Origin of the sequence: Mesorhizobium carmichaelinearum, from assembly GCF_900199455.1 — a bacterium.
GTDB lineage: Bacteria > Pseudomonadota > Alphaproteobacteria > Rhizobiales > Rhizobiaceae > Mesorhizobium > Mesorhizobium carmichaelinearum.
In genome coordinates this window covers 56,004-112,924 of the sequence record NZ_FZQR01000004.1, presented here as the reverse complement: position 1 = coordinate 112,924, position 56,921 = coordinate 56,004, and the positions used below count along the sequence as shown (strand labels likewise).

The window sequence follows — 56,921 nt, the reverse complement described above, 5'->3', positions numbered from 1 at the left end:
TGACCGACCTCGGCTTCGACGCCCGCAACGTCACCGATCGCGATGCCGCCAAGCTGAAGCGCGACCTCGAACGCTTCGTCGAGGATGCCGAGGGCGCCGATGTCGCCTTCATCTATTACTCCGGCCACGGCATCGAAGCCGGCGGCGAGAACTATCTGGTTCCGGTCGACGCCGACGTCTCGTCGCTCAAGGACGCAGGCCAGGCCCTGGTGCCGATTTCCTCGGTCATGGACGAATTGAAGAAGACCGTGCCGGTGACGATCGTGCTGCTCGATGCCTGCCGCACCAATCCGTTTCCGGCGGACGCCGTGGTGCGCCGGGCCCCCACCGCTTCCGCAGAGCCGATCGGCGCCGGCGGACTGGAACCGGTGCGTGGCGCGAAGGCGCTTGCCAATGCGTCGGCGGAGGATGCGAGCCTCGGCACGGTGGTCGGCTTCGCCGCCGAGCCGGGCCGTCCGGCGCTGGACGGTGCGGCCGGCGAAAACAGCCCCTATGCCGCAGCCCTGCTGCGCCACCTCGCGGCGATGAAAGGCACGGAGTTCGGCTCCGTCATGCGCATGGTGACCGAGGAAGTCTATCTCGACACCAAGGCCAAGCAGCGCCCCTGGGTCAACGAAAGCCTGCGCCGGCTGCTTTATTTCGGCGTCGCGCCGCCTGAGCCGACCGGCGATGACGGGCTGATCACCGGCGAAAGGCGGCAGTTGCTTTTGACCATTTCCGAGCTGCCCGACCCGAAGAGGGCGCAGGTGGAACTGGCCTCGCTGCAGGACGGCGTGCCGCTCGACGCGCTCTATGGCGTCCTGAGAGCGCTCGGCACGGACAAGATCCCCGAGGATCCGACCGACCTGCAGAAGGTGCTTGGTGCCCAGGCCGAGCGCCTGAAGAAGATGATGTCGGAACGCGCGGCACTGCGCACCGACGATCCCGAGATCAAGCGGCTGGTCGCCTCCGCCGACAAGGCTATCAGCCAAGGCGCCATGGTGACGGCGCGCAAATTCCTCGATGACGCGGTCGGCAGGGTCGAGCAAAACAGCGGCGCTGTCGACGAGGCCGAGGAACTGGTCAGGCAGAAACGCATCGCCGATGCCGCGATCTATGCCAAACGCGCCGATGCCGCCGCACTGGTCTTCGACTATAAATCCGCCGCCAACGACTATGCCAAGGCCTTCTCGCTGGTCGAGAAATGGGACGACAAGCTGCGCTGGAATTACAAGAACCAGCAAGCCGAGGCACTCAACTCTTACGGTTACGCCACCGGCGATCTCGATGCACTCCAGCACGCGATCGAAGCCTATCACGTCATCCTGAATTTCATCCCCAATGGCGAGCAGAACAGGGATTGGGCGATCACCCGCAACAACATGGCGGTGGTGCTCCAGACCATCGGTGAGCGCGAGACCGAGACCGCGCATCTCGAGGAGGCCGCGCAGATCTTCCGCGATTCGCTCATCGTCTTCGAGCGCGAGAGGGACGACCCCAACTGGGCGGCCGCGCAGAACAATCTCGCCAATGTGCTTTTGAAGATCGGCGAACGCGAGAGCGATCCGAAGCGGCTCAATGAGGCGGTCGCGGCGATGCGCGCGGCGCTGGAAAAGCGCCCCCGCGACAAGCTGCCGCTCGACTGGGCCGCTTCGCAGAACAATCTCGGCCTGGTGCTCTATGCGCTTTCCGAGCGGGAACCCGCCGGCGAGCATCTGAAGGACGCGGAAGCCGCCTACCGGCTGGCGCTCGAGGAATACACGCGCGAGAAGGCCCCGGTGGAATGGGCGATGGTCGAGAACAATCTCGGCAACACGCTGGTGACGCTTGGCATCCAGCTCAACGACAAGGCCAAGATCAACGAGGCGGCCGATGCCTTCCGCGCCGCGCTGAAGGTGCGAACCCGCGAGACCTTCCCGGTCTCCTGGGCGACCAGCCGGCTCAACCTCGGCAACGCGCTGAGCGGTGTCGCCCGCTTCGACATGGGCACGGACACGCTCGAAGAGGCCGCCGCGGCCTATGACGATGCGCTGACGGTGTTTACCCGCCAGCGCTTCCCGATGGACTGGGCGTCGGCCCAGAACAATCTCGGCTCGATCTACCAGACGCTTGGGCAGCGGACCCGCGACGCGGCCAGGCTCGAACAGTCGGTGGCGGCCTTCCAGGCGGCCCGACAGGTCTATGTCAGGCGGAAATTCCCGCTGGATTGGGCCATGAGCTACTACAATCTCGGCAACACGCTGCAGCTTCTCGGCGGCGTGACGGACAAGCCTGAGCACTACAGCGAGGCGGTCGACGCCTACAGCAATGCCTTGAGCGAGTACAAGCGCGAGACCAACCCGCGGCAATGGGCGTTGGCCCAGGCCGGTCTCGGCTCGACGCTGCACTGGCTGAGCATGAGCAATGCCGATCCGAAAACCCTGCGGGATTCGATCGCGGCCCGGCGGGCGGCCCTCGAAGTGCTGACCATCGAGACGGCGCCGGTCGACTGGGCCAACGCCCAGAACGGTATCGGCATGAGCCTGCTCAACCTCGGCAACATCGAACGGACCGGCAAATATCTCGACGAGGCCGAGGCGGCTTTCACGGCAACCCTGAAAGTGTTCACCAGGGAAAGCCAGCCCCTGCAATGGGCCTTTGAGCAGAACAATCTCGGCGACATCCATTGGAACCGCGCCAGCTATGGCGGCGGCAAGCCGGAATATCTCAAGGCTATCGAATTCTTCGAGAACGCCAAGCAGGGTTTTACCGAAGCCGGCTACACCATTCCCATCCCGCTTACCGACCAGAAGATCGATCTGGTGAAAAAGCAGATCGCCAAAAAGTGAGGCTTGGACGTCTGCAACGCCCGCTTGTCTTTGTGCCGGCCTTCCGATCCCTATATGCGAAGTGACCGGACCCGATGTCGGGCTCCTGGAAGGACTGCGATGATCCGATTTGCCCTGGCCCTGCTCCTGCTCGTCATTCCCGTCGCCGCCCATGCCACGGATGCCGGCTGGGCGCTGCTGCGCGATGGCGGCCATGTGGTGCTGCTGCGTCATGCCATGGTCACCGGCACAACCGACCCCGCCAATTTCGACATCGGCAGCTGCGCCACCCAGATGAACCTGTCGGCGCGCGGTAAGCAGCAGGCGAGCAAGATCGGCGCCTTGTTTGCCGCCCGCGCCGCCCCGATCGAACGCGTGCTGTCCAGCCGTTACTGCCGCTGTCTCGACACCGCGCGCATCGCCTTCGAGGCCGAGCCGGAGCTGTTTGCGCCGCTCGATCTGCTGAAAGGCGACGATGCGCAGAAGGCGGCGCAGATCGCCGCCATCATGAAGGAAATCCGCGCCTATTCCGGCTCCGACAATCTGGTCATGGTCACCCATCTGGAAGACATCGTGGCGCTCACCGGCATCTCGCCGCGCGAGGGCGAGGCCGTGGTCGTCGAGCCGCAAGGCGACGGTCTGCGCGTGCTCGGCCGCGTCACCTTCTAATGACCAGAACCAGCTGACATCTCAGTGAGCAGCCACGCATCGATGCGGACTTTCCATGTCTCGATCATGTGCGCGAAGGCATCCTCCGTCAGTTCAGACAGATAGGATTCTCCCGCCGCGTTCAGAGCCGTGAACGTATAGGCAATCGATGCTTCGGTGCCGCCATCGGCCGCCGAACGGCAGGCCACTTCGACAAACCCGAAACGCGAGTCCGGCGTGACCCTGACATAGCGGACGCGATGCGCAGCTGGATCCCAGTCGGCGCAGGCCCAAAGCGTTGCCTCGTCGCCGTGAATGGTTCGGAAAACCATGCCTTGCCGCGTTTCTCCACCTTGCGGGTGCAGGAATTCCGGATCCCAGCCCTCCACCCACAAGGTCTCGCCGATCGGCGTGAACAGCGGGAAGACGCGGTCGACCGGACCGGAAAGGACGATCCTGTGGCTGCGCTCAAGATGGGTCGTCATCCGCCTTCCCTTTCCGCTCAGTCAGAGGATGGCGCTTCAGTCAGACAGTGGCTGTCCGCCGCGCCAAGTTCCAGCCCGTAGATGCGCTTCAATTGGCTGATCGTTTCGAGCGTCTCCGGCGAAAACGGCGCCTGCCCTTCGAAAGCATGCAGCACGATACCTTCGATGAGATCGCCCAGGCTCATGTCGCGATGCTCCGCCAAGGCCTTGAGCACCTTCACCAACCGCTTTTCCAGGCGCACGCCAGTCTGTACACGCTCGATGTTCATGTCGCGCTCCTACCATGGTACATTGGTACAATCAACTGGATTGACCCTTATGTTGCCGAAATGCCACTGCCGAAAGAAGCCACGAATTCGCCGCGACAATGCCGCTTGCGACAACCCGTCGCAGGCTCTATAGCCGCGCTCCCGGTCACGAGAACCGGAGCGAGCACAACGGCTGGAGCTTTCGTCTCCGCCCGTGCAGGCGGCATTGCCGCCCTGTATACGGCGCCGCTTTGGGGGTTGGGATCGCGGATGTAGCTCAACTGGGAGAGCGCCGGATTTTGTCCGGAGGTTGTGGGTTCGAGTCCCGTCGTCTGCACCACGGATAGCTCAGTTTGGTTAGAGCATCAGATTGTTAATCTGACTGTCGAAGGTTCGATTCCTTCTCCATTGGCCTGATAAGCCAGCACCCTGCCACGGTGTTATCTGAAAAACGGTCCGGGGACTGGAATGCTGAAGACCTGACGGATGGCCGAAGCCTTCGGGCCAAGGCCGTTTCGAAAGGTCCGACGCCATCGGCTCGCGGCCAGGCCCGCGGTGATGACCAAGGCGCAGCGTCGCCGGCAAGGGAGGCCAAGGCCTCCGGCGCCCGCTTCGCCGCCCCGCGATCCGCTCCCGAAGACCCGCTGCGATTTGATGCCACCAGTCCCCGGATCATTCGTGCCCGGACCATGACGACGTGAAACGAGAAACGAAAGGGAAGATCGACGCATGAGTTGACGCCTCGCATGCGGCCATGCCCGACAGGAGTAAGACAATGACTGTTCTCGATAAGGTTCTTGGACGCGAGCGCGTCCTCGTTAGGGAAAACGAACGTGCCCTCACCCTCTACAAGGGGGAGATCAAGGCCGTCCTGCTGCCGGGTGAGCACTGGCTCGCCAACCGGCGCGGAAGCCTGGAAGTATCCCGGCACGATCTGAAGAACCCGGAATTCGTTTCGGCATACGAGAAGGCGTTGTTCGACAAGCTCCCGGATGTGGCCGCGCGTCATTTCACCGTCGTTCGCACCGGGCGCACGGATGTCGCCGTCATCGAGCGTGACGGCAACCTGCACGCCGTTCTGGCGCCGGACCGCAAGCTGGTGCTGTGGACGGATGCCGGTCCGTGGAAGGTCACGATGGTCGACACCTCGGCCGACCTCGCCATCGATCCGGCGGTCATGCGCCGGCTCGGCCAGGCCCGGAAGGCGGAGTTGATGTCGGTCCATCAGGTCGTCGACGGCCAGGCCGGACTGCTGTTCGTCGACGGAGTCCTGGTCCGGACATTGACGGCGGGCGTGCATGGCTTCTGGAACGTCGGACGCATGGTGCAGATGAAGGTCGTCGACCTCAAGCGCCAGTCGCTCGATGTTGCCGGGCAGGAAGTGCTGACGAAGGATCGCGTGACGATCCGCGTCAACATCGCCGCCGAATACCGGGTCGTCGACCCGGTCAAGGCGGTGAGCGCTGTGAAGGACTTCTCCGAAGCCCTCTACCGCGCCCTCCAGTACGCCTTCCGCAAGACGCTTGGCGGGCTGACGCTCGACCAGATCCTTGAAAAGAAGGTGACGGTCGATGAGGAAGCGGCGGCCAAGGTCCGTGCCGACATGGCCGAGATCGGCGTCGAGGTCAGCGATATCGCCCTCAAGGATGTTATCCTGCCGGGCGAGATGCGTGAGATCCTCAACCAGGTGGTTTCGGCCGAGAAGCAGGCCGAGGCCAACGTCATCCGCCGCCGCGAGGAGACGAACGCCACGCGTTCCCTCCTCAACACGGCCAGGGTGATGGCGGAAAACCCGGTGATGCTGCGGCTGAAGGAGCTCGAGGCTCTGGAAACCATCGCCGGCAAGGTCGAGCGGCTGACCGTCCACAACGGAACGGGCGGACTGCTGAACGACCTGGTCAAGCTCCGCGAGAGCTGATGCATGTCGCCCAAAAATGGTTCCCGGTTTTGGGAAAACGACATACATCGAAACAAAGACTGACCTGACGTAATGGGAAGGGCCGCCGGCTTGACCGGCGGCCCTTCTTGCGTTTCTTGGCGACGCTTCCCATCTGCGCCCGGACTATCAGGCCTTTTCCTGCCGGGAAAAACCGATTAGACAGCGCCCAAACTAGATGCGGACAGATTCCGCCCGCAAAGAAGGAAAAGCCCTTGTCCACCACGTTCGACAAAGTCGCCAAGATCATTGCCGACACCAGCGAGATCGATATCGACACCATCACGCCCGAGAGCCACACGATCGACGATCTCGGCATCGACAGCCTCGATTTCCTCGATATCGTCTTTGCCATCGACAAGGAATTCGGCATCAAGGTGCCGCTGGAAAAGTGGACCCAGGAAGTCAATGACGGCAAGGCCTCGACCGACGACTACTTCGTCATGAAGAACCTGTGCGCCAAGATCGACGCGCTGGTTGCCGCCAAGACCGCCTGACATCAGCTGAGCGCGCGACCTTGACGCGCTTTGCCGCCTGACCCACAAAGCCGCTCATGAGTAGCCCCCGCGACGTCGTCATCACTGGTATCGGCCTTGTCTCCTCGCTGGGAGAAGGCCCTGACGCCCACTGGCAGAAGCTCGCGCAACCGGGCCTGCAGCCGGTGCTCGAAGCCGCGCGCTTCGCGCCCTACACCGTCCATCCGCTGCCCGAGATCGACTGGAACCTGCAGATCGCCAAGCGCGGCGACCAGCGGCAGATGGAGACCTGGCAGCGGCTCGGCACCTATGCCGCCGGCCTTGCCCTGGACGATGCCGGCATCAAGGGCAATGACGAGCTCTGCACGACCATGGATATGGTGGTGGCCGCCGGCGGCGGCGAGCGCGACGAGGCGGTCGATGCCGCCATTCTCGCCGCTTCGGAAAGCCGCAACGACCGCGACGTGCTGCTCAATGAGAAGCTGACCACCGAATTGCGGCCGACCTTGTTCCTGGCGCAGCTTTCCAACCTGCTCGCCGGCAACATCTCGATCGTCCACAAGGTGACGGGCTCGTCGCGCACCTTCATGGGCGAGGAAGGGGCCGGTGTTTCCGCCGTCGAGACGGCCGCGGCGCGCATCCGCTCGGGCCAGTCGACGCACGTGCTGGTCGGCGGCGCCTTCCAGACCGAACATTCCGACATGCTGCTCGGCTATGAGCTCGCCGGCTATCTGCATCGCGGCCCCTGGAAGCCTGTCTGGCAAAGGCAGGGTGCCGAGGGCGGCGGGGTGGTCTCAGGCTCCGGCGGCGCCTTCCTGGTGCTGGAACAGCGCGAACACGCGATGAGCCGCGGGCGCAAGATCTACGCCGAGCTCGGACCAGTCGTCTCCGGCCGCGCCAGGCGCACGCGCGGAGAACTCGACGCCGAGATTGCGACGTTGCTCAGCCAGGCGGCACTGCCGAACGGCAAGCTGCTCGCCATGTCGGGCGCGTCGGGCGCGCATGCCGCAACATCAGTCGAGAAAACAGCGCTCGATGCCAATCCGGCCATATCAGCGCGCGGCTTCTCGACGCTGACCGGGCACATGAAGGAAGCGCAGTTTCCTTTCGCCGTGGCGCTGGCCGCACTCGCCGTCGACCGAAAGGCCGCCTACCCCGTCTTTGATACCGCAGCCGAGAAGCCGTTCGAAGGCATTCCCGCAAGCGTCCTTGCAACGGCGATCGGCTATCACCAATTCGAGGGCATGGCGCTGGTCAAGTCGGCGTAAGGCGGCGCCCGCCATGTTGCAGAGATAAACCGCCCGAGGGTTTCCCGATGACCAATTTCAGAGATCACATGGGCAGGCCGATCGTCGCCGTCACCGGCATCGGCGTGGTGACCTCACTCGGCGTCGGCAAAGCAGACAATTGGGCGGCGCTGACCTCGGGCAAGTCGGGCATCCACCCGATCACCCGCTTTCCTGTCGATCACCTCAACACCCGCATTTCCGGCATGGTCGACTTCCTGGACTCAAGCTCGAAAGGCGCCAGCCCCCTCACCTATGAGCTGGCCGAAACCGCCGCACATGAGGCCGTGGCCGAATCCAGCCTCGATTCCGGCGATTTCGGCGGTCCGCTCTTCCTCGCCTCGCCGCCAGTCGAGCTCGACTGGCACGAACGCTTCTCACTCTACAATTCCGACAAGCAGGATGCTGGCGCCGAAAGGCTGCTGCGGGTGGCGCGAGGCTTGAAGGAACTCGACATTTTCGAGACCACCCAGTTCGGCTCGATCGCCGACCGGCTCGCCGACCGTTTCGGCACGCGCGGCCTGCCGATCACGCTGTCGACCGCCTGCGCGTCAGGCGCCACCGCCATCCAGCTCGGCGTCGAGGCGATCCGCCGCGGCGAATGCGACCGGGCGCTGTCGATCGGCGCCGACGGTTCGGCCACAGCCGAAGCGCTGATCCGGTTCTCGCTGCTGTCGGCGCTGTCGACCCACAACGACATTCCGGAAAAGGCTTCCAAGCCGTTTTCCAAGGACCGCGACGGTTTCGTGCTGGCCGAGGGGTCCGGCGCGCTTGTGCTGGAATCGCTGGAGGCAGCCCTGGCCCGTGGCGCGACCGTTCTTGGCATCCTGCGCGGCTGCGGCGAAAAGGCCGATGATTTCCACCGCACCCGCTCCAAGCCTGACGGTTCGCCGGCAATCGCCGCAGTTCGTGCCGCCCTCGCCGACGCCGGCCTGAGCAAGGACGAGATCGACTACGTCAACGCCCATGGCACGTCGACGCCGGAAAACGACAAGATGGAGCATTTGTCGCTGTCGACGGTGTTCGGCGAGCGTATCGGCTCGATGCCGGTCTCGTCCAACAAGTCGATGATCGGCCACACGCTGTCGGCGGCGGGCGCCGTCGAGGCGGCGTTCTCGCTGATGACGATGCGCGAAAGCGTCATTCCGCCAACCATCAACTACGACAATCCCGACCCGGCGATCGTGCTCGACGTGGTGCCCAACAAGAAGCGCAACGCCGAGGTTCGCAGCGTTCTGTCGAACTCCTTCGGCTTCGGCGGCCAGAACACTTGCCTTGTCATGGCGCGGGAACCGGTCTAAGCGAGCGCTTTCCGCTCGAACCAAACCGACAGGCCTTATGCGCGCACTGCAACTTATCGAGGACCGCCGTCTCGAAACGGTGGACCTGCCGCCCCCGCCGCCGCCCGCACTCGGCGAAGTCACGCTACGCATCAAGGCGGTGGCGCTTAACCACATCGACGTCTGGGGCTGGCGCGGCATGGCCTTCGCCAAACGCAAGCTGCCGCTGGTCGTCGGCGCCGAAGCTTCCGGCGAGGTCGAGGCGGTCGGTCCTGGCGTTTCCAGCCTGCTGCCCGGACAATTGGTGTCGATCTACGGCGCGCGCACCTGCGGCCTTTGCCGGGCTTGCCGCGAAGGCCGCGACAATCTCTGCGAACATGTTTCGGGCGTTCACGGCTTCCATCTCGACGGCTTCGCGCAGGAGAAGATCAACCTGCCGGCGCGCCTGCTGGTCCCCGCCCCGCCCGGCGTGACCGATGTCGGCGCGGCTGTGGCCCCCGTCACCTTCGGCACGGTCGAGCACATGCTGTTCGACAATGCTAAGCTGCAGCCTGGCGAAACCATCCTCGTCCATGCCGGCGGCTCCGGCATCGGCTCGGCGGCTATCCAGCTGGCCAAGCGGATGGGCTGCACGATCATCACCACGGTCGGCTCGAACGACAAGATCGACAAGGCCAAGGCGCTCGGCGCCGACCATGTCATCAATTACCGCGAAGACCGTTTTGAGGGCGTGGTGCGCAAGCTGACCAAGAAGAAGGGCGTCGACGTTGTCTTCGAACATGTCGGCGCCGACACCTTTGCCGGCTCGATGCTGTGCCTGAAGCGCGGTGGCCGCCTGGTGACCTGCGGTTCGACATCAGGCGTGTCGACGCAGATCAACCTGATGCAGCTCTTCCAGCAGCAATTGAAACTGCTCGGCTCCTTCGGCTGCCGTATGGAGAACATGGCAAACGCCATGCAGAAAATGGCGGCGGGACAGGTCGCGCCGGTCATCGACACCGAGGTCGGCTTCGACGATATCGATGCCGCACTGAAGCGCATGGAAGGCCGTGACGTCTTCGGCAAGATCATCCTGCGCGTCGCCTAAGGCCTTGACTTCGGTGCTCAAGAAGTTTCGCCGCGATCTCAAATTTCGCTACGGCAGGCAGCTGCGCCAGCTGAACTACTGGCTGGTTGCCCGCGCGGCGATGATCATCATCTCGGTTCTGCGCCTGCTGCCGGTCGACAGCGCGCTGAATTTCGCCGACCGCGTTGCGCGCCTCATTGGTCCCCGGGTCGGACGGCACCAGGTCGCCATCGACAATCTGCACAAGGCCTATCCGGACAAGAGCGAGGCCGAGATCCAGGCCATCGCCTCCGATATGTGGGGCAACATGGCCCGCCTTGCCGCCGAATACATCTTCCTGGATGCCCTGTTCGACTATGACCCGGCCGCCAGCAAGCCCGGCCGCGTCGAGGTCAAGGGCACGGAGCATTTCGTCGAGATCGCCGCCGAGAAGCAGCCGCACATCGTCTTCACCGGCCATCTCGGCAATTTCGAGCTGCTGCCGGTGGCGGCGGCCACCTTCGGCATGAACATCACGGCGCTGTTTCGCCCACCCAACAATCCGTATCTTGCCGATTACATCCTTTCGACGCGGCGCTCGACCATGGGATCGCTGCTGCCGTCGATGGCCGGAGCCTCATTCGCATTGGCAGGCGTCCTGGAGAATGGCGGCAACATCGGCGTCCTCGTCGACCAGAAATTCTCCAACGGTCTCGACACGACCTTCTTCGGCCGCCCCTGCCAGAGCAACCGCGTGCTCGGCACCCTTGCCCGCCACTATGACTGCGACGTCTATCCGGCGCGTTGCATCAGATTGCCGGGAAACCGCTTCCGCCTCGAAATCGAAGACAAGCTGGTCTTACCGCGCACCGCCGACGGCAGCGTCGACGTCCACGCCACCACCCAGATGCTGAACGACGTGGTCGAGCGCTGGGTGCGCGAGGACCCCGGCCAGTGGATGTGGTTCCACAAAAGGTGGGAGATCAGCAACTGGCGGCGCAAGAAGCGGGCGCAGGCAAAGGCGCCGGCCGCGAACAGCTGACCACGTCCGCTGGAGTGTTTGCCGCAGCCATTTCCGGCACTGATGGGCCTACGATCCAGACATTCGTAACATTGCTGGTCAGGGAATCTTAAACGAGCGCGGTGCAGATACCCAGGAGATGTTCCTCGACTGGAATGGAGCTCGTGGCATGACGAATATCGAGATGCCGCGCCTGGATCGGGATGGCGTCGAAGATCGTTCGTTCGGCCGTCTTGGCCGGGCATGGTCGCATCTGCGTCAGCATGGCTTGCTTGAGCCGATAAGGCTCGTCCATCGACATGGGCTCGGCGCAAGCCTTGGCTTTGTCCGGCGCAACATCAGGCATATCGTCGCGGACCGTCTCGCCCGGAAATGGGACCGCCAGCACAACGTCGATACGGCCGGCTCGATCCAGCTCGGTGCCCTCAATGTCGTCGGCCCGCACCGCGCCAAGGGCAACGAAGCCGTCTGCACCTCGCCGAAAACCTTCGACTTCATCATGAAGTCGCTGCCTCGCGATCTCGATGACCATACATTCATCGACATCGGTTCCGGAAAATCACGAACGCTGCTGCTGGCCTCGCGGTATCCGTTCGCCGGGATCATCGGCGTGGAGTTCGCACGCGAACTGGTGGACATCGCCCGAAGCAACATCGAGCGTTTCAGCGACCCGTCGCAGAAATGCCGGGCGCTCAGCGTCGTCGAGGCGGATGCGGCGACTTACGATTTTCCCGACGCGCCGCTGGTGGTCTATTTCTACAATCCCTTTTCGAAGGACGTTTTCGACATCGTCCTGAGAAATCTCGTGGCGTCGCTTGAGCGACGCCCGCGGGATTGTTTCATCATCTATGGAAGCTCCAGCCACCGCGCCATCGATTGGGCGAGGCCCGCCATCCGCGAAACCGGCATTTTCCGGGAACTGCCCGCGCCAGCGATGCCCGGCTTCCTCGATGCGGTCCGCACCATCGACTATGCGGTCTTTCAGGTTCAGGCCGCGGCGTAATTTCTGCTTTTGTCGCTTTGAATGAAACGCGCGACGGTGCGCGCGGCAAACGGCGTGCCGGCGGTGAACCGCATCAGCGGGCCAAAACTGCCGACCGCACTCGCGCCGACGAAATGCAGGCCGGGAATGCTGGATTCGAATCCGGCGGAAAGCACCGGTAATCCGTCCCGGCGCGCAATCGTGGCGAGCATGTCTGGCGCGAACAGGCCAAGCTTGGCGACATCGATCCGGTAGCCCGTGCCGAGCAGGACGTGATCGAAGGTGGCGGTATCTTTCTCGAACCGCAGTTCGATGGCATTGCCTTTGGCGAACGCGCTGACAATCCGGCTGCCAGCCCTGACCTTTATCCCATCGAAATCCGGCTTCAGCCAACCCGTCGCGCCGGCGCCAAGGCTGCGTCTGTTGAGCCCGGCCCTGGCTGGCTCCGGGAACCGGTGCACAAAGCCTGGAATCTCGACCAGCCAGGAAATCGGGAACGGGCCAACCCTGGAAGGCGATGCAAGCCGCTCCGACAGGAAGTCGCGCAAGCTCCAGCTCTGCTTTCCCGACAGCGCCCGATAGCCCAGCCAATGGATGTCGCCATGGCAGATGAGGTCGACTTCGGCGCCGCTGCGTTTGAGCAGCACGGCGGATTCGCAGGCGCTTTGCCCGCGCCCGATGACGGCGACGCGCTTGCCACGGAAGGCTTCATAACCTGTATGTTCGCTGGCATGGCTGACCAGTTCGCGCGGAATTCCGTCGAAGGCGACGGGGATCAGTTGCTGGTTCATCAGGCCGGTGGCCACGACGACGCGGCGCGCCTTGACGGCATCGCCATCGGCCAGTGCCAGGCGAAATCCGCCGTTCGCCTTCTCGACGCGGCCGACCCTGCGCTTATCCAGATCCGGAACCGCCTGGGCTTGGATCCACAATCCATAGTCGACGAAGTTTTCGAGCCGCAGCGGTTCACTCGATGAGATTCCAAGGACCTTCGCGTAGGAATCGAGCGAGAGCGGACCTTTGGTGTGGCCGATATAGGTCGCGTGCCAGGGAGAGCGCAGCCTCATGCCTCTCGGCATATTATCGCGCCAAAAGGACATTGCGCCGCCGAATGTGAGCGTATCGACGCCTGCCGCCTTGAGGGCGGAAGCGGCAGCCAGCCCGAAAGGACCGGCACCGATCACAGCCACCTCACAGTCGGCCCTGGGCATGAAAGCGGTCATCTCAGCGGTCTCGCCTGTCGGTTTCTGCAGCCGTGGAACTCACTCAGTCACGCCGCCGTCCTAAACATTCCCCGGTTAAGATTGCGGAAAGAGAGGCTTCCTCCAGCCATTGCTCAACCTACAAAAGCCGAAGTAGCCGCCGCGTCAGCACTCTCCAGCCCGTCAAGGGCACGTCGATCAGGCCCGGCATCGGGTCTCTTGCCTGGAATGTCGCCCAAGCCCGTACTTTGGCGAATGAGCTGAAATAGGCACGCTTCGTCAGCCGGCCGCTCGAGATCAGCTTGCCGGCGGCCACCATGTCCCGGACCAGATACATCCAGGACGTGGCAGGCCGGGCTGAGGCTGTCTGTACCATTTGGCCCGATTTGATCGCCCAAAGCATGGCGCCGAGGTCGACGCCGGCGGCGGCGCCCAGTCCGAACCATGTCCAGGGCCGAGGGTTGACGTCGAGCACCTTCATCGAGCCATCGCGTGCGTCGCGCTTGAATTCGACCTCGACCAGCCCGTGATGGGCGATCGACCCAAGCAGCCGGCGCGCGGCATCGATCAGTTGCGGTTCGTCGACGACCTCCACGAAGGTGCTGGTATAGCCGAAATCGACGGGATATTGCCGCGTACGGCGGGCGGTGAATTCCGCCACCGGCGCGCCCTCGTTCCAGAGCGCCGCATAGGAGAACTGGCTCTCTCCTCCACCCGGTATCATTTCCTGAACGACGACATTTCCGCTGCCGATCTCTTCGGCACCCCAGCTGTAGGCCGTCAAAAACGATGCCTTGTCATGGGCGAGAACGGCCTTGGCACGCGCGAAACGGCTGCGCCCGCCCATGTTCGGCTTCAGGATGACGGGAAAGCGCAGTTCGGCCGCCTCTGCCTGCCCGAGCGAGGTGATCTCATAGGTCAGTGGAACGGCGAGCCCCAGTTCGCGCGCCCTGCGATAGAGCAGCGGCTTTTCACAAACCCATTTCAGCTGCTCCCAGGGTGGCAGCACCACGTCGAACACGGCGGACAGTTCGTCGATCGATTGCGATACGAAGCGAACTTCGGGGTCGCCGCCAGCGATCAACAGAAAACCGCCAAGCCCCTGAACCTTGGCCAGGTTGAGCAGGAAGGCGACGGCACCAGCGTCATCGGGGCCGGGCCACGTCATTGTCCGCTGGGCATATCGCGAAAAGCTGGGCAACGGGGTGTCGTTGCTCACCAGCCAGACAGGCACTTTTTGGGCGCCGAAGCTCCTGGCCAGCGCCAGCGTCCCGTGCGCCCCGCCAAGAATGAGCACCCCGGCGGGCCGGCTGGGAAGACGATCGTCCATCTCTGGCTGGGGATGCATCTATCAATTCCGGCAAACGGCACGCAATGGCAAGTTTCCCGGCGAACCGATTGACCGCCTGCAATATTTAAGCGAACTCTAATAATTCAAAGCGCCCGGTACTGCTGATTGTCCTCAGTCAGGCAATGGCATGGAAAGCACACCCCTTATCCCTCGGCAATAGCCGTCTGTATCGGAACAGGTAGAACCTTGGCCGATTGTTGTAGCCGCCAGTAGAAAGTCTCGCGCCGGGGCACCGGCCCGGCAGCGAGAATTCGCGCTGAAGCTAGTTCGTCACGACAATGCGCGTGTTGCCAAAGCCCACTTCCCGCACCATCGAATAGAAGGTCGCGGCATTGGCCGTGTGCAGCCGCACGCAGCCATGCGAGGCCGGGCGGCCGAGTTGCCTGACGGCGCCCGTCCCATGGATGGCATAGCCGCCATGGAAGAACACGGAATAAGGCATCGGCGACATGTCGTATTTGCGCGAATACCACATCCGCGCGGTCCTCTGCGGTCGGTAAGTGCCACGCGGCGTGAAATAGCCCGGACGCGCGGTCGACACGACCCAACGATAAACCTCCGACCCGTATCGCACCGTCATCGTCTGCGACGACACGTCGATATTTGCTTCCAACATCGCCGCGTAACTTGCGGACGGCGTACCAAACAGCGCGGTTGCCAACATCGCCGCTGCTACGAGAAAGAACTTCCTCATGCGATCAAACCCCTTTGATTGCCCCTTGCCTGCTTGCCATCACGTTGTTTTTCACCTTTTTAATGGCAGTGAACAAATAGCACACAGTCCTTGATCAATTCGCCAATCCAAAGCAGCGAATTTGAATGATTTCCCGCGATAGTTGCCGCAACGACACGCCGCGCGAGTTGATGATCGACGGGCTTGCAAAACCGCTGATATCGCTGCTCAACTCGCCGCATGAACGAGCGACTCTTCAAGGCAATCGATAACAGGCGCGACGATCTCGTTGCGCTGACCGCCGACCTGATTCGGTTCCCGACCATCAATCCGCCCGGTGAAGCCTACGGGCCATGCGCCGAATATCTTGGCGCTCGGCTGAGGAAGCGTGGTTTCGAAACCGAATTCATCCGCGCCGAAGGCACGCCCGGCGACACCGATCGCTACCCGCGCGTCAATGTCGTGGCCCGTTTCGACGGCCGGTCGCCCGGCGCCTGCGTCCACTTCAACTCGCATATCGATGTGGTCGAGGCCGGTGACGGCTGGACCGTCGATCCCTTTGCCGGTGTCGTCAAGGATGGCAGGGTCTATGGCCGCGGCGCCTGCGACATGAAGGGCGGCCTGGCTTCCTCGATCATCGCCGCCGAAGCCTTCATGGACGTCTATCCCGACTTTCCCGGCGCCATCGAGATATCGGGCACCGTCGACGAGGAATCCGGCGGCTTTGGCGGTGTCGCCCATCTGGCCAGGCTCGGCTATTTCTCGAAACCCAGGGTCGACCACGTCATCATTCCCGAGCCGTTGAACAAGGACCGCATCTGCCTTGGCCATCGCGGCGTCTGGTGGGCGGAGATCGAGACCAAGGGCGAGATCGCGCACGGTTCGATGCCGTTCCTCGGCGACAATGCGGTGCGCCATATGGGCGCTGTGCTCAGGGCTTTCGAGGACGAACTGTTCCCGGCGCTCGACCGCAAGATGACGCGCATGCCGGTGGTGCCCGAAGGTGCAAAACGCTCGACCATGAACATCAACTCCATCCATGGCGGCCAGACCGAGGATTTCCGGCCCGGCCTGCCCTCGCCCAACGTGCCCGATTCCTGCCGGCTGACCATCGACCGCCGCTTCCTGCTCGAGGAAGACCTCGCCACGGTCAAAGGCGAAGTGACCGGCATTCTCGAGCGCCTGAAGCGCGAGCGCAAAAAGTTCGATTACGAGATCCGCGACCTGATGGAAGTGCTGCCGCTGATGACCGAGCGCGACGCGCCGGTGGTCAAGGCGGTGGCGCAAGGCATTCATGCGATCTTCGACCGCGAGCCCGACTACGTCATCTCGCCCGGAACTTACGACCAGAAGCACATAGCCCGCATCGGCCACATCTACGACTGCATCGCCTATGGGCCCGGCATTCTCGACCTTGCCCACCGGCCGGACGAGTGGGTCGGCATAGAGGACATGGTGGAATCAGCCAAGGTGATGGCCATCGGCCTCAACGTGCTGCTGCGCGGCACAACCGGATGATCGGCCTGCGGCGCAAAAACATTTCTCCTGGCGCGGCGCGACAGCACGAAACGCAATTTACTCCCGCGCGAAATCACGCTTCTATCCCTAGGCCTAAGCATTTGAGCACATGGGGAGTTCAGCGATGAAACTGTGGAAGACCCTTCTGGCCGCTGCCGTGCTGGCGCTCGCAACCGCCACTTCGGCGTTTGCCGCCCGGACCGATCTCGTCATCGGCATTCCGCTTGAACCCCCGCATCTCGACCCGACGGCGGGAGCGGCCGCGGCAATCAGGGAGGTCACCTACGCCAACGTGTTCGAGGGTCTGACCCGAATCGGCCCGAACAGCGAAGTCCTGCCGGATCTGGCTGAGAGCTGGACCGTTTCAGATGACGGCAAGGTCTACACCTTCAAGCTGCACACGGGCGTGAAATTCCACGACGGGAGCGATTTCAGCGCCGACGACGTGAAGTTCTCGCTCGACCGTGCCCGCGCGGAAAACTCCGTCAACGCGCAAAAGCAGCTCTTTGCCGCCATCGACAAGGTCGACGTGGTCGACCCCGCCACCGTGAAGGTGACGCTCACCCACCCGCAGGGCTCGTTCCTCTACAATATGGGCTGGGGCGACGCGGTGATCGTATCGCCGAAATCCGCCGACACCAACAAGGAGAAGCCTGTTGGCACCGGCCCCTTCAAGTTCGAGAACTGGGCCAAGGGTTCATCGATCACCCTGGTGAAATCAGATCATTACTGGGGCGCCCCTGCTTTCCTCGAAAAGGTCGAGTTCCGCATCGTTCCCGATGCCGCGGCGGCGGTGCCGGCGCTGCTTTCCGGCGACATACAGGCTTTCCCCTTCTTCGATCCCGACAGCGTCTCCCAGGTCAAGGATGATCCGCGCTTCAAGGTGGTGGTCGGCGCGACCGAAGGCGAGACCATCCTGTCCATCAACAACAAGAAGCCGCCCTTCGACAAGCTGCAGGTGAGGCAGGCGATCTCCTACGCGCTCGACCGCAAGGCGATCATCGACGGCGCCTCGGCCGGGCTCGGCCTGCCGATCGGCTCGCATATGTCGCCGGCCAACAAATATTATGTCGACCTCACCGGCCGCTATCCGCACGACGTGGCCAAGGCCAAGGAACTGCTCAAGGAGGCAGGACTGGAGAACGGCTTCAAGGCCACGTTGAGGCTGCCGCCGACCTCCTATGCACGGCTCGGCGGCGAGATCGTCGCCTCGCAGCTCCGCGATGTTGGCATCAACCTCGAGATTATCCCCGTCGAATGGGCGCAGTGGCTGGACCAGGTGTTCACCAAGAAGGACTACGACCTGACCATCGTCTCCCATACCGAGCCGAACGACATCGATATCTACGCACGCAAGGACTACTATTTCAACTACGACAACCCTGCCTTCAACAAGGTCATTGCCGATCTGGAGCTGACGTCCGACGAGGCCAAGCGCAAGGACTTGTATGCGCAAGCGCAAAAGATCCTGGCCGACGACGCCGTGGTCGGCTTCCTCTACGAACTGCCCAAGGTCGGGGTTTGGGACGCCAAGCTGCAAGGCCTGTGGGAAAACGCACCAATCCCCGCCAACGACCTGACCAAGGTGAAGTGGTCGGATTGATTTCGCCCTTCCGAGAAATGCGTGGCTCCGGAAGTAAACCTGCTTCCGGAGCCCGCCTTTTTCCGGCACGTTGGAACGGATGACCACCTACCTCCTCAAGCGCCTCGCCATCTCGCTTGCCACGCTGGTGCTGGCGTCCATCGTGGTGTTCGCCGTGCTCGAAATCCTGCCCGGCGACCCGGCGCGGCTGATGCTGGGCATGAACGCCAGCGCCGACCAGGTCGAACTCCTGCGCAACCAGATGGGCCTCAACGCCCCGCTTGCGCTGCGCTATCTGCACTGGGCCAGCGGCCTGCTCAGCCTCGATTTCGGCCGCTCCTACACCTATTCGGTGCCGGTCATCGATCTCGTGCGCGAACGGCTTGCCGTCTCGCTGCCGCTGGCGCTGATCGCGCTGGCGCTCTCCACCATCATCGCGATACCCGTCGGCCTGTTTTCCGCCAGCCGGCGCGGACGCGCCGGCGATACGATTTCCATGGGCGCGGCACAGCTTGGCGTCGCCGTGCCCAATTTCTGGTTCGCGCTGATGCTGATCTACATCTTCGCCGTATGGCTGCGGCTGGTCCCGGCCGGCGGCTTTCCCGGCTGGAGCGCCGGCGTCTGGCCGGCGCTGAAATCGCTGCTTCTGCCGGCGATCGCCCTTGCCTTGCCGCAGGCGGCGATCTTGGCGCGCGTCACCCGCTCGGCGCTGATCGAGGTGTTGAACGACGACTATATCCGCACCGCCCGCGCCAAGGGCCTGCCCTATCGCGCCGTGCTGTGGCGGCATGCGCTGCGCAACGCCATGATCCCGGTGCTGACCATACTCGGCCTGCAATTCGCCTTCCTGCTCGCCGGCACCATCATCATCGAGAATGTCTTCTATCTCCCCGGCCTCGGCCGGCTGGTGTTCCAGGCGATCACCCAGCGCGACCTGATCGTCGTCGAAAGCGTCGTCATGCTGCTGGTCGCCGCCGTCATTGCCGTCAACCTCATCGTCGACCTTTCCTATGCGGTCGTCGATCCGCGCCTGAGAAGCCGGCAATGACGCTGCACATCGACATCCCTGAGGAGACGTTCAGCTCCATCCTGGCCAAGGCTTTCAGGAACACAGCATTCGTCACCGGCTTCGTCATCACCTTGCTGATCCTGGCGATGGCTGTCGTCTCCTATATCTGGACGCCTTACGATGTGACGAAGCTGGTCATATCAGACAAGACGCAAGGCCCCTCGCTGGCCCATTGGTTCGGCACCGACCATTTCGGCCGCGACATCCTGTCGATGATCATGGTCGGCGCCCGCAATTCAATCGCCGTGGCGCTTGTCGCGGTCGGCATCGGCATGGGCATAGGCGTGCCGCTCGGCGCTTTCGCCGCCGCGCGTGGCGGCTTGGTCGATGAAGCGCTGATGCGCATCAACGATCTGGTCTTCGCCTTCCCGGCACTGCTGTCGGCGATTATGATCACCGCCATCTTCGGGCCAGGTGCCGTCAACGCCATCATCGCCATCGGCATCTTCAACATCCCGGTCTTTGCCCGCGTCGCCCGCGCCGGCGCGCTGGCGATCTGGCCGCGCGAGTTCATCCTCGCAGCGCGCGCCGCGGGAAAAAGCAGCACGCAGATATCGATCGAACATGTGCTGCCCAACATCGCCACGTTGCTCCTGGTGCAAGGCACCATCCAGTTCGCGCTGGGCATCCTAGCCGAAGCCGGGCTTTCCTATCTCGGCCTCGGCGCGCAGCCGCCCATGCCGAGCTGGGGCCGCATGCTGTTCGACGCGCAGACGCGCATGGTGGTGGCGCCGTGGATGGCGATCTTTCCCGGCATGGCGATCGTCATCACCGTGCTCGGCCTGAACCTTCTGGGCGACGGCATCGCCGACATTCTCGACCCGAAATCGCGGCGGCAGCGATGAGCCTGCTGGAGATCGAGAACCTGTCGCTGACCATCGGCGAGACGCAGATCCTGAAAGACATGGAGCTTTCCGTCGCGCCCGGCGAAGTGATGGGGCTGGTCGGCGAATCCGGCTCCGGTAAGTCGATGACGGCGCTGACGGTGATGCAGCTTCTGCCGTATGCCGCGCGCGCCACCGGCCGCGTCTCGTTCGATGGCATCGATATCCTCGCGGCAAGCGAGGACCAGATGTGCGCGCTGCGCGGCGACGACATCGGCATGGTGTTCCAGGAGCCGATGACGGCCCTCAACCCGGTCAAGACCATCGGTGAACAGGTGGCCGAAGGCATACGCTGGCATACCAAGACCACGCGCGCGGCAGCCGAGGAGCGGGCGCGCAAAATGCTCGACCGCGTCGGTCTGCCCGAGGCGAAATTCCCGCTGTCGCGCTATCCGCACGAACTGTCGGGCGGCCAGCGCCAGCGTGTCGTCATCGCCATCGCTTGCGCGCTGAAACCGAAGCTCTTGATCGCCGACGAGCCGACCACGGCGCTCGACGTGGTGCTGCAGGCACAGATCCTCGACTTGTTGCTCGACCTTGTCGCGGAGAGCCGTATGGGCCTGCTCTTGATCTCGCACGACCTCGCCGTCGTGACCGAGATGGCCGACCGCATCACCATCCTGCGCCGCGGTGAGGTGATGGAGGCCGGCGACACCGCCCGCACATTGTCCGAACAGCTCCACCCCTACACGCGCCAGTTGGCGCAGGCCTCGATGCACGTGCCGGCACGCGCCAGGCCACACGATACAAGTCAGGGCAAGCCCCTGCTTCAGGTCGAAGGCGTGACCCGCGATTATCCCGGCCGCCGCGCCTCGCTGTTTCGGCGCGCGCCAACCATTCGCGCCGTGGACGATGTCTCCCTGTCGATGGCGCCGGGTCAGTCGGTGGCGCTGGTCGGCCGCTCCGGCTGCGGCAAGTCAACGCTTGCCCGCATGATCCTGGCGCTGGACAAGCCGAGCGCGGGCACGATCCGCTTTCGCGGAGAAACCGTCACCGGCAAGGGCGAAGCCGAATTGAAGCCGGCCCGGCGCGACATGCAGGTCGTCTTCCAGGATCCCTATGGCTCCTTCGATCCGCGCCAGAAGGTCGAAAAACTGGTCGCAGAGCCCTTGCACGTGCTGGACAAGAAACCGACGCGCGCCGAGCGCCGCGAGATGGTGGCGCATGCGCTGCACGAGGTCGGCCTCGACCAGCGCGACATGGACAAGTACCCGCACGAGTTCTCCGGCGGCCAGCGCCAGCGCCTGTCGATCGCCCGCGCCATCATCACCCGTCCCAAGCTGGTTGTTGCAGACGAGCCGGTCTCGGCGCTCGATGTCTCGATCCGCGCCCAGATCCTAGATCTGTTCGCCGAACTCAACCAAAAACTCGGCATCGCCTATCTCTTCATCACCCACGACCTGACCGTCGCCCGCGCCATAACAGACGAGGTGCTGGTCATGCATGACGGCAAGATCGTCGAGCGCGGCAAGACGAACGAGGTGCTCGACCATCCGCAGTCCGAGGCCGCCAGAGCGCTGGTTACCGCCGCGCCGGACCTGCACAGGGCAATCGCAAAACGGATGCAGGAACAGGGGTAAAGCCCCTCACCCCGCATGCATTCGCAACGCATATACCAAGCGCAAAAATCCAAATATGGTTTGGAGAACCAAACAAGCAGGGGGCTCCATGCGGTCGCGTCGAATGATTGTCGCCGGAGTGTTCGGATTGTTGATGGCGGGGGCGGCCTTTGCCGATCAGCCGACGGAGTGCGACCGTCTTGCGGGCTCGCCCACCGATCCGAATCGGGTCGACGAAGGGGTTGGCCTCTACGGGATCGATCCGATTGAGGCCATCGCGGCATGCGAAAAGACGCTGGCCACCGACCCGAACAATCCGCGCCTGCTTTTCAACCTCGGTCGGGCGCATGAAGCAAGCGGGAGTGTGGGCTCGTCATCGGCTGATGAAATGGCGCTGGCAGGCAAAAGCTTTAAGAGTGCCGCGGACCAGAACTATCCCGCGGCGCAGGTCGCGTTGGCCGCCTTCTATTGGCGCGGCAGCGATGGTTTCCAGCAGGACACCAGCCAGGCCATGCTTCTCCTGAAAAAGGCGATGACGTCAGACGCCATGGAGGCCAAGTCGCAGCGCCGGGACCTGTTCGCGGATACGACCTTCGCCACCGACCCCCGCGAATCGCAGATCCAATTCATCAACGAGGCAGCCGACGCCGGCGACGCGGACGCCCTCTATGCGCTCGGCCTGCCATTGAGCCTGGCTGAAGACAGGCAACCAGATGTCGTCCAGCTCTGGCACCAAGCAGCGGCGCTCGGCAGCGCCCAGGCAGCGTTTGATCTCGCTAGGATGTATTTCAGAGGCAAAGGCGGCCTGTCGGCGAATCCGGAAGAGGCGCTGCGGCTGATCCAGAAAGCCGCGGCCGGCGACGATCCCCAGACGTGGGGCTCCGCGGCAAAGGCCTATGAGCGCGGCAGCTACGGCGTGCCGAAGGACGACAACCAGGCTGCCCATCTCTTCAAGCAGGCGAGCGATGCAGGCAACAGATACGCGCTGTACGATCTCGGCAGGTTCTACGAGGAGGGCAAGGGCGGATTGCCCCAGGACTCGCGTGAGGCGGCGCGCCTTTACAAGCTGGCGGCCGATCAAGGCAATGAAGACGCCGTTCTTGCCCTTGCCCACGACATGGTGGAGGGTCGAGGCGGCTACGAAGCGGACAAGGCCAAGGCGATCGCGTTTTTGAAGCGTGCCGCGCGCTGGAGCACGCAGGCAAAGGACGAACTGACGAAGATGGGCGGATGACGCGGCACACGGTATCGGCGGTACCAAGAAGGTCCCCTCGGCGCCGACAAACCGTTGCTCAGGAAGTGCCTTACTCCTCCGGCTTCACCACATCGACGGGACTGATGTCGAGCAGGTCGAGCGTGCGGCGCAGCAAGCGCACCTCGCTCTCGGCCAGTTGCGAATCCGCCTTGGCGATCTCCGCCATGTGCTGGGCCAATTGCTTGCGCCGTTCGACATCGAGATCACGAAACAGCGCAATCGCCTGCGAGCCGTTGGTCTCGTAGCCGAACTCGTTGAGATATTCGATGACGGCGTCGATGCTGGTTTCCTGAATGCCGAAGGCGTCCTTGCAGATGCGCCGGAAGGCAACCATCTCGCTCTCGCTGACCGTCCCGTCGGCGAGGATCATGCGGAACAGCATCAGAAGTTCAGCCGACAGGACCGGATCGTCCGCGACCTTGCGCACGCCCGGGTCGCCATCGAAGATCGAGCGTATCTGGTCCAGCAATGCGAATGCCATCAGGGCCTCTTTCCGGGTTAACCAAATCCAAGCGCGATGCGCCTGGATAGAGGTAGCGCGGAATCGGCCTTGCGCAAACAGGGCTATCGTGGTCGAACGCCGTTATCCCGCCGACCGGACGTCTCCGCACATCAGATGATCGACCTCACCACCCAGACAATCGTCATGCTTGCGCTCGCCGCCTTTGCCGCGGGCTTCGTCGATTCGATTGCCGGCGGCGGCGGGCTGATCACCATTCCGGCGCTTTTGCTTGCCGGCTTCTCACCGGTCGCGGCGCTCGGAACCAACAAGCTGCAAGGCATGTTCGGCTCCGGGTCGGCGACGATCCACTATGCCTCCAAGGGCCATGTCGACCTGCGCCGTCAATTGCCGTCGGCGCTGCTGGCGGCTGCCGGCGGTGTCGTTGGCGCCTTGCTGGCCACCATCGTTCCGGGCGATCTCTTGCGCGCCCTGCTGCCCCTGGTGCTGATTGCCATTGCACTCTATTTCGCGCTCAAACCCAACATGAACGACGTCGACCGGGCCGAGCGTCTGTCGCCCTTCCTGTTCGGACTGACCCTGGTGCCGGCAATCGGCTTCTATGACGGCCTGTTCGGCCCCGGCGCCGGCTCCTTCTATATGCTGGCCTTCGTCGCCCTTGCCGGCTACGGCGTGCTCAAGGCGACGGCGCACACCAAACTGCTCAACTTTGCCTCCAACATCGGCGGCTTCATCGTCTTTGCCGCTGTCGGCGTCATCTCCTGGAAGATCGGCCTGATGATGGGCGTTGCCCAGTTCCTCGGCGCCCGTGTTGGCGCGAGCCTGGCCATGCGCATCGGCGCCAAACTGATCAAGCCGCTGCTGGTGATCGTCTGCGTGGCGCTCGCGGTGAAGCTGCTGGCCGACCCCGCCAACCCGCTGCGTGTCATGATTGGTGTGTGATCACGCGCCTGTTACTATGGCGCTGTTCGAATCATGTTGGAGGAGCCACGCATGAATCTCAGCGCGCCTACCCAGATCGTTTTCATCATTTCCCTGGTCATCGCCATCATCGGCATTCTCGCCGCGCTTGGCGTTCTCGCCTTTATCCCGCTCGCATCGGTGTGGATCGTTCTCATTGCCTACATCGTGCTCGCCGCCGGCTGCCTGATGCGCGGCGCCTGACAAGTTTCCCTTGAAGTGGGGACTGAGAGCGCCCGGCCAAAAGCCGGGCGCTTTTGATTCTGACCCAGGCTCTGTTAGGCTTGCCGGGCAGAAGGATGGCCAATGCCGATCGAGATGCAGCGCCGGGAGGAACAGGACCGCTCCATCGCAGGGCGCTTCGAGATGCGCCGGCGCCTTCCCGATCCCGTGCTTGATGGCATCGTCACGGACATTTGCGGCTATCGCGAAACCGCACCCGGCCATTTCCGCAATGTCGAATACGCCTCGCTGACGGTGCCGCTCGTCATCAGCTTCGCCGAACCCTTCGCCATCGGCCTCGGCAAGGCGCCGGGCGGCAATGACCGCTTCACCAGCTTCGCCGCCGGGCTGTTTGCCGGACCGGTGATGATCGAATCCTTCGGTGCCGCCTGCTGCGTCCAGATCAACTTCACGCCGCTTGGGGCGCGCCGCTTCTTCCGCTTGCCGATGAGCGAACTGACCGACAGCATGGTCGTCCTCGACGACGTGCTGGGCGCTGAGGGTATGGCGCTTCGCGAACAGCTTGGCAATGCACCGGACTGGACGGCGCGTTTCGACCTTGCCGAAGCCTTCGTCACCGCGCGTCTTGCCAGCGCCGCCGAAACGCCGCTGAAAATCGCCTGGGCCTATGACCGCATCATCGCATCAGGCGGCCGGACCCGCATTGCATCGATCGCCGAGAGACTGGGCTGGAGCCGCAAGCACCTCGCCGAAAAATTTACCGACGCAACCGGCATCGGCCCCAAGACGCTGTCGCGCATCGTCCGCTTCAACCGAGCGCTCGGCCTGTCGCGGCAGCAGACCGCCGACTGGGCCGATATCGCCGCCGATTGCGGCTATGCCGATCAGGCGCATCTGGTGCGCGAGTTCCGCGACCTCGCCGGCGAAACGCCAACGGCGCTTCTCGGCAGGTAACATTTCTTCAAGACGCTGCAACGGCCTTCGCCCAGATTGGGGCATCGACCAACCCAGATGAAGGAGTTTCCCATGCCCACCACCACTGAAGCCCCCCGCCTCTACCCCGCTTTGCGCTATAAAAATGCGGCGAAAATGATCGACTGGCTGGGGGAAGCCTTCGGCTTCAGCGTCCGCGCCCGCTATGGCGAAGGCGATGTCGTGCACCATGCCGAACTGGTCTTCGGCGCCTCGATGATCATGCTGGGCAGCGCACGCGACGACGACTACGGCAAGATGGTCGGCGAACCCGGTTCAGGCGGCGGCAAGTCGATCTATATCGCCGTCGACGATGCCGATGCCGCCTATGCCACGGCCAGGAAAGCCGGCGCCACCATCATCCAGGAACTGACCGACCGCGACTATGGCAGCCGCGAATTCATCTGCCGCGATCCCGAAGGCGGCGTCTGGTCCTTCGGCACCTACTGGCCGAAGGCGGGCGACAAGGCATAGGCCCTAACGCGCGAGCCCAAAAATCGCGTCACAGTCGAGATGGCTCTCCAACTCGACGGCGACCTCGTCCAGCGCCCGTTCGACTTCGGCGCGATAGTCGATGCCACCGCCCTTGATACCGAGGCTTTCGAGGAATTTCCCGCGAAAGCCGTCAGCGCCGAACAGACCATGCATATAGGTGCCGATCACTTTGCCGTCGGTCGAGATCGCACCGTCCGCGACACCATTGATGATCGCCGATGGCCGCATCGTGTCCGGGCCGGTGGTGCGGCCGAGATGGATTTCGTAGCCTTCGAGCGGCAGGTCGAATTGCACCGAGCGCGCGCTGACATTGCGCACCGTCTTCTCCGGCTCCATGACCGTTTCGATATCGAGCAGGCCAAGCCCTTCGGTCTCGGTGACGCTGCCTTCGATGCCGTCGGGATCGCGCACGCGGTGGCCAAGCATCTGAAAACCGCCGCAAATGCCGACGACATGGCCGCCACGCTTGCGATGCGCGGCAAGATCCCCGTCCCAGCCGTTCTCACGGAACTTTATGAGATCGCCAATGGTAGACTTCGAGCCGGGAATGACCACCAGCCCGGCATCCTCCGGCAGCGGTTTTCCCGGCGGCACGAACACCACCTCGACCTGCGGTTCGGCCTTGAGCGGGTCGAGATCGTCGAAATTGGCGATACGGCCGAGCATCGGCACCGCGACCTTCAGCGCCCGCGCTTGACCGGACGCCAGGCGTTCCAGCACCACCGAATCCTCCGAGGGCAGCCGCGTCGCCGCCGTCAGCCACGGCACGACGCCAAAGCAGCGCCATCCCGTGAATTTCTCAATCGCCTTCAAACCGTCATCGAACAGCGAGACATCGCCGCGGAACTTGTTGATGAGGTAGCCGACGATCATGCGCCGATCCTCTTCCGGCAGGATCAGATGCGTGCCGGCGACCGAGGCGATGACGCCGCCGCGATCGATGTCGCCGACCAGAACCACGGGCACATTGGCACGCGTGGCAAAGCCCATATTGGCGATGTCGCGGCTGCGCAGATTGATTTCGGCCGGCGAGCCGGCGCCCTCGACGATGACCAGATCCGCGCCGTCGCCCACCTTGGCCCAGGAGTCCAGCACCGCATCCATCAGGCGGCCCTTCAGCGCCTGGTAGTCGCGCGCCCGCGCCTCGCCGAACACTTTTCCTTGGACGATGACCTGCGCGCCGACATCCGTCTGTGGCTTGAGCAGCACCGGGTTCATGTGCACCGATGGGGCCACGCCGCAAGCGATCGCCTGCAGCCATTGCGCGCGGCCGATCTCGCCGCCGCTTTTGCTGTTGTCGCCGGGAATGTCGGCGACCGCGGCATTGTTCGACATGTTCTGCGGCTTGAACGGCCGCACCTTCAGGCCACGCGTTTTCGCGGCGCGGCAGAGGCCGGCGACCAGCACCGTCTTGCCGACATCCGAACCCGTGCCTTGCAGCATGATTGCCTTGGCCATCAGCTTCGGCCCTGCGCTACGGTGCCTGGAATGGTCGACTTCTGCGCCAGTGGCCCGCCGCGCCAGATATACAACGCCAGCAACGGCTGGCTACCGGTGCGCATGGCGTGGCTGACATCCGAAGGATGGTGGATCACCTCGCCCGCCTCCCGCTGGCGAAAGCCGCCCTCTCCCATGCGCCATTCCGTACCGCCGGTCAGCGGAATGTAGATCTCCTCGGCAATGTGATGATGGTCGGGATAGACGATATCAGGCCCGAGGATCAGCAAGCCGGCCGCCACTTCTTCATTCACGAAATGGCCGCGCGTGCCGAACACTTCCAGCCAGCCATATCTGGTCAGGAACTCCGCCCCGAAATCGGCAGCACTATAGGTTTGGCCCCAGCGCAGATCATTGCGATGCGTGGCGAGGAAACGCGCCAGAGGCTTTGCATCCGGCGGCGCAAGTTCGGCGACGCGATCGAGATAGGCAAGGCAAGGAAGGCGATGCGGTTCGGCCGGACGGGCCGGCATGTCCCACCCGATCCGGGTCACGGCATCGCGCACCAGCGCGTTGTCCACGCTCCTGAGATAGGCCTGGAACTGCTGGAGCAGCTCATCGAAAACTGTCTTCACACCTTGCTCCGTTGATCAGTTTGCGCACAGCCGCTGCGCGGACAGCTGGGTTGCGCGGCGGCATCATTGGTCTAGATTGATGCCCGCGCAAAGCCAAAAACGACAGGCCAGCGGACCAGCTGGCCAGCACACAGGGAGCACGCCATGGACGCCGCGGTCGATGCGAGCACCAGCCAGTTCGAACTCAACGAGGAACAGCGCGCCATCCAGGAGATGGCGCAGGCCTTCGCCGCCGACCGCGTCGCGCCGAATGCGCTCGACTGGGACCGCAGGAAGCATTTTCCCGCAGATGTGATCCGCGAGACCGGGCCGCTCGGCCTTGGCGGCATCTATGTCAGGGACGATGTCGGCGGCTCCGCGCTCGGACGCCTCGACGCCGTGCTGATCTTCGAGGCGCTGTCGCATGCCGATCCGGGCTTCTCGTCCTTCATCTCGATCCACAACATGGTGGCCTCGATGATCGATCGTTTCGGCAATGACGAGCAGCGCCAGCGCTTCCTGCCGAAGCTGACCTCGATGGAATGGCTGGCGAGCTATTGCCTAACCGAACCGGGCTCCGGCTCGGATGCCGCGGCACTGAAGACGCGCGCAGTGAAAAGCGGCGGCGACTATATCCTCAACGGCACCAAGCAATTCATATCTGGCGCCGGCGACAGTGATGTCTACGCCGTCATGGTGCGCACCGGCGCCGACGGGCCGAAAGGCATTTCCACCATCGTCGTGCCGAAAGACGCGTCAGGCCTCTCCTTCGGCGCCAACGAGCACAAGATGGGCTGGCATATGCAGTCGACCCGCCAGGTCATTTTCGAAGACTGCAAGGTGCCGGCGGAAAACCTTCTGTCGGGCGAAGGCGCCGGCTTTGGCATCGCCATGGCCGGGCTCGATGGCGGCCGGCTGAACATCGCCGCCTGTTCGCTGGGCGGCGCCCAGTCGGCGCTCGACAAGGCATTGTCCTATACTGCCGAGCGCAAGGCCTTCGGCTCGAAGATCAACCAGTTCCAGGCCTTGCAGTTCAGGCTGGCCGACATGGAGACCGAACTGCAGGCAGCGCGAATCTTCCTCTACGCCGCCGCCTCCAAGCTCGACCGCAAGGCGCCGGACGCCGGCAAATGGTCTGCCATGGCCAAGCGCTTCGTCACCGACACCGGCTTCAACGTCGCCAACAACGCGCTGCAGCTGCTCGGCGGCTATGGCTATCTGCACGATTACGGCATCGAGAAACTGGTGCGCGATCTGCGGGTGCACCAGATCCTCGAAGGCACCAACGAGATCATGCGCGTCATCATCGCGCGGGCATTGATCGGCCGCTGAAGCCAGCAAACTCCGGGAGTGAGACAATGACGACGATCGCCTTCATCGGCCTCGGCAATATGGGCAATCCGATGGCCGCCAATCTGGTCAAGGCTGGGCATCAAGTGCACGGCTTCGACCTGATGCCGGAGAATTTGACGGTCGCCCGCGAGCACGGTGTTGTCGTCATGGCCAACGCTCCGGCCGCGGTGAAGGATGCCGATGTGGTGATCACCATGCTGCCCGCCGGCAAGCATGTGCTGTCGGTCTATGAGGATATCGCGCCAAAGGTGAAGAAGGGCGCACTGTTCATCGATTCCTCGACGATCGACGTTGAATCGGCGCGCAAGGCGCATGCGATTGCCGCGAAACACGGCCTGCTCTCCATCGACGCACCCGTCTCGGGCGGCACCGGAGGTGCGGCGGCCGGCACGCTGACCTTCATGGCCGGTGGCGCCAACGATGCCTTCGCCGCCGCCGAACCGATCCTGAAGCCGATGGCCGGGCGCATCGTCCATTGCGGCGGCGACGGTGCCGGCCAGGCGGCAAAGATCTGCAACAACATGATCCTCGGCATTTCGATGATCGGCGTCGCCGAAGCCTTCGTGCTGGCCGAAAAGCTCGGCCTGTCGCATCAGGCGCTGTTCGACGTCGCCTCGACCTCGTCAGGCCAGTGCTGGTCCTTGACTACCTACTGCCCCGTGCCCGGCCCGGTGCCCACCTCGCCCGCCAACAGGGACTACAGACCGGGTTTCGCCGCGGCGCTTATGCTGAAGGATCTGAAATTGTCCCAGGAAGCAGCACTTGGCGCAGGCGCGGTGACCCCGCTTGGCGCCGAGGCGGCACAGCTCTATGCCCTGTTCAACGCCCAGGGGCATGGCGGCGCCGATTTCTCCGGCATAATTAATTTTCTCAGGGGCAACCCAGCGTAATCAACGGATTTCATGGGTTTTTTCCTGGATCCATCCAGCACAAAGACCGCAAATTTAGATTTGCTTAAGCTCTCGATAACTCCGCGGTAACGATGTCCCTATAAAACGGATGGCGAGGCGGACATATCGCATCCGCCCGGCGCTCCGGATCAGGTCTCGCGTACCGGAGCCCGTAAGTTTCGCCAAGTGTTTGCGTAGCGAAACGCCATGCGTATCTGGCAAAGCCGCGTTCCCGATGGAGCGCGGTTTTTGCGTTTCTGCCGCGCACAATCAAGCCTGACGTCTATATTCCGATCGCCGCGTTCGGAATTGGCACATGATCTTCGTTGGTCAATACAATCGGCGCATCCACCCCATCCACTCTGAGCACCAGCAGGCGCATGCTCCATGTGCCTGCATTGCGAACCAGATGGGAAAACACGGTGCCCTTGCCCTTGGCGCCATGGACGGGAATGCTGAACTGGGCGTCGCCCGCGCCGTTCGCGTTGACGTTGAGACTGCCGCCAACCCAGAAATTGTCGGTCACGTCGTCGCCAATAGCAGTTTTCACACGAGTGTCGGCGCGAATGGCATCCATGGTCATGTGATAGGCATCACTGCCTTTGAGAAGGTAGGGAACGCTGCCGACCGACGCCGCGCAACCGCCGATCCCCACCACCCAGACAACCAGCCCGGCGATCGCCCAGTTGCGCTGCGTCTTGCGGAACTGGTCCGCGTCGCGCCAGGCCCGGTTCTGCCAGGCCCAGCGGCTGCCACGGGCGCCAAGCACGAAGATCATGATGAGGTTGACGACCGGGATCAGTGCCAGCAACGCGATGAAAGTGCTGTTGCCGATGCCCCAGATCCAGTTGAGGAAGAAGGCGCCCCAATTCCAGCGATCGAGTTCGGGCGGAATTTCAGCGGGCTGGTTGAGCGGTTGTCCGGCCATGAAATCCCCCATCGGTGCGTATGCCGATCGGTTCTAGCGCATGATCCCGACAATGCGCAAAATCAAACTTCCGCAGCGCCCATTTCACGCCTTTGACGACAGCCGGCGAAAATTCGCCTTCACCGCGCGGCTGGCCGGCTTCAGCGCAGCGCTGATCGACCGTTCGGCCGCGACGCCGTTGAACAGCGACGGCGTGCGACCGGAAAGGAGTTCCGGCCAGAAGCGCGATGCCGACTGCAGGAAGGACATTTGCGCCGCGAACGCGCCCTCAGCGATTGCCGCGGTCTTCTCGTTCACCGCACGCGCGGTTTCGGTGCCCCAGGGCTGGCTGCTGCCGGCGTCCATGGCCATCAAGGGCAGGCGCATCATCGCCACCAGGGGTGCCAGCATCAGGTCCGCACCGATGCTGGCCGCTTCTTGCGGCCGTCGGCTCTTGCCGGTTTTTCTCATGGAAATGAACCCCTTGTCGCAGCCGAGTGGCCGCTGCCTGACACACTACGCGCAGAGGATGAGGTTTGTTCCCCATTGCGACAGCATGTTTCTCGAGGCCGGGCGTCCCCTTGAAGGAACGCCCGGTCGAGGTTTGCCTCACCGCTTGCGCAGATCTGCCTGTGCCAGATCCAGTGCCTTGCCGATCCGCTCGCAGGCCATGTCGATCGTGTCGCGGGTCCAGATCAGCGGCGGCGACAGGATCATCGTGTCGCCGGTGGCGCGCAGCATCATGCCGTTGGCGATCGCATGGTCGCGCACCGTCACCGCTGCACTTCCCGAGGGCAGGAACCGTTCCTTGGTCGCCTTGTCCTTGACGATCTCGATCGCACCCATCAGCCCGATCGAACGCACCTCGCCGACCAGGTCATGCCCGGCAATGCGCTCCTGCAGGGCCTTGGCGAAATAAGGTCCGGTGTCGTTCCTGACGCGATCGACCAGCCCTTCCTGCTCGATGATCTCCAGGTTCTTCAAGGCCACGGCGCAGGCCACAGGGTGTCCGGAATAGGTGTAGCCGTGGTGGAACTCGCCGCCCTTCTCGACCAGCGTCGAGGTGATGCGGTCACCGACCAGCAGTGCCGACAGCGGCTGGTAGCCCGAGGTCAACGCCTTCGCCGTCGTGATGGTATCGGGCTCGATGCCGAAGGTCTGCGCCGCGAACCACTCACCCGTGCGGCCGTAGCCGGTGATGACCTCGTCGAGCATCAAAAGCACATCATATTTGCGGCAGATGCGCTGCACTTCCGGCCAGTAGCTCGCCGGCGGGATCTTGACGCCGCCCGCGCCCATCACCGGCTCGCCTATGAAAGCTGCGACCTTGTCGGCGCCGGCCTCCAGGATGGCATCCTCGACCGATTTGGCCGCGCGCAGGCCGAAATCGTGATCGCTCTCGCCCGGCAGCGCCAGTTCGTAGGCATAGGGCATCATCACATGGACGATGTTGGGGACGGCCCCGTTGAGCTGCTTGTGCATGGCATCCATGCCGCCAAGCGAAGTGCCGGCGATGGTCGAACCGTGATAGGCCATCTTGCGCGAGATGACGCGGTTCTTCTCCGGCTTGCCCTCGATCACCCAGTAGTGGCGGACAAGACGCAAGGCGGTGTCGTTGGCCTCCGAGCCGGAGGAGCCATAGAACACCTGGTTGACGTTCTTCGGCGCGATCTCGGCCAGCTTCTTGGACAACAGCACCGGCGTCGGCGTCGAGCATTTGAAGAAGGAATTGTAGTAAGGCAGTTCCTTCATCTGCGCATAGGCGGCCTCGGCCAGTTCGTCGCGGCCATAGCCGATGTTGACACACCACAGGCCTGCCATACCGTCGAGCAGCTCCGCCCCTTCGGAATCGTAGATGAACGGGCCATTGGCGTGGGTGATGATGCGCGAACCCGCCTCACGCAATTCCTTGTGGTCGGTGAAGGGATGGAGATGATGCGCGGCGTCGATCTGCTGAAGCTGCTTCAGCGAATAATTCTGATAAGTCATGTCTGGATCTTTCCTCTGGATTCAAGCCGGCAGGCACCGGGGCGAATGCATCAGAGGCTGGCAGGCGGTGAATAACCGATGCGGGCACACAGCCGCAAAAGCTCCGCGCGCAGCGTGCGCGGCGACGGTGTCACCGCGACCCCGAACGTGCAGACAAAAGTCATAGCAGGAGCCATGGAAGGCACCTTAGAGCAAAGGCTGGCCAAGGTGAACCACCCTTTGCTTGGCCCATGACGGAATACGTCTATGCATGTCGCCTAAAAGTGGTCCCGGTTTTAGGAGAACGACATGCATAAAAAACAATGGCATAAAGCGCGTCGCGACGCGCTTTATGCCTTGGCGCTCAGTGCCCGCTGCAGGAAGACATATTTCATCGCCGTCTGCGCCGCCTGCGGCCGCCGGTCGCCGCGCCCGCCATGGCCGCCTTCGGTTTCCTCGAAGAACAATGTCCTGGCGTGGCCGGCCTCGTGCAGGCGTGCCGCCATCTTGCGGGCATGGCCGGGATGGACGCGGTCATCGGCGGTCGAGGTGGTCAGAAGGACCGGCGGGTAGGCAGCATTGGCCTTGACGTGCTGGTAGGGCGAATAGGCGGACAGCCATTTTGCATCTTCCGGCTTCGACGGATCGCCATATTCGGCCATCCATGAGGCGCCGGGCGGCAATTCGGTGTAACGAAGCATGTCGAGCAACGGCACCTCGATGATGACGGCGCCGAACAGCTCCGGGCGCTGCGTCAGGGAAACGCCGGTCAGGAGGCCGCCATTCGAGCCACCCTGGATGCCGAGCGAGCTTGCCGTCGCGATGCCGCGCCTGACGACGTCCTCGGCCACCGCGGCGAAATCGTCAAAACCGTTCTGGCGATTGCCTTTCAGCGCCGCCTGATGCCAGGCCGGCCCGAACTCGCCGCCGCCACGGATACAGGCCTGCACATAGGCATTGCCCTTCTCCAGCCACAGCCTGCCGCGCACGCCGGCATAGCCGGGCAAGAGCGGCACTTCGAAGCCGCCATAGCCGTAGAGCAGCGTCGGCACCGGCCCCTTCTGATCGCTTCGCCTGACGACGAAATAAGGGATCATCGTGCCGTCCTTCGAGCGCGCCTCGAACTGCTCCGAGATCAGCGGCGCGGCATCGAACCGCGCCGGTTGCGACTTCACCGTCGCCAGCGTCTCACCATCATCATCCGACCAGATGATCGAGCTCGGCGTCAGGAAATCGGTGAAGGAGAAGGACACGCTGGAGCCGAAATGCTCGGCATGACTGATGCCGACAGTGCCGTTCTCGGGCAGCGCGACAGGCTTAAGCGACCAGGCGCCATCCTTGCGGTCGCAGACGAGCACCTTGCCGCGCACATTGTCCATCAGGCTGATGAACAGCCGGTCCTGTGTGCGGGCAATGCCGGCGATCGACACGCGATAGGCCGGCGCCAGAAGAGTCTCGATGGCGCCGAAACTGCCGGTTTCGATCCACCGCGCGAAATCGAGCGAGTAAAGCCCGTCCGGCTGACAGGCCGTACCGTCCGGCGCCGTCCATGGCGTGCGCACCCCGAACAGCAACTGGTCCTTGAAAAGCGATGTGTCAGTGGCGTCGTCGGGCAACGGAATGCGCCTGTTTGCACCAGACGGGAGATGCAGGAAGCTGTGCGACGCAAAGAAATCGATCGCCCGCGCCAGAAACACGTGACGCTTCTCGCCGTCGAATTCGACGCCGGCTCCGGCGGCGAGATCCTCGGTCTTTGCCTCGAAGATCGGCGTAGCCTCTTCCAGCTTGGTGCCGCGCTTCCAGAGCTTGATCACGCGCGGATAGCCGGATTCGGTCTTGTCTGCGTCCTCGAAAGCCGCCGAGACGATGACGGTGTCCTTGTCCAGCCAACTGAAGCCCGACTTCGAGGCTCGCGCGTGATATCCGCCTTCTACGAACGACTTGGTTTCGATGTCGAACTCACGCATCTCGCTGGCGTCGCCGCCGTCGGGCGACATCGACAGCAGGCAGCGGCTAAAATCCGGATAGAGTCGGCTGGCGCCGCTGAACACCCATTTTATCCCCTCCTTCGCCGCAAGCTGGTCGAAGTCGATGATCGTTTCCCAGACCGGCTTCTCGGTTTTGTAGGAAGCGACGGTCGTGCGGCGCCACAGGCCGAGCGCATTGGTCTTGTCTTGCCAGAAATTATAGACATGGCCGGCGATGGCCGCGCCGACGGCGATGTTGTCCTCGGCCGTCATCAGGTCGAGCGCGGTCTCGAACGACGCCTGATAGGACGGATCGCCCTGCAACTCGCCTGTCGTGATCTCGTTCTGGCCATGCACCCAGTCGAGAGACTTTTTGCTGGTCCTGTCCTCCAGCCAGAGAAAGGGATCTTCGATGCTGGCTTCTGGCTTGGCGATGGGCTTGGTCATGGAATCTCCAATAGGCATGTTTCGGCACGCAACATCGACATGCCGCGTCCGATATTCAAGAGTTGCGGCACCCAAGCCAACGATTCAGGCCTTCCCGCGACCGGCGACGCTCGCGACCGCCAGGACCAGGCACATGAGGCCAAGCGTGATCGGCAGGCCTCTTGCGCCCAGTATGTCCATGGCGGTGCCAGCCAACGGCGGCACGGCGATGCCGCCGACGCCCCACATCAGCGAAAAGGCAGCGTTGCCGGCGACCAGCGTCGAGCCGGTGAAGCGCTCGCCAAGCTCGATGATCGACATGGTGTAGATGCCGTAGGACACCGCGCCCCAGACAAAGATCATCGGCCAGATCAGCGGCGTTTCGATGAGAAGCGGCAGCAGCAGGCATCCGAGCACCGTCAAGGAAACACAGGCAAGCCGCACCAGGCGCGCGGTCAGCCTCTCCGCCAGCAGGCCGAGCGGCACCTGCATGGCGATATTGCCGGCGATCATCATCGACAGCAGCGCCGACATGCGGACTTCCGCGATGCCATAGTGGGTGCCATAGACCGGCAGCAAGGCCAGCGCCCCCTGTTCGAACCCTGCGGCCACGATGACCGCGAACAGAAGCAGCCACGCCATCGGTACGAAGCCCAGGACGGAAACCCGATGCCCGGCCTCGTCCACCTTCGGCAGGCGCGGCAGCACCGACGCCAGGCAGATGCCGCACAGCACGAAGGCGCAAATGCCGACGAGGAAGGGCGGCCATCCCTGCGTGCCGACGGCAAGCAGGCAAAGCGGCCCGGCCGCGAAGCCGGCCGAGATGATCGTCGAATAGACGCCCATGATGCGCCCTCGCCGGGCCGGCGGTGCCAGTGCGATCACCCAGATTTCGCTCAACACATAGAGCGGATTGGTCACCACGCCGATCAGGAAGCGCAGCGGGAACCAGAGATAGACATTCTGCGTCCAGCCGATCAGCGCCAGCACGACGGCCGAGAGCGCCGCACAAATGAGCGCCGTGCGCCCTGCCCCGAACCGCCGCGCCAGCGCCGGGATCAGCGGCGACGAGACGATGAAGCCGATCGGCGTCATCGCCGCCGACAGGCCGATCATCGCCGGCGAGACGCCCTGCCGCTGCAGGATGAAGCTCAGCAGCGGATAGGACAGGCCCTGCGCGATGGCGAACACCGAGACGGTCGCGATCACGCCGGTGATCGCCGCCCATTGCATTGCTTCGCCAGTTTCCGAATCCGTCGCGGCCATGGTCCTACCGTTGCTGTACGGCAGGATTAGCGGCTCGGCCAAACAACGATAGATCCCGCCGGCGAAAAGCGCTTGCTCCAGCCAGGTCCATGTCAGGAGACCCGGCGTTGCGCGGAGCGGTATAGAGCGAAGGCGACTAGGACCGCGTCGAGACCGGCGATCACCACAGGCAGGCCCAGCGGGCCGATACCTTGCATCAACAGGCCTGCGCCCGGCGGGCCGACAATGCCGCCAACGCCCCACAGCAAGGCGAAGGCCGCATTGCCGGTGACGAGCAGCGTGCCCTTGAAGCGGCTGCCGAGTTCCACCAGCGCCATCGTATAGACGCCGTAACCGACAGCACCCATCACCAGCAGCACACCCCAGATCAGCGGTGTCATGATCAGCAGCGGCAGCAGCGCCGCACAAACCATTGTCGCCACCGCGCAGGCCACGATCATCGGGCGGCCGCCGAACCGCTCCGCGAGCAGGCCGAGCGGGATCTGCAACAGGATGTTGCCCAGGGACAGCGCCATCACCAGCGCGGCCAGCACGGCTTCCGGCAAGCCATAGCCGGCGCCAAAGACCGGGACCAGCGCATAGGTGCTTTGCTGGACGGCGGCCGAGACCAGAACCGCCAGCAGCAGCGCCGGCGCCAGCCTGGCAAAGCCGATGAAGCTGCCGGCAGGCTGGCCGTCATCCTCGAAACCGGTGAGCTTTGACGAGACAAGGCGCAGAATGACCGCACAAAGCAAGAAGCCGCCGATACCGACGCTGAAGGGCGCCCAGCCCGATGTACCGACCAGGGTCAAGGTGAAGGGTCCCGCAGCATAGCCGGCGCCCATCAGCGTGTTGAACACGCCCATCACCCGGCCGCGCCGCGACGGCGGCGCCAGCGACAGCGCCCAGACTTCGCCAAGGATGTAGAGCGGGTTGATGACGACGCCGATGATGAAGCGGATGACGTACCAGGCCACCCAGTTCTGCATGTAGCCGATCGCCAGAAAGCACAGAGCGCCGATCAGCGAGCAGCCGACCGCCAGGTTGCGCGCTCCGACCAGCTGCACCGCCGCCGGCACGAACGATGCAGACAGGATCAGCCCGAGCGGCATCATCGCCGCCGACAGACCGATCAGCCCGGGCGACATGCCTTGCTTCTGCATCAGAAGCGTGAACAGCGGCGAGCTTAGCCCTTGCGCGGCGCCGAACATGGCAAGCGCGGCGGTGACGCCGGCAAGCGCTGCCCACTGCGTTCCCGCTTCGCCTTCGCTCGAGCCGGTTGCCACCATTCCGTCATTCCATATGAGGTGCCGGCCATGTGAGGTGCCGGCAGACCTCCCAGCCGGCAAGGTCACTGCTACGGGTTCAATCCGGGGAAAGAAAGGGCCGGCAGGGAAATCCGCTTGCGCCAACCCGACGGTGATCAGGCGAATGTCGCCGCCGCGCAACTGCAGTTCCGGCATGTCGCTTCCCTCGCCCTAGTGGTCGCCGCCTCCGCAATGGCCGGCGGGCCGCCGGTCCATTATGCCGCCCGCTGTTCGTACCGCATGAGGACCACCATGACCGCCGCCCTACAATCTGCAGAACCGGGCCAGGCACCCGACCGTGCCCGCCGTGGCGGCCGCGCTGGAAAACGCGCCGGAGGCTCGGCCGCCTTCGAGCAGCCGGCTTTCCGCCAGTTGAAGAACCCGCTGACGCCGACCAGGCTGGTGTCAGACGACGAGCTGGAATCGATCCACCTCGCCTCCTTGCGCGTGCTCAGGGAGATCGGCGTCGACGTCCTGCACGACGAAGCTCGCCGCATCATGAAAACGCATGGCGCGGATGTGCGCGAAGGTAGCGAGCGCGTGCGCTTCGACAGCGACATGATCCTCGATTTGATCTCGAACTGCCCGTCGGAATTCACGCTGCATGCCCGCAACCCTGCGCACAACGTCCGCTTCGGCGGCAACAATGTGATCCTGTCGATGATGGCGTCGGCGCCGAACTGTTCCGACATCGATCGCGGCCGCCGACCCGGCAACCAGGCGGACTACCGCAACTTCCTGCGCCTGGCGCAGATGCACAACATCCTGAACTGCACCGGTGGCTATCCGGTCGAGCCGACCGACATCCATCCATCGGTCCGCCACCTCGAATGCATCCGCGACCTCGCCACGCTGACCGACAAGGTGTTCCACATCTATTCGCTCGGCAAGGAGCGCAATGTCGACGGCATCGAGATCACCCGGATCGCGCGCGGCATCAGCCACGAGCAACTGCTCGAGGAGCCGTCCGTCTTCACCATCATCAACACCAACTCGCCGCTCAAGCTCGACGTGCCGATGATGGAAGGCATCATCCAGATGTCGAGCAAGGGCCAGGTCGTTGTCGTCACGCCCTTTACCCTGTCGGGTGCGATGGCGCCGGTGACCATCGCCGGCGCGCTGGTGCAGCAGAACGCCGAGGCACTGTCCGGCATCGCCTTTGCCCAGATGGTGCGCAAGGGCGCGCCTGTCGGCTATGGCGGCTTCACCTCCAATGTCGACATGAAGTCCGGCTCCCCGGCCTTCGGCACGCCCGAATATATGAAGGCGCAGCTCGTCGGCGGCCAGCTTGCCCGCCGCTACAATATCCCCTACCGCACCTCCAACACTTGCGCCGCCAACACGGTCGACGCGCAGGCCGCCTATGAGAGCGTGTTCTCGCTGTGGGGCGCCATCCAGGGCGGCGGCAATCTGATGATGCACGGCGCCGGCTGGCTCGAAGGCGGCCTGCGCTGCTCCTACGAAAAGACCATTCTGGACATCGATCTGTTGCAGATGGTGGGCGAATTCCTGACCCCGCTCGACCTGTCCGACGAGGCGCTCGGCTTCGACGCCATCCAGTCGGTCGGCCCCGGCGGCCATTTCTTCGGCACCCAGCACACGCAGGACCGCTACAAGACCGCCTTCTACTCGCCGATCCTGTCCGACTGGCGCAATTTCGAGACCTGGGCGGAAGCCGGATCGCCGACGGCGATGGAAAAGGCCAACAGGGTGTGGAAAGAACGGCTGGCATCCTATGACGAGCCCTACATGGACCCGGCGATCCGCGAGGAGCTCAACGATTTCGTCCAGAAGCGCACAGCCGAAGGCGGCGCGCCGACCGATTTTTGATCATCCGTGTTGTTGATGAACTGATCTTTCGTATGGATTTGATGAACGGTCGACCCCCACTCCGTCGAGCTGCGCTCGACACCTCTCCCCCGATCGACGGGGGAGAGGAAGGGCGCGAAGCGATCTCAGCTGGCTCCCTTCCTCTCCCTCCGGAGGGGGGAGAGGTGGCGCCGCGAAGCGGCGACGGAGTGGGGGAAGCCGCTGGTCAAACCCGTAGTCGCCGCAAAACGGGCACCACCCAGCGAGCCAGAAAACTCAGGCAAGGTGACAACCAGGCCGAAGCACTGCTTTGGCTTGAGTTAAAAGCCCGCAAACTTGGCGGCTACAAGTTCACGCGCCAGTTTTCCATCGGACCTTTCTTCGCAGACTTCGCCTGCCGCGAAAAATGGCTCGTCGTCGAACTCGACGGCTCACAACACGCCGACAGTTCCTATGACGGCCGCCGCGACGACTTCATGCGCGCTCAAGGCTATTCGATCCTGCGTGTCTGGAGCCATGAAGTCCTGAAACAGCGTACTTCCGTCTGTGAAACCATTCTTGCCGTGCTTGACGGCAGGCTGGCCGAAGACACCATTGTCTCCGACCTTCGTTTTGTCTTCACACCGCGCTCATCCGATTCAATTTCTCTAAAAACGGACCTATCTTCATGAAATCCCACGTAAAAGCGGTTGTCATCGGCGGTGGTGTCGTCGGCTGCTCGGTGCTCTATCACCTGGCCAAGGCCGGCTGGACCGACATCATGCTGATCGAGCGCTCGGAACTCACCTCCGGCTCGTCCTGGCACGCGGCGGGCGGCTTCCATACCCTGAACGGCGACCCCAACGTCGCCAAGCTGCAGGCCTACACCGTGCAGCTTTACAAGGAGATCGAGGAAATCTCCGGCCAGTCCTGCTCGCTACATCTGACCGGCGGTGTGATGATGGCCGATACGCCGGAGCGCATGGATTTCCTGCGTCTGGCCCACGCCAAGGGCCGCTATCTCGGCATGGACACCGAGCTGATCACGCCGTCCGAAGCCAAGGCGATGTTCCCGCTGATGGATGAGAGCAACTTCGTCGGCGCCATGTGGGATCCGGTCGAAGGCCATCTCGACCCATCCGGCACCACCATCGCCTATTCCAAGGCGGCCAAGAAACTCGGCGCCGAGATCGTGCTGCGCAACCGCGTCGTCGACCTGACGCAGCAGCCGGATGGCACCTGGAACGTTGTCACCGAACAAGGCACGGTCCACGCCGAGCATGTCGTCAACTGCGGCGGCCTGTGGGCGCGCGAGATCGGCCGCATGGTTGGCGTCGAGCTGCCGGTGCTGGCCATGGAGCACATGTACCTGCTCACCGAGCCGATGCCGGAGGTCGAGGAGTTCAACAAGTCGACCGGCCGCGAGATGATCGGCGTGCTCGACTTCAAGGGCGAGATCTACACCCGCCAGGAGCGCAACGGCATCCTGCTCGGCACTTATGAAAAGGCCTGCAAGCCGTGGTCGCCGGTCAACACGCCATGGGATTTCGGCCATGAACTGCTGCCGCCGGATCTCGACCGCATCGCGCCGTCGCTGGAAATCGGCTTCAAGCATTTCCCCGGCATCGAGAAAGCCGGCATCAAGCAGATCATCAACGGCCCCTTCACCTTCGCGCTGGACGGCAACCCGCTGGTCGGCCCGGTGCAGGGCCTGACCAATTTCTGGTGCGCCTGCGCCGTCATGGCCGGCTTCAGCCAGGGCGGTGGCGTCGGTCTCGCGCTGTCCAACTGGATGGTGCATGGTGATCCCGGCTTCGACGTCTGGGGCATGGATGTCGCCCGCTTCGGCGAATGGGCCGGCCTGCGCTACACCAACGCCAAGGTGCGCGAAAACTATTCGCGCCGCTTCTCCATCCGCTTCCCCAACGAGGAACTGCCGGCCGCGCGCCCTGCGCAGACGACGCCGCTCTACGACACCATGCTCGCCAACAACGCCGTCATGGGCGACAGCTGGGGCCTGGAAACCCCGCTGTGGTTCGCGCCGAAGGGTAAGGAGCCGAAAGACATCGTCTCCTTCCATCGCTCCAACGATTTTGGCCCGATCGGCGAGGAAGTGCGCGCCACGCGCGAGCGCGTCGGCGTCACCGAAATCGCCAACTTCGCCAAATACGAAGTGTCGGGACCGGGTGCGGAAGAGTTCCTCAACCGGCTGATGACCAACCGCATGCCGAAGGCCGGCCGTATTGTGCTGACGCCGATGATCAACGAATTCGGCAAGCTGATCGGCGACTTCACCATTGCCAAGGCCGGTGAAGACCGCTTCATGATCTGGGGCTCGTCGGCCGCGCAGAAATACCATATGCGCTGGTTCGAAAAGCACCTGCCGAAGGACGGTTCGGTGCGCATCCACCGCTTCGACCAGACGCATGTGGGTCTGTCTATCGCCGGGCCGAAATCCCGCGACCTCTTGCAGAAGCTGGTCGACGTCGACATTTCGACCAAAGCCTTCCGCTTCATGGATTTCCGCGAGATGGCAGTCGGCGGTGCACCGTGCCTGGTGAACCGCATCACCTATACCGGTGATCTCGGCTACGAGATCTGGATGGCACCGGCCTATCAGCGCCTGGTGTACAAGGCGATCAAGGACGCCGGCGAGGAGTTTGGTCTCGTCGATTTCGGCATGCGCGCCCTGCTGTCCATGCGCCTGGAAAAGAACTTCCCGACCTGGTTTCGCGAGCTGCGGCCGATCTACGGCCCGTTCGAAGGCTCGATGGACCGCTTCATCAAGCTGGAGAAGAACGACTTCATCGGCCGTGAGGCTGCCGCCAAGGAACAGGCGGAAGGTCCAAAGCTGCGCCGCGTCTCCTTCATCGTGGATGCGGCGGACGCCGATGTCATGGGCGACGAGCCGATCTGGGCCAAGGTCAGCAAGGACTACGGCTCGGTGGAAAAGCCGCATGGCTACGGCGCGCCGCGTTTCGACGACAAGGGCAAGGAAGTGCGTGGCTCCAAGGCCGCCGAAGGCGCGTCCGCCGTGCGCGGCATTGTCGACGGCGACTGGCGCGTGGTCGGCTGGGTGACCTCGGGCGGTTATGCCCATTATGTCCAGAAGTCGATGGCGCAAGGCTATGTGCCGGCAGCACTGGCCGAGGATGAAAGCGCCGGACTGTTCGAGATCGAGATTCTCGGACATCGCCGCCCGGCGCGCATCAATGTCGAGGCGCCTTTCGACCCGAGCGGCGAGAAGATGCGGACCTGAGGTTCGACCATGGACAGCGCGGCGCCAAAAGGCAATTTCGGCCGCCATCGCAAGATCATGCCGTTCGAGCCCGGCTCGATCGAGGAATTGCGTGAAGGCTCCCGCCAGAAAGCGGCGTCACTCAACCAGCATGTGCTGGGCTATGGCGCCCAGGCTGAGGCTGAATGGGCTGCGGCAGGCATTGCCGCCCCCGATCTTCCGGCGATGCGGAAATACCGGCTGGAGCGCATCCGCGCCGAACTGAAGCGCCGCGGCTATGCCGGCGCCCTGCTCTACGATCCCGTCAACATCCGCTACGCCACCGATAGCACCAACATGCAACTGTGGGTGGCGCACAATCCGACACGGCATTGCTTCGTCGCCACCGAGGGACCGGTAGTGCTGTTCGACTATTTCTCCTGCGAGCATCTGTCAGACCATTCCGGCGTCGTCGACGAGGTGCGACCGGCCGTCTCGTGGATGTATCTCTACGGCGGCGAACTCACGGACCAAAAGGTCCGCCGCTGGGCCGCCGGCATTGCCGATCTTGTGAGGGAACATGGCGGCGGCAACAGCCGCATCGCCGTCGACCACCTCAATCCCGAAGGGGTCGAGGAACTGGCTCGACTTGGTATCTCCATCGGCAATGGCGAAGCGGTGATGGAGAATGCGCGGCTGATCAAATCGCCGGACGAAATCCTCGCCATGCGCCGCGCCATCGTCGCTTGCGAGGCGGCGATGGGCGAGATGGAGCAGGCGCTAAAACCCGGCATCTCCGAGAACGAATTGTGGGCGGAACTGCATCGCGGCAACATTGCGCGCGGCGGCGAATGGATCGAAACGCGCCTGCTGGCGTCAGGCCCGCGCACCAATCCGTGGTTCCAGGAATGCTCGTCGCGCGTGATCGAAGCCGGCGACCTCGTCGCCTTCGACACCGACCTGATCGGCCCTTACGGCTTCTGCGCCGATCTGTCGCGCACCTGGCTTTGCGGCGACGCCAAGCCGACCAATGAGCAGCGCGACCTGTTCCGCATCGCCGCCGACCAGATCGAACACAACACTGAGTTGATGCGGCCCGGCACTTCGTTCCGCGACCTTGTCGAACGCTCGGCCGTGCCGCCGGGAGATTGCTTCCCGACCCGCTACGGCGTGCTCTATCACGGCGTCGGCCTCGCCGACGAATACCCGACCTTGCCGCATGCCAGCGACTGGACGTCAGACACGCCGGACGGCGTGCTCGAACCAGGGATGGTGCTGTGCGTGGAAAGCTATATCGGCCGGTTGGGTGGGCGCGAGGGCGTCAAGATCGAGGAACAGATCCTGATCACCGACGCCGGCAACGAGCAGCTTTCAACCTACCCGTTGGATGCGAGGCTGCTCGGCTAGACCAGCGAGGGCTTCGCGCATTGCCCGCACTGTCTTTTCCGGCGTCGTCCTGGCTGTGATGAAGGGCAGGCCCTTGCGCCGTGCCGTCCACCCGACGACAACCACCTTGCGGGCCGCCGGCTCGAAACGCTGCGCCAGCGCCCAGCTCTCGCAGTCGATCGCGGCTATGTCAGCCCTGCCCTCGGCGACAGTGACGATCGAGGCCCGATGACCGCCGCTTGCGCTGCGCGCCGAAAAGACGTCGAGGCTTTCGCCGGCCGCCTGCAGGTCGCGCGTCAGCCCGATAATGCCCGACATCGAATCCAGGCTGTTGAAGGTGAAGCGCTTGCCACGCATCAGCTCGAGCGGCAGCAAGGCCTTGCCGTCCGCGGGCGATCGGGCCTCAGGCCCCTCGCCTGTCCGCATCACCAGCGCGCTGGAATAGCGCTCGCTTTGCCCGCCTTCATAGGCGTCGTAGCTCGGCTGGCCGACCACTTGCACATGGCTGGACAGGCCGAGTTCCATCGGCCCCCAGCAGGTCTGCGCGAACAGCAGAGCCGGGTGCAGCCAGAGCTGGTGATAGTCGAGTTCATCCGGCGGCAATGTCGCCGGATCAGGCGCGATCAAGGCTCCGTTGATATCGCGTATCCCGCCCGGCACCGGCGGCAGATCGCCATTGCGGCGCACGATGGTTTGCGGCGCATCGATGCCCTTCTGCCGGAAGGCGTCGCGCAGCAGCAGCCATTGCGCGTCGACCTCGTCGCGCGCTTCAGGCCAGTCATACATCGGCAGGGCCGCAATCGATTCACTCATGCCGATATCAAATCATCATGTCTTGAGAAAGGATCGCAAAAACGCGGCGTCCAATCAGAATTGGCCGACACGGGATCCAGGGATGCCCCGAATTATTCCTTGGGCGGCTCGGCGGGCACCGGCGCGGTGCCGAGCCCATTGATGTTGCGCGCCCGGATGCGTGGCTTGAACGCCCGGCCATGCTCAGGCGCGCGCCGCAGCACCGGATGCACGATCGGCTCCTTCGCTTTGAAGGCATAAGCTTTGATCAGCGCGAAATAGTTCGGATAGGCATAGCCATTGTTCATCCGCAGCCATTCGTCACGGCGGTCGCGAAACAGTTTCGGCAGCTTGTACCAGGCGACCGTCGGGGTCTTGTGGTGGACGAAGTGCAGATTGTTGTTGAGGAACAGATATGACAGCGGCGAGCGCTCGATGATCACCGTGCGGCCTTCCGGGTGCTCGGACCACTGATGCTCGGCAAAGGTGCGGATCGCAATCAGCGACTGGCCGAGCCAGACCGGCGCCAGAATGTAGAGCCACAGCGGAATGCCGAAGCCGAACTGCACGATCGGCGCCACGATGGCGAGGCCGATCGCATGCAGCAGCCAGGCTTTGCGGATCGCCTTGTCGCCAGCCATCATCTGCTTGAAATCGTCGATAAAGAAGCCGATGCAGGACAGCCAGGGGCCGAGGAAGAACCGGCCGGCCATGGTGTTGTTGATCTTGAGCGGGAACTTCATCGTCGGCGGCAAATCGTCGTGCTGCCACAGCGCCTGGTAATAGCTCTCCGGATCGTCGAGCGGATCGGTCAGCCGGTCGTCGGCATGGTGACGCAAATGCAGCGTCTTGAAGCGGCGGAACGGCCAGACCAGGCCGATCGGCAGGAAGACGAAGGCTTCGTTGATCAACGCGCTGCGCGTCGGATGGCCATGCAGCACTTCGTGCATGATCGACGACTGCAGTGCCAGGATAAAGCCGAGGAGAGCGAGAGCCACGATGGGATAGGACGGCCAGAGCAGGAAACCGGTGGCGAGCCATGTTCCGTAACAGAAGAAAGCGAGAACCACGGTCGGCCACTCGATCGCCGGTGCGTTGCGTCGCTTGATGCTCTTGCCTGTCATGCTATCGACCACTGTCCTTCAGTCGCCGGAACCCCCAATGGTTCCTGACAGCATAGTGTCAGGAGAAACGATTCCACTCAACGCGACAAAGTATACAAAATGTTGCGATTGCGCATTTTTGACCGCACATGTTACACATTGTAAACAAGCTTAGGGATTCATTTACGCCTGAGACGCCCCGCCGGGCCGCTCCGGCGCAAATTTTTCCTCAAGATTCGGAGGACTCGACGATGGACAAACGCGACCTGTCAGCAATCTTCCGGGAGCGTCTGAAGCTGCTCCTGACACGTTCCGACCTCAACCAGTCGGCATTCGCGTCAGCTGTCGGCATCGACCGGTCGGCGCTGTCGCAGCTGATGTCGGGCGCCTCGACGCGCCTGCCGCGCGCCGAAACGCTGCTCAACATCGCCGCCGAATTCAAGGTGTCGCTCGACTGGCTGCTCGGCCTCAGCCAGGACGAAGGGGTCACCGGCGAAATCCGTGAAAGCCTGGAGATCGAGGAAGCGCCCGACGGCTTCGACCGCACGCTGCTCGCCAAATGGTTCGCCGAGGCCGCGGGCACCAAGATCCGCTACGTGCCGGCCGGCATTCCCGACCTCCTGCGGACCCGCGCGCTGGTCGACTACGAGGCCAACATCACCAACAGGAGCCGCCTGGCGCAGGCCAGCGAGACGCAATACCGCATCGAATACAATCGGCGCCCGGAAACCGACATGGAAGTCTGCATGCCGCGCCACACGCTGGAGATCTTTGCACGCGGGCTCGGCGTGTGGGACCGTTTTCCGGAGGCCGACCGCCGGCAGCAGCTCGCCCATATGGCGACGCTGCTCGACGATCTCTACCCGACCTTCCGCCTGTTTCTCTATGACGGCCGCATGCGTTATTCGATCCCGCTCACCATCTTTGGCCCCTATCGCGCCGCCATCTATGTCGGTGACATGTATGTCGTGCTGAACGCTACCCAGCCGATCCAGGCGCTGACCCAGCATTTCGACAATCTGATCCGCGCCGCCGACATCAACCCACACGAGGCGGCCGCCTACGCGCGCAATCTGGCCGGGATGTCGTTTCCATCAGGCTCTGCCTGATCGATAGCAATCGCGGCCAGTCGACCGGCCTTGGCCGTCGATATTGCCAAGGACCAGGTCAATCACGTTGCCGAAAGGTCGCGGCAAATCATTGACTGGACATAAAGACTTCTTTATATCCTTATTCGAATTCGAAACACGAAAGCCAATCCGATGACGACGACCAATCCGATCGATGCCCTGCTGGCTGAAAAGGGTGTGCTGCTGGCCGATGGCGCCACGGGCACCAACCTGTTCGCGATGGGCCTGGAGGCCGGCGAGGCACCGGAACTGCTGAACGAGACGGCGCCCGACACCATCACCAGCCTGCACCAGAATTTCGTCGATGCCGGCGCCGACATCATCCTGACCAACTCCTTCGGCGCCACCCGCCACCGGCTGAAACTCCACCATGCGCAGGACCGCGTACATGCGCTGAACAAGCGCGCCGCCGAGATCGCGCGGGCCGTTGCCGACAAGGCCGGCCGCAAGGTGATCGTTGCCGGCTCCGTCGGCCCCACCGGCGAATTGCTGGTGCCGCTCGGCGCCATGACCTATGACGAGGCGGTCGACGCTTTCGCCGAGCAGATCGACGGCCTCAAGGAAGGCGGCGCCGAAGTCGCCTGGATCGAAACCATGTCGGCGCCCGACGAGATCCGCGCGGCCGCAGAAGCCGCGATCCGTGTCGGCCTGCCCTATACCTATACCGGGTCCTTCGACACCGCCGGCCGCACCATGATGGGCCTGCTGCCGAAAGACATCCACGGCGTCGTTGACGGGCTGTCGCAGGCGCCGCTCGGCGTTGGCGCCAATTGCGGCGTCGGCGCCTCCGATATCCTGGCATCGCTACTCGACATGACCGAGGCGAAGCCGCAGGCGACCGTGATCGTCAAGGGCAATTGCGGCATTCCCGAATTCCGCGGCACCGAGATCCATTATTCCGGCACGCCGGAACTGATGGCCGACTATGCCCGTCTCGCTGTCGATGCCGGCGCCAAAATCGTCGGCGGCTGCTGCGGCACGTCGTTCCAGCATCTTGCCGCCATGCGCAAGGCGCTCGACGCCCACACCAAGGCGGATCGTCCGACGGTCGAAACAATCGTCGAGCGCATCGGCCCGATGCGCAACAAGGTGGCGACGGAAAACACCGCCGAGACCAGCGAAGCCCGCCGCGAGCGGCGCCGCAGCCGGGCCTGAAGCGATAGATTTCGATTATTCGCTGTTGTCGGCGTAGCTCGATTGCGCCGACTTGAAGTCGACCACATTGTCGCCGCGCATCGTCATCAGCGCACCGGACGAAGCCGGATCGGTGATCTGTTCCAGCATGGCGCGGAAGCGGTCATTGGTCAGCGCCGACAGGGCGGTGTGACGCGCCTGCGCGACATCGTCGCTGATGCGTCTGGATTCGGCCGATGGGGCTGATGAAACCGGCGAAGCGTCTCGCACCGGAGGCGGCAAGTTGACAATAGTCCTGATCTGCAATTCCGGCTCCCTCAAGCCCTGTAAACATGGCCGGTGTAGCAAGAGGAAATTGCGATCCGGTACCGGAAATACCGCGAAGTTTAACGATCATGCGGGTTAAGGCCGCGCCGTAGGATCTGTTGAGATTCAGGTCAGGCCGCGCCGAGAATGGTGGTTTCCGAGACCGGAGCGGAGCGTACTTGAAGTACGCGAGCTCAGTTCTACTGCGACGCAGTAGAACGGGGAAGCGCAGGAAGCCGCCATTCGCAGGCCGGTCTCACCTGAATATCAATAGATCCGAAAAAAGGCCGGCAAGGGAAGGATCCCTCGCCGGCCTGCCTCACCCGCCCGTAGGCCGGTTTCCCCTGTCAGAACGATCCCATCTGAAAGAAACCGGCCGTCATCGCCACTACCGGTTACCGCCCAGCGCCGAGGCAAGGCGCACGAGCGAGAGGAACTCGGACCTGTACCCAAACGGGTCGGCTCCTCGGGCGGCGGTGGCAATCTCCATAATCTTGTCGTAACCGAACTTCGCGGTCGCATCCTCGTCGCGCAGCTTCTGGCCGAAGGCGGCGACCGCGACGGAGAAACGCTGGTCGGTGCTGGCTTGGTCGAAGGACGCCACCTCATTGGCCGATGTCACAGGGGTGGTGATCAGCTTCGAGACGTCCTCGTTCGGCAGCTTGTAGCGGATCTTGACGAAGGCATATTCGTCCGCATTGGCGACGCCGCCATTGTTGACCGTGGCCTGGCCATAGCGCAGCGGGTCGATCTGCTCGCCACCGCTGCCTTTCGGCGTGATCTCATAGATCGCCGTGACCGAGTGGCCCGAACCGATATCGCCGGCATCGACGCGGTCATTGTTGAAGTCCTCGCGGTTCAGCGCCCGGGTCTCGTAGCCGATCAGCCGGTATTCCGCGACCTTGTTCGGGTTGAACTCGACCTGGATCTTCACGTCCTTGGCGATCGGGAACAGCGTCGAGGAGGCATCCTCGACCAGCACCTTTTCCGCCTCTGCCAGCGTGTCGATATAGGCCGCGGTGCCATTGCCGTTCTGGGCGATGGTCTGCATCATCTGGTCGTTCAGATTGTCGTGGCCGAAGCCGAACACCGACAGGAAGACACCGCTCTTGCGCTCCTGCTCGATCAGACGCTTCAGATCATCGTCGTCGCTCTGGCCGACATTGAAGTCGCCATCGGTGGCCAGCATCACCCGGTTGACGCCGTCCTTGACGAAGGATTGCTGGGCAAGCTTGTAGGCCTCCTTGATGCCTGCCTCGCCGGCGGTCGAACCGCCGGGCGTCAGATTGTCGATGGCATTGAGGATCTTGTCCTTCTCGGCAGCCCTGGTCGGCATCAGCACGGTGCCGGCCTCGCCGGCATAGGTGACGATGGAGATCGTGTCGTCAGCCTTGAGCTTGCTGACCAGCAGCCGGAATGCCGACTTGAGCAGCGGCAATTTGTCCGGTTCGTCCATCGAGCCCGACACATCGATCAGGAACACCAGATTGGCCTTCGGCTGCTCGGTCGGCTTGATGTCGAAGCCCTTGATGGCGACATGCATCAGCTTGGTGTGCTCGTTCCACGGTGTCGGCATGACGCTGACGGTCGAGTTGAACGGCGTCGACGCCGAGTCCGGCCCCTTCCAGTCATAAGGGAAGTAGTTGATCATCTCCTCGACACGCACCGTGTCGGCCTGCGGCACGGAGCCTTCCTTCAGCGAACGGCGCACGAAGGAATAGGAGGCGGTGTCGACGTCGATCGAGAAGGTCGAGACCGGATCCTCGAGTGCGGCATGCACCGGATTGGTCTTGAAATCCTGGACGCGGTTGCGGTTCTCCTCCTGCGGTGCGACCTGATCCGCCGGCGCCATGGTCGGTTGTGGCGCCATCAGCTTGGACTCGGCAGCCGGCACGCGGGCAACCCGCGATGCGTAGGGCGCGGTCGTGGTGCCATCCAACGCGAACTCGCCTGTCGGCGCCGGCGCTGGCTTGTAAGCCTGCAAAGTGTCCGACTCCGGCTGGTTGATTGTTGGCGGGGCATCAGCCGGCACACCACGTCCCTGCGCATTCTGCTGCGCCACGCCACCAACGGCAGTCGATTCGGATTTCGGCGGTGCGACCGGCGTAGCCAGCACGTCATTGGCGTCGCGGCTTTCCACATCCGCGTCGGCCTTCTTGTCCTTTGCCAACTCTGTCGGAGCCTGCTTCGGCTCGGCCGGCTTCAACGTCGCCGGCTTGTCGGCCAGCGTCTCGGTGATCTTTTCATCGCCGCCGAATTCGGGCGGCTGTTCCCTCAGCAGATGGAAGGTGGCGTATCCGGCGATCGGCAGGGCGACGAGCCCGGCAAGAGCCGGCGTGGCAATGAGTTTCTTTTTCATGATCTCGCTCCAGAGCTTTTGTGCTCGCTCTGTGAGACGAAGGCCGCCGGCCGATCCTTGGGTCACGGCGGAAATATTTTCCTGATCATAGGCGCGCAGGGCGGCTTCGAAGGCGCGCGCCTTCGCGCTCTCGCCCGGCGCCGGTACTGCTGCGTCGCGCAGTTTGTTCAGTTCGTTGTCGTCGACCATGGTCACACTTCCCCGGCTGAACGCATCAGCGTCTTCAGCCGTTTCTTCGCTTCATGGATGTGCCAGGAAACCGTCGTCTCCGAGATCGCCATCGCCTCGGCGGCGGCCGCGTGGCTCAAGCCCTCGCCATAGACCAGCAGCACGGCGTCGCGTTGCTTGTCCGGAAGCTGCCGCACGGCGGCCCACAGCGCCTCGGCCGGATCCTCGCTCTCGGCCGGGGCCTCGCCCGAAATCAGCGCGTGGACGCCATAAGCCTCGGTCTTCACCGTCTCGCGCGCGGTCTTGCGCATCATATCGCGCGCCGCGTTCATCGTCACGGAATAGAGCCATGTCGTGAAGGCGCCGCCGCCGCGATAGTCGCGGATCGCCTTGCCGAGCCGGACACAGACTTCCTGGGCGATGTCTTCGGCATCGGCCTTCTTGCCGCACCAGCGATAGGCGGCGCGATAGACGAAGTCGTAGTGGCGCTCCAGCAATGTGCCGAAGGCCCCCCTGTCTCCGCCCTTCGCCCGCCCGATCAGTTCGGCGTCGGAGGCTTCGCTCTCATCCAGCATCATCGCCATCATTTGCCTGTTGGACGAAGGCTAATGGCTAATCCTTGGGGTGATGCAAAGATTTTTTTCAGCCCAGCGCTTTGACGTTTAAATCGCCTGCCAGGACTGCTTCACATCAGGCGCAAGAAAGAGTGACCCGCTGGCATCAAGCATGGTGCTGGCAATTCCATGTCGACTCGGGTCTCTGCGTCTCTTGCCACAGTCCAACACAGAGATGGCTGCGGCCAGAAACGTCGAACATGTCGAAACCGGAAACACCACCCGCCCCCAGCTGCTCGCAGCTGTTCTGGGTCTTCACACGCATCGCACTAACGAGTTTCGGGGGTGGCGTGAGCGGCTGGCTGCTCAGGGAATTTGTTCAGAACCGCAAGTGGATGACGCAGGAAGAATTTCTCAACGGCCTGTCGATTTCCCAGGCCCTTCCGGGTGTGAACGTCAAGAACATGGCCGTCTGGATCGGCTACAGGCTTCTTGGCTGGCGTGGCGCCATTGTTGGTTTTGTCGGCATCATCGTTCCGCCCGCCATCATCATCGTCCTGTTGGGAACAATATTCTCATCGCTGTCGCGCTACGCGCTGACGCATGTGGCGCTGACCGGAGCCGCCGCGGCGGCCGTTGGCCTGTCGCTTTCGATGGGCATCACGGCCGCGCGCGCAGTGCCTCGAAAGGCTGTTCCCATTGCGATCATGGCCGGCACATTCATTGCCGTCGCGCTCCTGCACTGGCCGCTTTTCTGGGTCGTTCTCGCGGCCGGATTGGTGAGCGTGGCCTACGCCTACGCCAGGGCAAGCTGATGAGCGAGATCCCACACACATCGTTGTTGCTGAGCTTGCTGGCGGTATTTGCTCCGCTCTCCCTCGTTACCATCGGCGGCGGACAAAGCGCCATTGCCGATATCAACCGGCAGGTCGTCGACGTCCAGTGGCTGAGCCAGGCGCAATTCGTCGATGCCTTCGCCATCTCGCGGATGGCCCCGGGACCGGGATCTCTGCTGGTAACGCTGATTGGCTGGCAAGTCGCGGGTTTTTGGGGCGCCGTCGTTGCAACGTTGGCAATTTTCGGCCCGACCACCTTTCTGATCTATGCGGTCGCCCATATGTGGTCCCGCAATGGCGGCGCGCGCTGGAAACGCGCGCTGGAGACGGGGCTCCGGCCGGTCGCCGCCGGGATGATCCTCGCCTCGACCTATGTGTTGCTACAGGCCATCGATGGCGGCTGGTTCGCGCGCGCCGTCGCATTGGCATCGACGGCAACGCTTCTTCTGACCAAGGTGAATCCGCTGCTTTTGATCGGCGCAGGCGTGGTCATTTTCGTCGGGCTTCATGCGATCAGCTTGGCCTAGGCAATCCGCACGACGGCTTAGATCAGGGTTTCGGCAAACAGCGTGATCAGCCTTTGCCAATGCCGCTCGGCACCGGCTTCGTTGTAGACGCTGTGGTCCGGCACGCACCAGCCATGCGCCATGCCGACATAGTTCTCGATCGCGTGGTCGACCTCGGCATTGCGCAAAGCCTCCTCCAGCCGCGTCGATTGTTCCGGCGGAAAACTCCGGTCGACGCCGGCCATGCCGACATAGACCCGCGCCTTGATGGACGCCGCCTTGCGGTGCGGGCTGTCGGCGACATCGCTGGCGAGATTGCCGCCATGGAAACTGGCGGCGGCCTTGATCCGGTCGGGATAGGTCGCGGCGGCGTTTAGCGCCCGCGCACCGCCCATGCAATAACCGACGGTGCCGATCGGCCCGGTGACGTCCTCGGCCGAGAGCGCATCGAGAAAGGCCGCGCTGTCGCCGATGGTCATTTCCTGCGTCGTGCCGGTGACCAGCGCCATCAGCGCTGCCTTGGTCTTTTCCTCGGTAAAGGCTGTCTTGGCATCGAACGGACCATAAGGCACGTTGCGATAGAACAGGTCCGGCACCAGCACCGCATAACCTTCGCCCGCCAGCCGCTCGGCCATGCCGTCGAGCGCCGGGCGCGGACCAAAGGCGTCCTGGTAGACAATGACACCGGCCTTGGCCGGGGAGGCCTTGGCCGAGCGGAACAGGCCCGCCTTCGCCACGCCGTGATGGGTCTTGATCCGAAGGTCCTGCTTGGTCATTGCCTGCTCCGTTTTTCAGATGCGGGATACATATCCGCGCGAGCTGCCACGGCAAGGCATTCCTTGAAAGTACCCGTCAACATTTCGTGCAGGATGGCGTGACGCGCTCGCAGGCTCCTGAGGCTCGACGTGGAAGGCTGGATCAGCCGGCGGCCAATGCGAAGCTCGCCATGTGGAAGGCCTGGACATCAGGCGGATAGCGATATTCCGTGCCATAGGGACAGGCATTACGGTCGAGGCAACCGCCGCTCCGGCATGGTCCGCCATTCGCTCCCCGAACATGCGCAAGGCAGGCCTGATAGGCGAACCCTTCCCTGGAGTATGCATCGACCGGGCAGGATTTCAGGCAGGGTTTTGCGACACAGGCGTCGCAGAGATGGATCGTCTCGCCCTGCTGCGGAAGCGCGATCTCGTCCTCGAACAGCAGCGCGCCACGATAGGCATGCCAAAGCCCGTAGTGCGGGTGCATGAGAATACCAAGCGGCGACAGTTTCAGCCCCTCCGCACGCATCGCCCATTGCTGGAATGGCAGATAAGGCCTGTCGGAGGGAGAGACGGCGCGCGCGCCAAACGCTTCCGCCACAGCACCGATAACCTGCCGCGACCAGCTGTCGAGTGGATTGGCGATTGTCTGTGGCTGCTGCTCCCGCCAACGCAGGAAATGCGGCCAGGGTGCCGCCCCCGCTTGCCCGACCAGCAGCACGGACCTTGCCGGCGCGCCCGAGGCGCCGGGCGGTGGCGTATCATCTGATATAAAACTGAAGCCACCGCGAAGAATGAGACCATGGGCGGCAAGAGCTTCAGCGACACCGTCAAAATGATGCCGGGAACCGTGTGATTGTAGCCCAAGGGACATTACATCGGACATTGTCGCCCTATGAAACTCTGGAACTCCGCGACTCTCGTGTTGGGTCGTGAGGGTGAGAGCAGCCCGAAATAGTACGGCTCCATGCCTTTCCCCGATCATCAACAATCGTCAGTGAGCATCTAAAGGGGTTCTCGTCACGCCTGCAGAAATCGATACCGAAGCCATCTCTTGGTAAATCGAACTCGACTTCAATCGAAGACGCTTGGAACCTCAAGTCCTTGGCTGCTGCTTGCCCTTCGATCATCGAACGATGTCGCCTTATCAACGAAGCGAAGGCTGGTAGTGCCGCACACGACCCTTCTGACAACTCGATCCGAATTTTGGATGTCGAATTCTCTCGTGCCAACGAATGGAGCATCCCAATGCCCCAATACCCATCAACGTCGTTGTTGCGGCTTACAAGGGAGCTGACCACATCGTTCGCAACACCCTTGAAAGCACTCCTTCGAGCCATGTCGGCCTCCGCGCGCAATCACCCCTTCTTGTCCGGATCGGAGAAGGCGCTCCGCCAGACTTCCTTGTGGATGATGTTGGCGACTTTAGCCCCGCCTGACTCGGGCTCCTTTCAGGTGAAGGCGTCGGGCATCGACCCCTTCTTCTTGGCGATGAACTCCTTCAGCGCTTCGTCGATGCTCGGGTCGAGATGCGGCGCCTCATAGCTTTCCAGCCAGCGGCGGGCGAGTTCGTTGGCGCGCTGCGGCGCGGTCTTCTCGCCCTCGGCCAGCCACTGCTCGTAGGAATTGTTGTCGGCGATGTTGGAGCGGTAGAACGCCGTCTGGAAATTCGCCTGGGTGTGGTCGCAGCCGAGATAGTGGCTGCCCGGGCCGACCTGGCGGATGGCGTCCATCGCCTGGCCATTCTCCGACAGGTCGACGCCTTCGGAAAACTTCTGCGTCATGCCGAGCTGGTCGATGTCCATCATGAATTTTTCGTAGCAGGAGGCGAGGCCACCCTCGAGCCAGCCGGCCGAGTGAAGGACAAAGTTGGTGCCGGCCAGGATGGTCGAGTTCAGCGTGTTGGCGCTTTCATAGGCCGCCTGCGCATCTGGAACCTTGGATGCGCACAGCGAACCGCCGGTACGGAACGGCAGGCCGAGACGGCGTGCGAGCTGCGCGGCGCCATAGGACACCAGCGACGGCTCCGGCGTGCCGAAGGTCGGCGCGCCGGACTGCATCGAGATCGACGAAGCGAAGGTGCCGAACAACACGGGCGCGCCCGGCCGGATCAACTGCGTGAACGACGCGCCGGCCAGCACTTCGGCCAGTACCTGTGTCAGCGTGCCGGCCACCGTCACCGGGCTCATCGCGCCGGCCAAGATGAACGGCGTGACGATGCAGGCCTGGTTGTGGCGCGAATAGACTTTCAGGGCGCCCAGCATGGTCTCGTCGAACACCATCGGCGAGTTGGCGTTGATCAGGCTGGTCAGCACCGTGTTGTTCTCGACGAAATCGTCACCGAAGACGAGCTTGGCCATGGCGACGGTGTCCTCGGCGCGTTCCGGCGCCGTCACCGAGCCCATGAACGGCTT

51 protein-coding genes and 2 tRNA genes (2 of these 53 cut by a window edge) are annotated in these 56,921 nt (G+C 63.3%); 31 read left to right on the top strand and 22 right to left on the bottom strand.

The features are described from left to right. Together CKW40_RS10375 and CKW40_RS10370 are read left to right on the top strand one after the other, a co-directional pair. Positions 1-2,807, top strand: the 3' portion of a protein-coding gene (locus CKW40_RS10375; protein ID WP_095199840.1) for a caspase family protein. It extends 214 nt beyond the left edge of the window; 2,807 of the gene's 3,021 nt are visible here — the last part of the coding sequence; its start codon lies beyond the left edge, outside the window; its stop codon occupies positions 2,805-2,807. A gap of 99 nt (positions 2,808-2,906) precedes the next feature. Next, complete coding sequence (locus tag CKW40_RS10370) at positions 2,907-3,455, top strand: histidine phosphatase family protein (RefSeq protein ID WP_095199839.1); 549 nt, start codon at positions 2,907-2,909, stop codon at positions 3,453-3,455. Here the strand turns inward: CKW40_RS10370 and CKW40_RS10365 are convergent. After that, positions 3,452-3,919 carry a hypothetical protein gene (locus CKW40_RS10365; protein WP_095199838.1) on the bottom strand — a complete coding sequence of 156 codons (468 nt, stop codon included), beginning with the start codon at positions 3,917-3,919 and terminating at the stop codon, positions 3,452-3,454. The two genes, CKW40_RS10370 and CKW40_RS10365, sit on opposite strands and share 4 nt — an antisense overlap. Positions 3,920-3,936: 17 nt before the next feature. Further along, positions 3,937-4,188, bottom strand: a complete 252-nt coding sequence (locus tag CKW40_RS10360) for a hypothetical protein (protein ID WP_095199837.1) — start codon at positions 4,186-4,188, stop codon at positions 3,937-3,939. Positions 4,189-4,433: 245 nt separating this feature from the next. Here CKW40_RS10360 and CKW40_RS10355 point away from each other — a divergent pair. The 9 genes from CKW40_RS10355 (at position 4,434) to CKW40_RS10315 (ending at position 12,214) form a co-directional block, all read left to right on the top strand. Then, positions 4,434-4,507, top strand: a tRNA-Lys gene (locus tag CKW40_RS10355). Between the two features lie 2 nt (positions 4,508-4,509). Further along, positions 4,510-4,579 (top strand) — tRNA-Asn (locus tag CKW40_RS10350). A 363-nt stretch (positions 4,580-4,942) separates the two neighbouring features. Further along, positions 4,943-6,085: a slipin family protein gene (locus CKW40_RS10345; protein ID WP_179297911.1), complete on the top strand. Its 1,143-nt coding sequence runs from the start codon at positions 4,943-4,945 to the stop codon at positions 6,083-6,085. Positions 6,086-6,318: 233 nt separating this feature from the next. After that, on the top strand, positions 6,319-6,600 hold the full coding sequence (locus CKW40_RS10340; protein ID WP_010909964.1) for an acyl carrier protein: 282 nt from the start codon (positions 6,319-6,321) through the stop codon (positions 6,598-6,600). A gap of 56 nt (positions 6,601-6,656) precedes the next feature. Next, complete coding sequence (locus CKW40_RS10335) at positions 6,657-7,847, top strand: beta-ketoacyl-ACP synthase (RefSeq protein WP_095199836.1); 1,191 nt, start codon at positions 6,657-6,659, stop codon at positions 7,845-7,847. 47 nt (positions 7,848-7,894) lie between these two features. Beyond that, complete coding sequence (locus tag CKW40_RS10330) at positions 7,895-9,166, top strand: beta-ketoacyl-ACP synthase (RefSeq protein WP_095199835.1); 1,272 nt, start codon at positions 7,895-7,897, stop codon at positions 9,164-9,166. A 37-nt stretch (positions 9,167-9,203) separates the two neighbouring features. Continuing rightward, positions 9,204-10,232 (top strand): zinc-binding dehydrogenase, encoded by a 1,029-nt coding sequence (locus CKW40_RS10325; protein ID WP_095199834.1) that lies wholly within the window; start codon positions 9,204-9,206, stop codon positions 10,230-10,232. A 13-nt stretch (positions 10,233-10,245) separates the two neighbouring features. Continuing rightward, on the top strand, positions 10,246-11,232 hold the full coding sequence (locus tag CKW40_RS10320; RefSeq protein WP_179297910.1) for a lipid A biosynthesis lauroyl acyltransferase: 987 nt from the start codon (positions 10,246-10,248) through the stop codon (positions 11,230-11,232). 148 nt (positions 11,233-11,380) lie between these two features. After that, positions 11,381-12,214: a class I SAM-dependent methyltransferase gene (locus CKW40_RS10315; RefSeq protein WP_244571151.1), complete on the top strand. Its 834-nt coding sequence runs from the start codon at positions 11,381-11,383 to the stop codon at positions 12,212-12,214. Here the strand turns inward: CKW40_RS10315 and CKW40_RS10310 are convergent. The 3 genes from CKW40_RS10310 to CKW40_RS10300 all read right to left on the bottom strand — a co-directional run bounded on the left by CKW40_RS10310 (position 12,199) and on the right by CKW40_RS10300 (position 15,440). After that, positions 12,199-13,416, bottom strand: a complete 1,218-nt coding sequence (locus tag CKW40_RS10310; RefSeq protein WP_095199832.1) for an NAD(P)-binding domain-containing protein — start codon at positions 13,414-13,416, stop codon at positions 12,199-12,201. The genes CKW40_RS10315 and CKW40_RS10310 overlap by 16 nt on opposite strands. A 118-nt stretch (positions 13,417-13,534) precedes the next feature. Then, positions 13,535-14,743: a carboxylate--amine ligase gene (locus CKW40_RS10305; protein ID WP_095199831.1), complete on the bottom strand. Its 1,209-nt coding sequence runs from the start codon at positions 14,741-14,743 to the stop codon at positions 13,535-13,537. A gap of 265 nt (positions 14,744-15,008) precedes the next feature. Beyond that, positions 15,009-15,440 (bottom strand): L,D-transpeptidase, encoded by a 432-nt coding sequence (locus CKW40_RS10300; RefSeq protein WP_095199830.1) that lies wholly within the window; start codon positions 15,438-15,440, stop codon positions 15,009-15,011. 219 nt (positions 15,441-15,659) lie between these two features. Between CKW40_RS10300 and CKW40_RS10295 the strand changes: the two genes are divergently transcribed. The 6 genes from CKW40_RS10295 to CKW40_RS10270 all read left to right on the top strand — a co-directional run bounded on the left by CKW40_RS10295 (position 15,660) and on the right by CKW40_RS10270 (position 23,265). Then, positions 15,660-16,937, top strand: coding sequence for an acetylornithine deacetylase/succinyl-diaminopimelate desuccinylase family protein (locus CKW40_RS10295; RefSeq protein ID WP_095199829.1), 1,278 nt, complete (start codon positions 15,660-15,662; stop codon positions 16,935-16,937). 124 nt (positions 16,938-17,061) lie between these two features. Further along, the gene (locus tag CKW40_RS10290; RefSeq protein WP_095199828.1) at positions 17,062-18,540 is read left to right on the top strand and encodes an ABC transporter substrate-binding protein; all 1,479 of its coding nucleotides are present in this window, start codon (positions 17,062-17,064) and stop codon (positions 18,538-18,540) included. A gap of 79 nt (positions 18,541-18,619) precedes the next feature. Beyond that, complete coding sequence (locus tag CKW40_RS10285; protein WP_095199827.1) at positions 18,620-19,567, top strand: ABC transporter permease; 948 nt, start codon at positions 18,620-18,622, stop codon at positions 19,565-19,567. After that, complete coding sequence (locus tag CKW40_RS10280; RefSeq protein ID WP_095199826.1) at positions 19,564-20,433, top strand: ABC transporter permease; 870 nt, start codon at positions 19,564-19,566, stop codon at positions 20,431-20,433. Before CKW40_RS10285 ends, CKW40_RS10280 begins: the two co-directional genes overlap by 4 nt. Then, positions 20,430-22,052 carry an ABC transporter ATP-binding protein gene (locus CKW40_RS10275; RefSeq protein WP_095199825.1) on the top strand — a complete coding sequence of 541 codons (1,623 nt, stop codon included), beginning with the start codon at positions 20,430-20,432 and terminating at the stop codon, positions 22,050-22,052. The genes CKW40_RS10280 and CKW40_RS10275 overlap by 4 nt, the downstream gene beginning before the upstream one ends. 103 nt (positions 22,053-22,155) lie before the next feature. Continuing rightward, entirely contained in the window at positions 22,156-23,265 is a 1,110-nt protein-coding gene (locus CKW40_RS10270; RefSeq protein ID WP_179297909.1) for a tetratricopeptide repeat protein, read from the top strand. Positions 23,266-23,335: 70 nt separating this feature from the next. Here CKW40_RS10270 and CKW40_RS10265 read toward each other — a convergent pair whose 3' ends face one another. Next, positions 23,336-23,767: a TerB family tellurite resistance protein gene (locus CKW40_RS10265; RefSeq protein WP_027046940.1), complete on the bottom strand. Its 432-nt coding sequence runs from the start codon at positions 23,765-23,767 to the stop codon at positions 23,336-23,338. Positions 23,768-23,902: 135 nt separating this feature from the next. On the opposite strand from CKW40_RS10265, the gene CKW40_RS10260 reads away from it, so the two are divergent. From CKW40_RS10260 to CKW40_RS10245, 4 genes are all read left to right on the top strand, one after another. Continuing rightward, a complete protein-coding gene (locus CKW40_RS10260) occupies positions 23,903-24,688 on the top strand; it encodes a TSUP family transporter (protein ID WP_095199823.1) in 786 nt (261 codons plus the stop codon). A 51-nt stretch (positions 24,689-24,739) separates the two neighbouring features. Then, the gene (locus tag CKW40_RS10255; RefSeq protein ID WP_080511798.1) at positions 24,740-24,910 is read left to right on the top strand and encodes a hypothetical protein; all 171 of its coding nucleotides are present in this window, start codon (positions 24,740-24,742) and stop codon (positions 24,908-24,910) included. 102 nt (positions 24,911-25,012) lie between these two features. Further along, on the top strand, positions 25,013-25,843 hold the full coding sequence (locus tag CKW40_RS10250) for a helix-turn-helix domain-containing protein (protein WP_095199822.1): 831 nt from the start codon (positions 25,013-25,015) through the stop codon (positions 25,841-25,843). 72 nt (positions 25,844-25,915) lie between these two features. After that, complete coding sequence (locus CKW40_RS10245; RefSeq protein ID WP_095200261.1) at positions 25,916-26,335, top strand: VOC family protein; 420 nt, start codon at positions 25,916-25,918, stop codon at positions 26,333-26,335. Between the two features lie 3 nt (positions 26,336-26,338). On the opposite strand, the gene CKW40_RS10240 is transcribed toward CKW40_RS10245, so the two are convergent. After that, complete coding sequence (locus CKW40_RS10240) at positions 26,339-27,814, bottom strand: cobyric acid synthase (RefSeq protein WP_095199821.1); 1,476 nt, start codon at positions 27,812-27,814, stop codon at positions 26,339-26,341. Then, positions 27,814-28,428: a dimethylsulfonioproprionate lyase family protein gene (locus CKW40_RS10235; RefSeq protein ID WP_095199820.1), complete on the bottom strand. Its 615-nt coding sequence runs from the start codon at positions 28,426-28,428 to the stop codon at positions 27,814-27,816. The genes CKW40_RS10240 and CKW40_RS10235 overlap by 1 nt, the downstream gene beginning before the upstream one ends. Positions 28,429-28,572: 144 nt before the next feature. On the opposite strand from CKW40_RS10235, the gene CKW40_RS10230 reads away from it, so the two are divergent. Together CKW40_RS10230 and mmsB are read left to right on the top strand one after the other, a co-directional pair. Beyond that, the gene (locus tag CKW40_RS10230; protein ID WP_095199819.1) at positions 28,573-29,739 is read left to right on the top strand and encodes an isobutyryl-CoA dehydrogenase; all 1,167 of its coding nucleotides are present in this window, start codon (positions 28,573-28,575) and stop codon (positions 29,737-29,739) included. 26 nt (positions 29,740-29,765) lie between these two features. After that, on the top strand, positions 29,766-30,650 hold the full coding sequence (gene mmsB, locus CKW40_RS10225; RefSeq protein WP_095199818.1) for a 3-hydroxyisobutyrate dehydrogenase: 885 nt from the start codon (positions 29,766-29,768) through the stop codon (positions 30,648-30,650). A 283-nt stretch (positions 30,651-30,933) separates the two neighbouring features. Here the strand turns inward: mmsB and CKW40_RS10220 are convergent, their stop codons facing one another. The 6 genes from CKW40_RS10220 to CKW40_RS10190 all read right to left on the bottom strand — a co-directional run bounded on the left by CKW40_RS10220 (position 30,934) and on the right by CKW40_RS10190 (position 38,452). Next, positions 30,934-31,578 carry a cytochrome c oxidase assembly factor Coa1 family protein gene (locus CKW40_RS10220; protein ID WP_095199817.1) on the bottom strand — a complete coding sequence of 215 codons (645 nt, stop codon included), beginning with the start codon at positions 31,576-31,578 and terminating at the stop codon, positions 30,934-30,936. A gap of 84 nt (positions 31,579-31,662) precedes the next feature. Next, positions 31,663-32,028, bottom strand: coding sequence for a hypothetical protein (locus tag CKW40_RS10215; RefSeq protein ID WP_095199816.1), 366 nt, complete (start codon positions 32,026-32,028; stop codon positions 31,663-31,665). 138 nt (positions 32,029-32,166) lie between these two features. Then, positions 32,167-33,546: an aspartate aminotransferase family protein gene (locus CKW40_RS10210; RefSeq protein ID WP_095199815.1), complete on the bottom strand. Its 1,380-nt coding sequence runs from the start codon at positions 33,544-33,546 to the stop codon at positions 32,167-32,169. Between the two features lie 329 nt (positions 33,547-33,875). Next, the gene (locus tag CKW40_RS10200) at positions 33,876-35,939 is read right to left on the bottom strand and encodes a prolyl oligopeptidase family serine peptidase (protein ID WP_095199814.1); all 2,064 of its coding nucleotides are present in this window, start codon (positions 35,937-35,939) and stop codon (positions 33,876-33,878) included. An 84-nt stretch (positions 35,940-36,023) separates the two neighbouring features. Then, entirely contained in the window at positions 36,024-37,184 is a 1,161-nt protein-coding gene (locus tag CKW40_RS10195; protein WP_095199813.1) for an MFS transporter, read from the bottom strand. Between the two features lie 92 nt (positions 37,185-37,276). Then, positions 37,277-38,452, bottom strand: a complete 1,176-nt coding sequence (locus CKW40_RS10190) for an MFS transporter (RefSeq protein ID WP_095200260.1) — start codon at positions 38,450-38,452, stop codon at positions 37,277-37,279. A 270-nt stretch (positions 38,453-38,722) separates the two neighbouring features. Between CKW40_RS10190 and CKW40_RS10185 the strand changes: the two genes are divergently transcribed. The 4 genes from CKW40_RS10185 to CKW40_RS10170 all read left to right on the top strand — a co-directional run bounded on the left by CKW40_RS10185 (position 38,723) and on the right by CKW40_RS10170 (position 44,882). Continuing rightward, positions 38,723-40,300 (top strand): trimethylamine methyltransferase family protein, encoded by a 1,578-nt coding sequence (locus CKW40_RS10185; RefSeq protein ID WP_095200259.1) that lies wholly within the window; start codon positions 38,723-38,725, stop codon positions 40,298-40,300. Positions 40,301-40,464: 164 nt separating this feature from the next. Further along, positions 40,465-40,950 (top strand): endonuclease domain-containing protein, encoded by a 486-nt coding sequence (locus CKW40_RS10180; protein WP_095200258.1) that lies wholly within the window; start codon positions 40,465-40,467, stop codon positions 40,948-40,950. Then, on the top strand, positions 40,947-43,517 hold the full coding sequence (locus tag CKW40_RS10175) for a GcvT family protein (RefSeq protein WP_095199812.1): 2,571 nt from the start codon (positions 40,947-40,949) through the stop codon (positions 43,515-43,517). Before CKW40_RS10180 ends, CKW40_RS10175 begins: the two co-directional genes overlap by 4 nt. A gap of 9 nt (positions 43,518-43,526) precedes the next feature. Continuing rightward, positions 43,527-44,882, top strand: a complete 1,356-nt coding sequence (locus CKW40_RS10170) for a M24 family metallopeptidase (RefSeq protein WP_095199811.1) — start codon at positions 43,527-43,529, stop codon at positions 44,880-44,882. Here the strand turns inward: CKW40_RS10170 and CKW40_RS10165 are convergent. Further along, complete coding sequence (locus CKW40_RS10165; protein WP_095199810.1) at positions 44,847-45,674, bottom strand: phosphate/phosphite/phosphonate ABC transporter substrate-binding protein; 828 nt, start codon at positions 45,672-45,674, stop codon at positions 44,847-44,849. The two genes, CKW40_RS10170 and CKW40_RS10165, sit on opposite strands and share 36 nt — an antisense overlap. A 92-nt stretch (positions 45,675-45,766) precedes the next feature. Beyond that, positions 45,767-46,777: a fatty acid desaturase gene (locus CKW40_RS10160; RefSeq protein ID WP_179297908.1), complete on the bottom strand. Its 1,011-nt coding sequence runs from the start codon at positions 46,775-46,777 to the stop codon at positions 45,767-45,769. Positions 46,778-47,007: 230 nt separating this feature from the next. Between CKW40_RS10160 and CKW40_RS10155 the strand changes: the two genes are divergently transcribed. Together CKW40_RS10155 and bmt are read left to right on the top strand one after the other, a co-directional pair. Then, the gene (locus CKW40_RS10155; RefSeq protein ID WP_095199809.1) at positions 47,008-47,865 is read left to right on the top strand and encodes a helix-turn-helix domain-containing protein; all 858 of its coding nucleotides are present in this window, start codon (positions 47,008-47,010) and stop codon (positions 47,863-47,865) included. 153 nt (positions 47,866-48,018) lie between these two features. Further along, positions 48,019-49,041 carry a betaine--homocysteine S-methyltransferase gene (bmt, locus tag CKW40_RS10150; protein ID WP_095199808.1) on the top strand — a complete coding sequence of 341 codons (1,023 nt, stop codon included), beginning with the start codon at positions 48,019-48,021 and terminating at the stop codon, positions 49,039-49,041. A gap of 15 nt (positions 49,042-49,056) precedes the next feature. Here the strand turns inward: bmt and CKW40_RS43700 are convergent, their stop codons facing one another. From CKW40_RS43700 to CKW40_RS10135, 3 genes are all read right to left on the bottom strand, one after another. Continuing rightward, positions 49,057-49,326 carry a hypothetical protein gene (locus CKW40_RS43700; RefSeq protein WP_179297907.1) on the bottom strand — a complete coding sequence of 90 codons (270 nt, stop codon included), beginning with the start codon at positions 49,324-49,326 and terminating at the stop codon, positions 49,057-49,059. A 388-nt stretch (positions 49,327-49,714) separates the two neighbouring features. Beyond that, on the bottom strand, positions 49,715-51,874 hold the full coding sequence (locus tag CKW40_RS10140; RefSeq protein ID WP_095199806.1) for a vWA domain-containing protein: 2,160 nt from the start codon (positions 51,872-51,874) through the stop codon (positions 49,715-49,717). Between the two features lie 2 nt (positions 51,875-51,876). Then, positions 51,877-52,437, bottom strand: a complete 561-nt coding sequence (locus tag CKW40_RS10135; RefSeq protein WP_095200256.1) for an RNA polymerase sigma factor — start codon at positions 52,435-52,437, stop codon at positions 51,877-51,879. A gap of 122 nt (positions 52,438-52,559) precedes the next feature. On the opposite strand from CKW40_RS10135, the gene CKW40_RS10130 reads away from it, so the two are divergent. Further along, positions 52,560-53,222 (top strand): chromate transporter, encoded by a 663-nt coding sequence (locus tag CKW40_RS10130; protein WP_198421143.1) that lies wholly within the window; start codon positions 52,560-52,562, stop codon positions 53,220-53,222. Continuing rightward, a complete protein-coding gene (locus CKW40_RS10125; protein ID WP_095199804.1) occupies positions 53,222-53,770 on the top strand; it encodes a chromate transporter in 549 nt (182 codons plus the stop codon). The genes CKW40_RS10130 and CKW40_RS10125 overlap by 1 nt, the downstream gene beginning before the upstream one ends. 17 nt (positions 53,771-53,787) lie before the next feature. Here CKW40_RS10125 and CKW40_RS10120 read toward each other — a convergent pair whose 3' ends face one another. From CKW40_RS10120 to CKW40_RS10110, 3 genes are all read right to left on the bottom strand, one after another. Then, positions 53,788-54,525 carry a dienelactone hydrolase family protein gene (locus CKW40_RS10120; RefSeq protein WP_095199803.1) on the bottom strand — a complete coding sequence of 246 codons (738 nt, stop codon included), beginning with the start codon at positions 54,523-54,525 and terminating at the stop codon, positions 53,788-53,790. Positions 54,526-54,667: 142 nt separating this feature from the next. After that, positions 54,668-55,381 carry a hypothetical protein gene (locus tag CKW40_RS10115; RefSeq protein WP_095199802.1) on the bottom strand — a complete coding sequence of 238 codons (714 nt, stop codon included), beginning with the start codon at positions 55,379-55,381 and terminating at the stop codon, positions 54,668-54,670. A 577-nt stretch (positions 55,382-55,958) separates the two neighbouring features. Next, a protein-coding gene (locus CKW40_RS10110) for a trimethylamine methyltransferase family protein (protein WP_095199801.1) crosses the window boundary here: on the bottom strand, positions 55,959-56,921 show its 3' portion. It continues 612 nt past the right edge of the window; only the last 963 of its 1,575 coding nucleotides appear in the window; its start codon lies off the right edge, out of view — the gene reads right to left on this strand; the stop codon is at positions 55,959-55,961.

What these genes read in the sequence shown, in the direction of transcription:
- CKW40_RS10370 (WP_095199839.1), top strand. Translation starts at nt 2,907, where the DNA reads ATGATCCGATTTGCCCTGGCCCTGCTCCTGCTCGTCATTCCCGTCGCC.
- CKW40_RS10365 (WP_095199838.1), bottom strand. Translation starts at nt 3,919, where the DNA reads ATGACGACCCATCTTGAGCGCAGCCACAGGATCGTCCTTTCCGGTCCG.
- CKW40_RS10360 (WP_095199837.1), bottom strand. Translation starts at nt 4,188, where the DNA reads ATGAACATCGAGCGTGTACAGACTGGCGTGCGCCTGGAAAAGCGGTTG.
- CKW40_RS10345 (WP_179297911.1), top strand. Translation starts at nt 4,943, where the DNA reads ATGACTGTTCTCGATAAGGTTCTTGGACGCGAGCGCGTCCTCGTTAGG.
- CKW40_RS10335 (WP_095199836.1), top strand. Translation starts at nt 6,657, where the DNA reads ATGAGTAGCCCCCGCGACGTCGTCATCACTGGTATCGGCCTTGTCTCC.
- CKW40_RS10330 (WP_095199835.1), top strand. Translation starts at nt 7,895, where the DNA reads ATGACCAATTTCAGAGATCACATGGGCAGGCCGATCGTCGCCGTCACC.
- CKW40_RS10325 (WP_095199834.1), top strand. Translation starts at nt 9,204, where the DNA reads ATGCGCGCACTGCAACTTATCGAGGACCGCCGTCTCGAAACGGTGGAC.
- CKW40_RS10315 (WP_244571151.1), top strand. Translation starts at nt 11,381, where the DNA reads ATGACGAATATCGAGATGCCGCGCCTGGATCGGGATGGCGTCGAAGAT.
- CKW40_RS10310 (WP_095199832.1), bottom strand. Translation starts at nt 13,416, where the DNA reads ATGACCGCTTTCATGCCCAGGGCCGACTGTGAGGTGGCTGTGATCGGT.
- CKW40_RS10305 (WP_095199831.1), bottom strand. Translation starts at nt 14,743, where the DNA reads ATGCATCCCCAGCCAGAGATGGACGATCGTCTTCCCAGCCGGCCCGCC.
- CKW40_RS10300 (WP_095199830.1), bottom strand. Translation starts at nt 15,440, where the DNA reads ATGAGGAAGTTCTTTCTCGTAGCAGCGGCGATGTTGGCAACCGCGCTG.
- CKW40_RS10295 (WP_095199829.1), top strand. Translation starts at nt 15,660, where the DNA reads ATGAACGAGCGACTCTTCAAGGCAATCGATAACAGGCGCGACGATCTC.
- CKW40_RS10290 (WP_095199828.1), top strand. Translation starts at nt 17,062, where the DNA reads ATGAAACTGTGGAAGACCCTTCTGGCCGCTGCCGTGCTGGCGCTCGCA.
- CKW40_RS10285 (WP_095199827.1), top strand. Translation starts at nt 18,620, where the DNA reads ATGACCACCTACCTCCTCAAGCGCCTCGCCATCTCGCTTGCCACGCTG.
- CKW40_RS10280 (WP_095199826.1), top strand. Translation starts at nt 19,564, where the DNA reads ATGACGCTGCACATCGACATCCCTGAGGAGACGTTCAGCTCCATCCTG.
- CKW40_RS10275 (WP_095199825.1), top strand. Translation starts at nt 20,430, where the DNA reads ATGAGCCTGCTGGAGATCGAGAACCTGTCGCTGACCATCGGCGAGACG.
- CKW40_RS10270 (WP_179297909.1), top strand. Translation starts at nt 22,156, where the DNA reads ATGATTGTCGCCGGAGTGTTCGGATTGTTGATGGCGGGGGCGGCCTTT.
- CKW40_RS10265 (WP_027046940.1), bottom strand. Translation starts at nt 23,767, where the DNA reads ATGGCATTCGCATTGCTGGACCAGATACGCTCGATCTTCGATGGCGAC.
- CKW40_RS10260 (WP_095199823.1), top strand. Translation starts at nt 23,903, where the DNA reads ATGATCGACCTCACCACCCAGACAATCGTCATGCTTGCGCTCGCCGCC.
- CKW40_RS10255 (WP_080511798.1), top strand. Translation starts at nt 24,740, where the DNA reads ATGAATCTCAGCGCGCCTACCCAGATCGTTTTCATCATTTCCCTGGTC.
- CKW40_RS10250 (WP_095199822.1), top strand. Translation starts at nt 25,013, where the DNA reads ATGCCGATCGAGATGCAGCGCCGGGAGGAACAGGACCGCTCCATCGCA.
- CKW40_RS10245 (WP_095200261.1), top strand. Translation starts at nt 25,916, where the DNA reads ATGCCCACCACCACTGAAGCCCCCCGCCTCTACCCCGCTTTGCGCTAT.
- CKW40_RS10240 (WP_095199821.1), bottom strand. Translation starts at nt 27,814, where the DNA reads ATGGCCAAGGCAATCATGCTGCAAGGCACGGGTTCGGATGTCGGCAAG.
- CKW40_RS10230 (WP_095199819.1), top strand. Translation starts at nt 28,573, where the DNA reads ATGGACGCCGCGGTCGATGCGAGCACCAGCCAGTTCGAACTCAACGAG.
- mmsB (WP_095199818.1), top strand. Translation starts at nt 29,766, where the DNA reads ATGACGACGATCGCCTTCATCGGCCTCGGCAATATGGGCAATCCGATG.
- CKW40_RS10220 (WP_095199817.1), bottom strand. Translation starts at nt 31,578, where the DNA reads ATGGCCGGACAACCGCTCAACCAGCCCGCTGAAATTCCGCCCGAACTC.
- CKW40_RS10215 (WP_095199816.1), bottom strand. Translation starts at nt 32,028, where the DNA reads ATGAGAAAAACCGGCAAGAGCCGACGGCCGCAAGAAGCGGCCAGCATC.
- CKW40_RS10210 (WP_095199815.1), bottom strand. Translation starts at nt 33,546, where the DNA reads ATGACTTATCAGAATTATTCGCTGAAGCAGCTTCAGCAGATCGACGCC.
- CKW40_RS10200 (WP_095199814.1), bottom strand. Translation starts at nt 35,939, where the DNA reads ATGACCAAGCCCATCGCCAAGCCAGAAGCCAGCATCGAAGATCCCTTT.
- CKW40_RS10195 (WP_095199813.1), bottom strand. Translation starts at nt 37,184, where the DNA reads ATGGCCGCGACGGATTCGGAAACTGGCGAAGCAATGCAATGGGCGGCG.
- CKW40_RS10190 (WP_095200260.1), bottom strand. Translation starts at nt 38,452, where the DNA reads ATGGTGGCAACCGGCTCGAGCGAAGGCGAAGCGGGAACGCAGTGGGCA.
- CKW40_RS10185 (WP_095200259.1), top strand. Translation starts at nt 38,723, where the DNA reads ATGACCGCCGCCCTACAATCTGCAGAACCGGGCCAGGCACCCGACCGT.
- CKW40_RS10175 (WP_095199812.1), top strand. Translation starts at nt 40,947, where the DNA reads ATGAAATCCCACGTAAAAGCGGTTGTCATCGGCGGTGGTGTCGTCGGC.
- CKW40_RS10170 (WP_095199811.1), top strand. Translation starts at nt 43,527, where the DNA reads ATGGACAGCGCGGCGCCAAAAGGCAATTTCGGCCGCCATCGCAAGATC.
- CKW40_RS10165 (WP_095199810.1), bottom strand. Translation starts at nt 45,674, where the DNA reads ATGAGTGAATCGATTGCGGCCCTGCCGATGTATGACTGGCCTGAAGCG.
- CKW40_RS10160 (WP_179297908.1), bottom strand. Translation starts at nt 46,777, where the DNA reads ATGACAGGCAAGAGCATCAAGCGACGCAACGCACCGGCGATCGAGTGG.
- CKW40_RS10155 (WP_095199809.1), top strand. Translation starts at nt 47,008, where the DNA reads ATGGACAAACGCGACCTGTCAGCAATCTTCCGGGAGCGTCTGAAGCTG.
- bmt (WP_095199808.1), top strand. Translation starts at nt 48,019, where the DNA reads ATGACGACGACCAATCCGATCGATGCCCTGCTGGCTGAAAAGGGTGTG.
- CKW40_RS10140 (WP_095199806.1), bottom strand. Translation starts at nt 51,874, where the DNA reads ATGGTCGACGACAACGAACTGAACAAACTGCGCGACGCAGCAGTACCG.
- CKW40_RS10135 (WP_095200256.1), bottom strand. Translation starts at nt 52,437, where the DNA reads ATGGCGATGATGCTGGATGAGAGCGAAGCCTCCGACGCCGAACTGATC.
- CKW40_RS10125 (WP_095199804.1), top strand. Translation starts at nt 53,222, where the DNA reads ATGAGCGAGATCCCACACACATCGTTGTTGCTGAGCTTGCTGGCGGTA.
- CKW40_RS10120 (WP_095199803.1), bottom strand. Translation starts at nt 54,525, where the DNA reads ATGACCAAGCAGGACCTTCGGATCAAGACCCATCACGGCGTGGCGAAG.
- CKW40_RS10115 (WP_095199802.1), bottom strand. Translation starts at nt 55,381, where the DNA reads ATGTCCCTTGGGCTACAATCACACGGTTCCCGGCATCATTTTGACGGT.